The 57,671-nt window shown below is 48.4% G+C and carries 53 protein-coding genes (1 of these 53 only partly in view); 23 read left to right on the top strand and 30 right to left on the bottom strand.

Annotated features, from left to right (window positions below; all coding sequences use genetic code 11):
• The 5 genes from K0H61_RS16820 to K0H61_RS16800 form a co-directional block, all read left to right on the top strand.
• Positions 1 to 3,501, top strand: partial view of a PAS domain S-box protein gene (locus K0H61_RS16820; protein WP_220050603.1) — the 3' portion only. 1,386 nt of this gene lie to the left of the window's left edge; only the last 3,501 of its 4,887 coding nucleotides appear in the window; its start codon lies beyond the left edge, outside the window; the stop codon is at positions 3,499 to 3,501.
• On the top strand, positions 3,501 to 4,442 hold the full coding sequence (locus K0H61_RS16815; RefSeq protein WP_220050602.1) for a GGDEF domain-containing response regulator: 942 nt from the start codon (positions 3,501 to 3,503) through the stop codon (positions 4,440 to 4,442). The genes K0H61_RS16820 and K0H61_RS16815 overlap by 1 nt, the downstream gene beginning before the upstream one ends.
• Before the next feature lie 31 nt (positions 4,443 to 4,473).
• Positions 4,474 to 4,977 (top strand): transcription elongation factor GreB, encoded by a 504-nt coding sequence (gene greB / locus K0H61_RS16810; protein WP_220050601.1) that lies wholly within the window; start codon positions 4,474 to 4,476, stop codon positions 4,975 to 4,977.
• Positions 4,978 to 5,108: 131 nt separating this feature from the next.
• On the top strand, positions 5,109 to 7,445 hold the full coding sequence (locus K0H61_RS16805) for a Tex family protein (RefSeq protein WP_220050600.1): 2,337 nt from the start codon (positions 5,109 to 5,111) through the stop codon (positions 7,443 to 7,445).
• A 209-nt stretch (positions 7,446 to 7,654) separates the two neighbouring features.
• Complete coding sequence (locus K0H61_RS16800; RefSeq protein ID WP_220050599.1) at positions 7,655 to 9,610, top strand: LTA synthase family protein; 1,956 nt, start codon at positions 7,655 to 7,657, stop codon at positions 9,608 to 9,610.
• A 134-nt stretch (positions 9,611 to 9,744) separates the two neighbouring features.
• Here the strand turns inward: K0H61_RS16800 and K0H61_RS16795 are convergent, their stop codons facing one another.
• Both K0H61_RS16795 and bioH read right to left on the bottom strand, forming a co-directional pair.
• Positions 9,745 to 10,278 (bottom strand): hypothetical protein, encoded by a 534-nt coding sequence (locus K0H61_RS16795; RefSeq protein ID WP_220050598.1) that lies wholly within the window; start codon positions 10,276 to 10,278, stop codon positions 9,745 to 9,747.
• Positions 10,279 to 10,339: 61 nt separating this feature from the next.
• Complete coding sequence (gene bioH / locus K0H61_RS16790; RefSeq protein WP_258405974.1) at positions 10,340 to 11,134, bottom strand: pimeloyl-ACP methyl ester esterase BioH; 795 nt, start codon at positions 11,132 to 11,134, stop codon at positions 10,340 to 10,342.
• Positions 11,135 to 11,179: 45 nt separating this feature from the next.
• Between bioH and K0H61_RS16785 the strand changes: the two genes are divergently transcribed.
• Both K0H61_RS16785 and nfuA read left to right on the top strand, forming a co-directional pair.
• Positions 11,180 to 11,950: a ComF family protein gene (locus K0H61_RS16785; RefSeq protein WP_220050597.1), complete on the top strand. Its 771-nt coding sequence runs from the start codon at positions 11,180 to 11,182 to the stop codon at positions 11,948 to 11,950.
• Between the two features lie 180 nt (positions 11,951 to 12,130).
• Complete coding sequence (gene nfuA / locus K0H61_RS16780; RefSeq protein WP_220050596.1) at positions 12,131 to 12,709, top strand: Fe-S biogenesis protein NfuA; 579 nt, start codon at positions 12,131 to 12,133, stop codon at positions 12,707 to 12,709.
• A 77-nt stretch (positions 12,710 to 12,786) separates the two neighbouring features.
• Here the strand turns inward: nfuA and K0H61_RS16775 are convergent, their stop codons facing one another.
• Positions 12,787 to 14,064, bottom strand: a complete 1,278-nt coding sequence (locus tag K0H61_RS16775) for an MATE family efflux transporter (protein ID WP_220052777.1) — start codon at positions 14,062 to 14,064, stop codon at positions 12,787 to 12,789.
• Between the two features lie 102 nt (positions 14,065 to 14,166).
• Between K0H61_RS16775 and K0H61_RS16770 the strand changes: the two genes are divergently transcribed.
• On the top strand, positions 14,167 to 15,213 hold the full coding sequence (locus tag K0H61_RS16770; RefSeq protein WP_220050595.1) for a polysaccharide deacetylase family protein: 1,047 nt from the start codon (positions 14,167 to 14,169) through the stop codon (positions 15,211 to 15,213).
• 1 nt (position 15,214) lies between these two features.
• Here the strand turns inward: K0H61_RS16770 and K0H61_RS16765 are convergent, their stop codons facing one another.
• The 5 genes from K0H61_RS16765 to K0H61_RS16745 all read right to left on the bottom strand — a co-directional run bounded on the left by K0H61_RS16765 (position 15,215) and on the right by K0H61_RS16745 (position 19,142).
• Positions 15,215 to 15,841 carry an SCO family protein gene (locus tag K0H61_RS16765; RefSeq protein ID WP_220050594.1) on the bottom strand — a complete coding sequence of 209 codons (627 nt, stop codon included), beginning with the start codon at positions 15,839 to 15,841 and terminating at the stop codon, positions 15,215 to 15,217.
• A gap of 33 nt (positions 15,842 to 15,874) precedes the next feature.
• Positions 15,875 to 16,780 carry a heme o synthase gene (gene cyoE / locus K0H61_RS16760; protein ID WP_220050593.1) on the bottom strand — a complete coding sequence of 302 codons (906 nt, stop codon included), beginning with the start codon at positions 16,778 to 16,780 and terminating at the stop codon, positions 15,875 to 15,877.
• 11 nt (positions 16,781 to 16,791) lie between these two features.
• Positions 16,792 to 17,781, bottom strand: coding sequence for a COX15/CtaA family protein (locus K0H61_RS16755; protein WP_220050592.1), 990 nt, complete (start codon positions 17,779 to 17,781; stop codon positions 16,792 to 16,794).
• Positions 17,781 to 18,326 carry a redox-active disulfide-containing membrane protein gene (locus tag K0H61_RS16750; RefSeq protein WP_220050591.1) on the bottom strand — a complete coding sequence of 182 codons (546 nt, stop codon included), beginning with the start codon at positions 18,324 to 18,326 and terminating at the stop codon, positions 17,781 to 17,783. The genes K0H61_RS16755 and K0H61_RS16750 overlap by 1 nt, the downstream gene beginning before the upstream one ends.
• A gap of 66 nt (positions 18,327 to 18,392) precedes the next feature.
• Entirely contained in the window at positions 18,393 to 19,142 is a 750-nt protein-coding gene (locus K0H61_RS16745; protein ID WP_220050590.1) for an SURF1 family protein, read from the bottom strand.
• Between K0H61_RS16745 and K0H61_RS16740 the strand changes: the two genes are divergently transcribed.
• The gene (locus tag K0H61_RS16740) at positions 19,141 to 19,359 is read left to right on the top strand and encodes a DUF2909 domain-containing protein (protein WP_220050589.1); all 219 of its coding nucleotides are present in this window, start codon (positions 19,141 to 19,143) and stop codon (positions 19,357 to 19,359) included. The two genes, K0H61_RS16745 and K0H61_RS16740, sit on opposite strands and share 2 nt — an antisense overlap.
• Before the next feature lie 4 nt (positions 19,360 to 19,363).
• Here the strand turns inward: K0H61_RS16740 and K0H61_RS16735 are convergent, their stop codons facing one another.
• The 6 genes from K0H61_RS16735 to lexA all read right to left on the bottom strand — a co-directional run bounded on the left by K0H61_RS16735 (position 19,364) and on the right by lexA (position 25,503).
• Positions 19,364 to 20,239: a cytochrome c oxidase subunit 3 gene (locus K0H61_RS16735; RefSeq protein WP_220050588.1), complete on the bottom strand. Its 876-nt coding sequence runs from the start codon at positions 20,237 to 20,239 to the stop codon at positions 19,364 to 19,366.
• The gene (locus tag K0H61_RS16730) at positions 20,236 to 20,811 is read right to left on the bottom strand and encodes a cytochrome c oxidase assembly protein (protein WP_220050587.1); all 576 of its coding nucleotides are present in this window, start codon (positions 20,809 to 20,811) and stop codon (positions 20,236 to 20,238) included. Before K0H61_RS16730 ends, K0H61_RS16735 begins: the two co-directional genes overlap by 4 nt.
• Before the next feature lies 1 nt (position 20,812).
• Positions 20,813 to 22,405: a cytochrome c oxidase subunit I gene (ctaD, locus tag K0H61_RS16725; RefSeq protein WP_220050586.1), complete on the bottom strand. Its 1,593-nt coding sequence runs from the start codon at positions 22,403 to 22,405 to the stop codon at positions 20,813 to 20,815.
• A 9-nt stretch (positions 22,406 to 22,414) separates the two neighbouring features.
• A complete protein-coding gene (coxB, locus tag K0H61_RS16720) occupies positions 22,415 to 23,971 on the bottom strand; it encodes a cytochrome c oxidase subunit II (RefSeq protein ID WP_220050585.1) in 1,557 nt (518 codons plus the stop codon).
• A gap of 402 nt (positions 23,972 to 24,373) precedes the next feature.
• Entirely contained in the window at positions 24,374 to 24,886 is a 513-nt protein-coding gene (locus tag K0H61_RS16715) for a cell division inhibitor SulA (RefSeq protein WP_258405973.1), read from the bottom strand.
• Entirely contained in the window at positions 24,883 to 25,503 is a 621-nt protein-coding gene (gene lexA, locus K0H61_RS16710) for a transcriptional repressor LexA (RefSeq protein ID WP_220050584.1), read from the bottom strand. Before lexA ends, K0H61_RS16715 begins: the two co-directional genes overlap by 4 nt.
• Before the next feature lie 161 nt (positions 25,504 to 25,664).
• Between lexA and plsB the strand changes: the two genes are divergently transcribed.
• The 3 genes from plsB (at position 25,665) to K0H61_RS16695 (ending at position 30,273) form a co-directional block, all read left to right on the top strand.
• On the top strand, positions 25,665 to 28,088 hold the full coding sequence (gene plsB / locus K0H61_RS16705) for a glycerol-3-phosphate 1-O-acyltransferase PlsB (protein ID WP_220050583.1): 2,424 nt from the start codon (positions 25,665 to 25,667) through the stop codon (positions 28,086 to 28,088).
• Positions 28,088 to 29,347 carry a tryptophan permease gene (gene mtr / locus K0H61_RS16700; RefSeq protein ID WP_220050582.1) on the top strand — a complete coding sequence of 420 codons (1,260 nt, stop codon included), beginning with the start codon at positions 28,088 to 28,090 and terminating at the stop codon, positions 29,345 to 29,347. The genes plsB and mtr overlap by 1 nt, the downstream gene beginning before the upstream one ends.
• Before the next feature lie 152 nt (positions 29,348 to 29,499).
• Positions 29,500 to 30,273 (top strand): VOC family protein, encoded by a 774-nt coding sequence (locus K0H61_RS16695; RefSeq protein ID WP_220050581.1) that lies wholly within the window; start codon positions 29,500 to 29,502, stop codon positions 30,271 to 30,273.
• A gap of 84 nt (positions 30,274 to 30,357) precedes the next feature.
• Here K0H61_RS16695 and K0H61_RS16690 read toward each other — a convergent pair whose 3' ends face one another.
• The 5 genes from K0H61_RS16690 to K0H61_RS16670 all read right to left on the bottom strand — a co-directional run bounded on the left by K0H61_RS16690 (position 30,358) and on the right by K0H61_RS16670 (position 37,149).
• Complete coding sequence (locus K0H61_RS16690) at positions 30,358 to 31,440, bottom strand: ribonuclease T2 family protein (RefSeq protein WP_220050580.1); 1,083 nt, start codon at positions 31,438 to 31,440, stop codon at positions 30,358 to 30,360.
• A gap of 127 nt (positions 31,441 to 31,567) precedes the next feature.
• Positions 31,568 to 34,705 (bottom strand): efflux RND transporter permease subunit, encoded by a 3,138-nt coding sequence (locus tag K0H61_RS16685; protein WP_220050579.1) that lies wholly within the window; start codon positions 34,703 to 34,705, stop codon positions 31,568 to 31,570.
• Positions 34,706 to 34,713: 8 nt separating this feature from the next.
• A complete protein-coding gene (locus tag K0H61_RS16680) occupies positions 34,714 to 36,219 on the bottom strand; it encodes an efflux RND transporter periplasmic adaptor subunit (RefSeq protein ID WP_220050578.1) in 1,506 nt (501 codons plus the stop codon).
• A gap of 21 nt (positions 36,220 to 36,240) precedes the next feature.
• Complete coding sequence (locus K0H61_RS16675; RefSeq protein ID WP_220050577.1) at positions 36,241 to 36,501, bottom strand: heavy metal-binding domain-containing protein; 261 nt, start codon at positions 36,499 to 36,501, stop codon at positions 36,241 to 36,243.
• A 207-nt stretch (positions 36,502 to 36,708) separates the two neighbouring features.
• On the bottom strand, positions 36,709 to 37,149 hold the full coding sequence (locus K0H61_RS16670) for a hypothetical protein (RefSeq protein WP_220050576.1): 441 nt from the start codon (positions 37,147 to 37,149) through the stop codon (positions 36,709 to 36,711).
• A gap of 580 nt (positions 37,150 to 37,729) precedes the next feature.
• On the opposite strand from K0H61_RS16670, the gene cymA reads away from it, so the two are divergent.
• Complete coding sequence (gene cymA / locus K0H61_RS16665) at positions 37,730 to 38,293, top strand: NapC/NirT family cytochrome c CymA (RefSeq protein WP_220050575.1); 564 nt, start codon at positions 37,730 to 37,732, stop codon at positions 38,291 to 38,293.
• Between the two features lie 66 nt (positions 38,294 to 38,359).
• Here the strand turns inward: cymA and K0H61_RS16660 are convergent, their stop codons facing one another.
• Together K0H61_RS16660 and rsmD are read right to left on the bottom strand one after the other, a co-directional pair.
• Positions 38,360 to 38,635, bottom strand: coding sequence for a DUF1145 domain-containing protein (locus tag K0H61_RS16660; RefSeq protein WP_220050574.1), 276 nt, complete (start codon positions 38,633 to 38,635; stop codon positions 38,360 to 38,362).
• Entirely contained in the window at positions 38,619 to 39,281 is a 663-nt protein-coding gene (rsmD, locus tag K0H61_RS16655; protein WP_220050573.1) for a 16S rRNA (guanine(966)-N(2))-methyltransferase RsmD, read from the bottom strand. The genes K0H61_RS16660 and rsmD overlap by 17 nt, the downstream gene beginning before the upstream one ends.
• 216 nt (positions 39,282 to 39,497) lie before the next feature.
• On the opposite strand from rsmD, the gene ftsY reads away from it, so the two are divergent.
• From ftsY to rpoH, 4 genes are all read left to right on the top strand, one after another.
• A complete protein-coding gene (gene ftsY / locus K0H61_RS16650) occupies positions 39,498 to 41,108 on the top strand; it encodes a signal recognition particle-docking protein FtsY (protein ID WP_220050572.1) in 1,611 nt (536 codons plus the stop codon).
• Between the two features lie 3 nt (positions 41,109 to 41,111).
• Positions 41,112 to 41,813, top strand: a complete 702-nt coding sequence (gene ftsE / locus K0H61_RS16645; RefSeq protein ID WP_220050571.1) for a cell division ATP-binding protein FtsE — start codon at positions 41,112 to 41,114, stop codon at positions 41,811 to 41,813.
• Positions 41,810 to 42,775, top strand: coding sequence for a permease-like cell division protein FtsX (gene ftsX, locus K0H61_RS16640; RefSeq protein WP_220050570.1), 966 nt, complete (start codon positions 41,810 to 41,812; stop codon positions 42,773 to 42,775). The genes ftsE and ftsX overlap by 4 nt, the downstream gene beginning before the upstream one ends.
• Before the next feature lie 229 nt (positions 42,776 to 43,004).
• Complete coding sequence (rpoH, locus tag K0H61_RS16635; RefSeq protein WP_220050569.1) at positions 43,005 to 43,862, top strand: RNA polymerase sigma factor RpoH; 858 nt, start codon at positions 43,005 to 43,007, stop codon at positions 43,860 to 43,862.
• A 99-nt stretch (positions 43,863 to 43,961) separates the two neighbouring features.
• On the opposite strand, the gene menE is transcribed toward rpoH, so the two are convergent.
• The 5 genes from menE to K0H61_RS16610 form a co-directional block, all read right to left on the bottom strand.
• A complete protein-coding gene (menE, locus tag K0H61_RS16630; RefSeq protein WP_220050568.1) occupies positions 43,962 to 45,371 on the bottom strand; it encodes an o-succinylbenzoate--CoA ligase in 1,410 nt (469 codons plus the stop codon).
• A gap of 4 nt (positions 45,372 to 45,375) precedes the next feature.
• Entirely contained in the window at positions 45,376 to 46,485 is a 1,110-nt protein-coding gene (gene menC, locus K0H61_RS16625) for an o-succinylbenzoate synthase (protein WP_220050567.1), read from the bottom strand.
• 26 nt (positions 46,486 to 46,511) lie between these two features.
• Positions 46,512 to 47,297, bottom strand: a complete 786-nt coding sequence (gene menH, locus K0H61_RS16620) for a 2-succinyl-6-hydroxy-2,4-cyclohexadiene-1-carboxylate synthase (RefSeq protein ID WP_220050566.1) — start codon at positions 47,295 to 47,297, stop codon at positions 46,512 to 46,514.
• Positions 47,297 to 49,018 (bottom strand): 2-succinyl-5-enolpyruvyl-6-hydroxy-3-cyclohexene-1-carboxylic-acid synthase, encoded by a 1,722-nt coding sequence (gene menD, locus K0H61_RS16615; RefSeq protein WP_220050565.1) that lies wholly within the window; start codon positions 49,016 to 49,018, stop codon positions 47,297 to 47,299. The genes menH and menD overlap by 1 nt, the downstream gene beginning before the upstream one ends.
• A gap of 138 nt (positions 49,019 to 49,156) precedes the next feature.
• Positions 49,157 to 50,125: a LysR family transcriptional regulator gene (locus K0H61_RS16610; RefSeq protein ID WP_220050564.1), complete on the bottom strand. Its 969-nt coding sequence runs from the start codon at positions 50,123 to 50,125 to the stop codon at positions 49,157 to 49,159.
• Between the two features lie 373 nt (positions 50,126 to 50,498).
• Here K0H61_RS16610 and K0H61_RS16605 point away from each other — a divergent pair, with 373 nt between their 5' ends.
• The 4 genes from K0H61_RS16605 to nrfD all read left to right on the top strand — a co-directional run bounded on the left by K0H61_RS16605 (position 50,499) and on the right by nrfD (position 53,190).
• Entirely contained in the window at positions 50,499 to 50,972 is a 474-nt protein-coding gene (locus K0H61_RS16605; protein WP_220050563.1) for a hypothetical protein, read from the top strand.
• A 67-nt stretch (positions 50,973 to 51,039) separates the two neighbouring features.
• Entirely contained in the window at positions 51,040 to 51,546 is a 507-nt protein-coding gene (locus K0H61_RS16600; RefSeq protein WP_220050562.1) for a nitrite reductase, read from the top strand.
• A 4-nt stretch (positions 51,547 to 51,550) separates the two neighbouring features.
• Positions 51,551 to 52,252 (top strand): 4Fe-4S dicluster domain-containing protein, encoded by a 702-nt coding sequence (locus K0H61_RS16595; protein WP_220050561.1) that lies wholly within the window; start codon positions 51,551 to 51,553, stop codon positions 52,250 to 52,252.
• Positions 52,249 to 53,190, top strand: a complete 942-nt coding sequence (gene nrfD / locus K0H61_RS16590; RefSeq protein ID WP_220050560.1) for a cytochrome c nitrite reductase subunit NrfD — start codon at positions 52,249 to 52,251, stop codon at positions 53,188 to 53,190. The genes K0H61_RS16595 and nrfD overlap by 4 nt, the downstream gene beginning before the upstream one ends.
• A gap of 308 nt (positions 53,191 to 53,498) precedes the next feature.
• On the opposite strand, the gene K0H61_RS16585 is transcribed toward nrfD, so the two are convergent.
• Positions 53,499 to 53,930: an Lrp/AsnC family transcriptional regulator gene (locus K0H61_RS16585; RefSeq protein ID WP_220050559.1), complete on the bottom strand. Its 432-nt coding sequence runs from the start codon at positions 53,928 to 53,930 to the stop codon at positions 53,499 to 53,501.
• Between the two features lie 205 nt (positions 53,931 to 54,135).
• Here K0H61_RS16585 and yjeH point away from each other — a divergent pair, with 205 nt between their 5' ends.
• Positions 54,136 to 55,398 carry an L-methionine/branched-chain amino acid transporter gene (gene yjeH, locus K0H61_RS16580; RefSeq protein WP_220050558.1) on the top strand — a complete coding sequence of 421 codons (1,263 nt, stop codon included), beginning with the start codon at positions 54,136 to 54,138 and terminating at the stop codon, positions 55,396 to 55,398.
• Positions 55,399 to 55,511: 113 nt separating this feature from the next.
• On the opposite strand, the gene K0H61_RS17885 is transcribed toward yjeH, so the two are convergent.
• Positions 55,512 to 55,652 carry an energy transducer TonB gene (locus K0H61_RS17885; protein WP_258406070.1) on the bottom strand — a complete coding sequence of 47 codons (141 nt, stop codon included), beginning with the start codon at positions 55,650 to 55,652 and terminating at the stop codon, positions 55,512 to 55,514.
• Between the two features lie 32 nt (positions 55,653 to 55,684).
• Entirely contained in the window at positions 55,685 to 55,834 is a 150-nt protein-coding gene (locus K0H61_RS17880) for a hypothetical protein (protein WP_258405972.1), read from the bottom strand.
• Between the two features lie 399 nt (positions 55,835 to 56,233).
• Here K0H61_RS17880 and K0H61_RS16570 point away from each other — a divergent pair, with 399 nt between their 5' ends.
• On the top strand, positions 56,234 to 57,058 hold the full coding sequence (locus tag K0H61_RS16570) for an HDOD domain-containing protein (RefSeq protein WP_220050557.1): 825 nt from the start codon (positions 56,234 to 56,236) through the stop codon (positions 57,056 to 57,058).
• An 84-nt stretch (positions 57,059 to 57,142) separates the two neighbouring features.
• Here the strand turns inward: K0H61_RS16570 and K0H61_RS16565 are convergent, their stop codons facing one another.
• Positions 57,143 to 57,604 (bottom strand): tellurite resistance TerB family protein, encoded by a 462-nt coding sequence (locus K0H61_RS16565; RefSeq protein ID WP_220050556.1) that lies wholly within the window; start codon positions 57,602 to 57,604, stop codon positions 57,143 to 57,145.
• Between the last annotated feature and the right edge of the window lie 67 nt (positions 57,605 to 57,671).

Here is a 57,671-nt window from a genome sequence, read left to right as displayed (position 1 = left end):
CAGCAGGATGCCGAACGGAATATCCTGAATCAAAATGCCAGCCTCGAACGTAAAGTCACTAAACGTACCCAGGCATTACAGCAGGCCCTGCTCGAAAACCAAGCCCTTCTCGATACCATCAACCAGCAGCTGCATTATTCGGTAACAGATCCTGAAGGGGTTATTCTGTCGGTAAACGATTATTTTTGTGAGGTAAGTGGCTTTGAGCGTGAAGAATTACTGGGTAAAACCCATGCACTTTTAAGCTCTGGTGAACACGATGCTGTCTTTTGGAAGAACATGTGGGATCAGATTAAATCAGGTAAACCTTGGCATGGTGAGATTTGTAATCGATCGAGAAATGGTTCGCTGATTTGGTTTGATACTGTGATTGGCCCAGTGTTAGATGAACATGGCGAGATTGGGCGTTTTGTGGCGCTGCGCACCGATATTACCGAACGTAAACTCATCCAACTTGAACGTAATCGTATCAATGCATTGTTGAGTAATGTGTTGGATGCAGCCTCCGAAATGTCGATTATCGCGACCGACCCCGAGGGACTTATCACAGTATTTAATCGTGGTGCCGAGCGTTTATTAGGTTACAAAGCCGACGAGATGATCGGTAAAATGACTCCAGCGCCCTTGCATCTTGAATCTGAAGTGATAAGCCGCTCTGCGGAGTTGTCTCAGGAATACAATACAGAGATTAACGGTTTTAGGGCCTTCGTTCATAAGGCCAGTATCGAGGGGTCAGAGACTCGGGTTTGGACATACATACGTAAGGACGGCAGTCATTTCCAAGTGTCGCTCTCGGTCACCGCCATGCGTGATAGTGATGGAGAGGTGACAGGCTATCTGGGTATTGGTGTGGATATGACTCAGATGCTATTGCAGCAACAGGCATTAGTGACCGCCAGTAATCAGTTAACCAAGGCGGCCGAGGTGGCCAAATTGGGGATCTGGACCATGGATCTGCAGAATAATTCGCTGCATTGGAATGACCGCATGTTTGCCATTTATGATCAGCCAGAAAGTCTGCGTGATAATGGCTTGAACTACGAGCATTGGCGGATGCGCATTCACCCTGATGATCTGGAGGACGCAGAAGCTAAATTTAATGCTGCCATCCAAGGTAATGACGAATATGAACCCATCTTCAGAGTGAAAACTGCAGATGGTTCAGTCCGTTATGTGCAGGCTGGGGCTAAGATCGAGCGGGATAAATTCGACCGTGTCATCCGTATTACGGGGATCAATATTGATATCACCGCCCAGCGGCAGTTAGAGGCGACCTTAAGGCAGGCTAAACATGAGGCCGAGGCCGCGAATGAGGCCAAATCGGCGTTTCTCGCTAACATGAGCCATGAAATCCGCACCCCCATGAATGCCGTGCTCGGCATGTTACAACTGATCAAATACACTTCGTTGTCGGTTCAACAACAGGGCTATGTAAGCAAGGCACACACGGCGGCTAAGTCATTGCTTGGCCTGCTCAATGATATTTTGGACTTTTCTAAGATAGATGCGGGCAAGTTAAGCCTCGACCTTCATCCCTGTGCGATGGAATTATTGTTGCGGGATTTAGCCGTGGTGTTGTCGGCCAGCCACAACAATCGTGATGTTGAAGTGATGTTCGATATTGACTCTGACTTACCTAGCTTGTTGTTGGCCGATCAGTTAAGACTGCAGCAAATTTTGATTAATCTAGCCGGCAATGCCCTTAAATTTACCCGTCATGGTCAGGTGGTGGTGTCGTTAAAATGTTTGCAGCACCAGCAGGGCAGGACGAGGGTGCAATTTGCCATCGAGGATACCGGTATCGGCATCAGTGAAGAACAATTAGAACGTATCTTTACCGGATTTGAGCAAGCAGAATCCTCCACCTCACGCCGTTTTGGAGGAACAGGTCTTGGCCTTGCCATCAGCAAACGTTTAGTTGAACTCATGGGCGGACAATTACTGGTCAGTAGTACTCTTGGCGAGGGTAGCCGATTTTGGTTTGAACTGGATTTACCAGTAGTTGAAGGAGTTGTCAGCCAAAGGGTCAACCTCAAAGGTAAGCGGGTCTTAGTGGTCGATGACAATGAGTTCACTACAAAAATTCTCAACCGAATACTTAAAGATCATGGCTGTGATGCCATGTCTGTCCACAGTGGTTACCAAGCCATTGAGGCCGTAAAGCAGGCAAATGAGGATAACAGCCCCTTCGATGTCGTGCTGATGGATTGGCGCATGCCTGATATTGATGGTCTGCAAACAGCGGAGCGGATCCGTGAGTCCAACGAGGGGGGGATGACACCTTTAGTCATCATGCTAACCGCTTATGGCAATGAGGTGTTCGCTGAACGTCAGCATTTGGAACAGATGCCGTTTGTGAACTTTTTCACCAAGCCCGTGACGTCGCAGACATTGGTCGAAACAATCATTAATGCCATCGATGGCATACCCATGGAGGTGAATCCCCCTCTAGTGCCTCAACGCTTACTGACGGGGCTGAGGATTTTGGTGGTTGAGGATAATCAACTAAATCGCCAAGTTGTGGACGAACTGCTGACTTACGAAGGTGCTAAGGTTGTATTAGCTAAGGGGGGCTTGGAAGGTGTGTCTCAGGTATTTGAACATGGCGATAGCTTCGATATCGTGATCATGGATGTACAAATGCCCGATATAGATGGCCTCGAGGCAACCCGAAGGATACGAGCTGATAGCCGGTTTAACGATTTGCCCATTTTGGCAATGACAGCCAACGCCTCACAAACTGACAAACAAGAATGTCTTATTGCAGGCATGAATGCCCATGTGGGTAAACCTATAGATATTCAGTTATTGATCCCCAATATTTTGCGGTTAGTTGGCCGTGACTCATTAGCTCAGGATGTGGAAGACGAGACTGTTGCTCCTGCGGAATATAGAGCGGCAGGCAGTGATGCACTGCTTGACTCTCTGCCATTAATTCTTAAACGCTTCGGGGGTAATCAAGCCTTTTTCGAGAAGATGGCTAAGAGTTTCCCCAGCGAAATCGACAAAGAATTAGTGCGCTTTAAGCAGGCAACCCGAGAGCGAGATTACGCCAATGCAGCGGCTATCTGCCATGCCATTAAAGGCTTGGGCAGTAACTTTGGCGCGCGAAGATTAGCAGAATTTGCCAAGTACCTCGAAGAGCAATTTAAACAAGAAGCGCCAGAGCTGCTAGATTTAAAGCCTTGGACGGATAAGTTGGAGGCGTTAATCCAGCAAAGTTGCGACGCTCTAGCAGAGCTTTTTCCTGAAGAGCAACATGCTCAAGTCAACCAGCCGCAGGTGGAACCTGTCGCAGAGGTGCAAGATATCAACATGGAGTTACAAAACTTGGCATCACTCTTACAAGCAAGCAATCTAGAAGCGATGAGTGTGATTGAAACGCTCGCTCCCATGCTTGAACGCCACCCGCTTTGGCCGCAGCTTTATAGCCAAGTTGGGTCATTGGATTTTACCCAAGCGTCGGCCACATTAAGCACCATAATGTTGGAGGAGGCTTAATGACAATCAATGAGTTAATTGAAGCAAAGCGTACAAACAAAGGTAAAATCCTGATTGTTGATGATCAGCCGCTAAATATAAAAATGCTGCATCAAATTTTCCGCAATGATTACGAACTGTATATGGCTACAAATGGTGAACAGGCGATTGAGGTTTGTCATAAAATGCAGCCAGATATCGTTTTACTCGACATCGAAATGCCTGGCCTCTCGGGTTATGAAGTGTGTCAAAAGCTGAAAGCCGACCCAGAAACCGCAGGCATTGGGGTCATCTTCGTGACGTCCCATTTCAACGAGGCTGAAGAAGTTAAAGGTTTCCAATTGGGGGCGGTGGACTTTATCCATAAGCCGATCAACCCCATCATCACGAGCGCAAGGGTGAAGAATCAGTATCAACTGAAGTTACAAACCGATGTATTGCATTCAATTGCGATGGTCGATAGCCTGACGGGCGTTGCAAATCGTCGTCAGTTTGAGCAGCGCTTGCCTGAAATATGGCGACAATGCTGCAGAGCCCAATCCCATTTAGCGGTTATTATGTTCGATGTGGACTTTTTTAAGCGTTATAACGACCGCTATGGTCATCAAGATGGTGACCGTTGTTTACGGCAGGTGGCCGCTGGACTTAGTAAGCTGTTAAAACGACCCTGCGATATTATTGCCCGTTATGGTGGCGAAGAGTTTATTTGTATTCTGCCCGAGACCGACCTTGCGGGGGCGGTGTACTTAGCACAAGTCATGGTCGATGGAGTGAAGTCTTTGCAGATTGAGCATATGGACTCAAGTTATGGGGTCATCACCGTCAGCGCAGGCGTTGCGAGCATTCTGCCCCAACAAGATATCGACTGGCATGCCTTAGTTGAAGCTGCGGATCAGCAGCTTTATCTCGCCAAGGATGGTGGACGTAATCGGGTGGTTGGGACGGATTTAGTAACGGTCTAAATGGATTAATAGTTTTTGGATTTGAAGAGTTATGAAAGCGCATTTGATCACCCGCCACGGCTGGATGACCCTAGATAAAGAATTGAAGTACCTGTGGAAGGAATATCGCCCACAAATCACCCTTAAAGTGCAGGAGGCTGCGGCACAGGGCGACAGAAGTGAAAACGCTGATTACACTTACAACAAAAGGCTTTTGCGTCAAATAGATAGAAGGGTTAGATACCTAGTAAAACGCCTCGAAGAACTCAAAATCGTCGACTATTCACCCCAGCAGGAAGGCAAAATTTATTTTGGTGCTTGGTTTGAGCTCGAAAATGACGACGGTGAATGCGTGCGTTATCGCATTGTAGGTAAAGACGAGCTCGACACTAAGCTTGGCTATATCACTATCGACTCCCCCATGGCACGGGCGTTAATTGGTAAACAGGTCGACGATGAAGTCGTGGTGCAAACGCCCCTCGGCCCCAAGCTGTGGTATGTTAATGCGATTCGTTACACGCCATTTGAAACCAGCCTCGAAGGTAATGCCGATTAAGGGCATGCCACGCTGTGAGCTCCTATGGGTTTTCAGTCGAAATCACTCTCATCACATGAAATCGCTATTGCGCCTGTGGTATCTTGGGCGCAATTAGGATTCATACAACCTCTTAGGCACAACATTTTTATATGCAGACTATTGCCCAAATAATTGCTCAGGAACTCAATGTTGGTGAGCATCAAGTTACTGCGACCATAGAATTACTCGATAATGGCGCAACTGTTCCCTTCGTTGCCCGCTACCGTAAAGAAGCCACGGGTGGCTTAGACGATACCCAATTACGTAACCTGTACAGCCGTTTAGGTTACCTGCGTGAACTCAACGATAGACGCCAAGTCATTCTGTCGAGCATCCAAGCTCAAGGTAAATTAACGCCTGAATTGCAACGGGAAATCGATGGCGCCGATAGCAAGACACGCCTCGAAGATCTTTATCTGCCCTTTAAACCTAAACGCCGAACTAAGGGGCAAATCGCTATTGAAGCGGGACTTGAGCCCTTGAGCGACGCGTTACTCGCCGACTGTAATGCCGATATCGAAGCCTTGGCGCAGACCTATCTCAATGTCGAAGCGGGCTTTGCCGATACCAAAGCCGTGCTCGAAGGTGCCCGTTATATTCTGATGGAGCGCTACGCTGAAGATGCCGAATTACTGCGTAAAGTGCGTGAACACTTAAGCCAAAACAGTGTATTAGAAAGCCGCGTAATAGCGGGTAAAGAAAAAGAAGGCGCCAAATTCCGCGATTATTTCGAGCATAGCGAGCCGCTTGCCAAAGTGCCATCCCACCGCGCGCTAGCCATGTTACGTGGTCGCAACGAGGGCTTTTTGTCTTTGTCTATGAATGCCGATCCCGGTTTAGAAGCGGGTCAGGGCAGTTACTGTGAAGTGATCATTTGCGATCACTTAGGTCTCAAACTGGGCGATTCAGCCGTTGACCAGTGGCTAAAAACGGTCGTGACTGCGACTTGGCGCATTAAGATTGCCCTGCAGATGGAAACCGAGTTTATCTCCTTGATGCGTGAGCGTGCAGAGGCCGAGGCCATCAAAGTATTTGCCCGTAACTTAGGCGATCTATTAATGGCCGCTCCCGCTGGCGCTAAAGCAACCATGGGCCTCGACCCAGGTTTACGTACCGGAGTGAAAGTGGCGATTGTAGATAACACCGGTAAGCTGGTGGCGCACACGACCATCTTCCCCCATGCACCGCAAAACCAATGGGAAAAATCCATTCGCACCTTAGCGAACCTCGCGCAAATGCATAAGGTTGAGTTGATTGCGATTGGTAATGGCACCGCCTCGCGCGAAACCGACAAACTCGCTGCAGAGTTGATTGCTACTGTAAAAGACAGCCAACCACAACTGACTAAGGTGATGGTGAGCGAAGCGGGCGCGTCTGTGTACTCTGCATCTGAACTGGCCGCGCTGGAGTTCCCTGATTTAGACGTTTCTATCCGTGGCGCGGTATCTATCGCCCGTCGTTTGCAGGATCCGCTGGCAGAGTTAGTGAAGATTGAGCCTAAATCCATTGGTGTTGGCCAGTATCAACACGATGTGAGTCAAAGCCAGCTCTCAAGCTCACTCGAAGCCGTGGTTGAAGACTGCGTGAACGGCGTGGGCGTGGATCTGAACATGGCTTCAGTGCCGTTATTGTCGCAGGTGGCAGGGTTAAACAAGACCCTTGCGAAGAACGTGGTTGATTACCGCGATGCCAATGGTCAGTTTAAAAACCGCAAAGAGTTACTCAAAGTGCCACGTTTAGGGCCTAAGGCCTATGAGCAGGCTGCGGGCTTCCTGCGTATTCGCGACGGTGAAAATCCATTGGATATGTCTGCGGTGCATCCTGAGGCGTATGCGCTGGTGGAAACCATCGCTAAGACCAAGCAGGTCGATTTGGCAGCGCTTATCGGTAATTCAGAACTGCTGCGCAGCATTAAGCCGCAGGAATTTACCACGGCAGAATTTGGTCTTCCGACGGTGACCGATATTCTGGCTGAGCTGGATAAGCCCGGTCGTGATCCTCGCGGTGAGTTTAAGACCGCTAAGTTTAAGGATGGTGTCGAAGAGCTTAAGGATCTTAAGCCTGAGATGATCCTCGAAGGCGTAGTGACCAACGTGACTAACTTTGGTGCCTTCGTCGATATCGGCGTGCATCAAGATGGTCTAGTGCATATTTCTTCGTTAACCGACAAGTTTATTACCGATCCGCACACTGTGGTAAAGGCCGGTGATGTCGTTAAAGTAAAGGTGATGGAAGTGGATGTTGAGCGCCGTCGTATCGGCCTGAGTATGCGATTAGACGAAACCATCGACCAAAGCAAGTCGCAGCATCGCGGTCAGCCACAGGCTAAACAGGGTTCAGTTAAATCGAACTCCCAAAAAACCGCTCGTCCGGTGCAAAAATCAGCCCCTGTGAATGCGGCGATGGGCAATGCCTTTGCCGATGCTTTCGCTAAGCTGAAGAAGTAATCCCTGCTAGTCGGCTCGAATACGCTCTGTGTTTGAGTCGACACTTTTTTACCAATTAATAACAAATTTGTTGCAATTGCCCCACCCCAGATAATATAACGTCGGTGCTTAAGAAAACGTTAAGTTTTATCCGTTGTGATAGCGCTTCTTGTTACCGATTTACAGAATGACTCTCCGTAGAGAGTGGAAGTTACTATTTGGGGTTGTACATGTTTTCTGGTTCTTCCATTCGTGGACGCCAATCTGCCTTCGGGCCATTTCGCGTTATTCTTATCTTCAGTTTATTGGCTCTCGCTGTATCCATGCTTAGCCGACTAGGGTTAGGGCTTTGGCAGGTGGAGCGTGTTGCCGCTGTTAATGGTTGGCCTCATCTCATCTTACAAGGCCTTAGAGTGGATATTGCAACCCTGTGTTGGTTGTGGGGCATTGCCGCACTCGGCACGGCTGTATTTGCTGGCGAACATGCTATCGGGCGATTATGGCTGCCGATACTCCGTGGTTGGTTAACGCTGGGATTGTGGGCCGTGCTGTTGTTAGAGCTTGCAACGCCTTCCTTTATCGAAGAATACGGTATTCGCCCCAATCGTTTATTCGTTGAATACCTGATTTATCCTAAGGAAGTACTGTCGATGCTCTGGGCTGGTCGCAAACTTGAGCTGATTTTTGCGGTCATTCTGTCAGTTACAACCTTGTATGGGGGATGGAAGCTTAGCGGTAAACTGACCCGCAACATTCGCTTTCCTCGCTGGTATTGGCGTCCCGTTTTAGTGGTGCTGGTGGCTGGTGTGACTTTTCTCGGCGCTCGTTCGACCCTAGGACACAGGCCCATTAATCCGGCCATGGTCGCCTTTGCAGAAGATCCGCTCGTCAATTCTTTGGTGATTAACTCGGCCTATTCACTCGTGTTTGCTATCAAGCAAATGGGGAGCGAAGATGATGCGTCTAAGGTGTATGGCAAGCTTAGTCATGACGAGATTATTGCAACCATCCGTGAGGCCAGTGGTCGCCCTGCGAGCGCCTTTGCCTCAGATACTGCGCCATCATTGAGTTTTAATCAGGCAAGTTATCAAGGAAAGCCTAAGAATCTGGTTATCCTGCTGCAGGAAAGTTTAGGAGCGCGTTTTGTCGGGAGTTTAGGCGGGCTGCCACTCACGCCCAATATCGATGCGCTGTCGAAGGAGGGATGGTACTTCGATAACCTCTATGCCACAGGCACCCGCTCGGTAAGGGGTATCGAGGCGATGACTACAGGTTTTACACCAACGCCGGCTCGCTCTGTGGTCAAGCTAGGAAAAAGTCAGACAGGCTTTTTCACCATCGCCGATTTGCTTAAAAACCATGGTTACACCACTCAGTTTATCTACGGCGGTGAGAGCCATTTTGACAATATGCGCAGCTTCTTCCTCGGCAATGGTTTCACTGACATTATTGAGCAACAGGATTATAAGTCCCCCGTTTTTACTGGGTCTTGGGGCGTTTCCGATGAAGATCTTATGCGCAAAGCCGATAGCGAATTTAAGCGATTATATAGCGAGGGTAAGCCATTCTTCAGCTTAGTGTTTAGCTCGAGCAACCATGACCCATTCGAATTTCCCGATGACAGAATCGAACTTTATGAGCAACCCAAGCAAACCCGCAATAACGCTGCTAAGTATGCCGATTACGCCTTAGGCGAGTTCTTTAAGTTGGCAAAAAATGCCGACTACTGGAAGGACACTATTTTTATTATCGTTGCTGACCACGACAGTCGTGTGGGCGGCGCAGATTTAGTCCCTGTTGCGCGTTTTCGTATTCCAGGGCTTATCCTAGGTGACGCTATTGCGCCCAAGCGTGACCACCGCATCGTGAGCCAAATCGACTTGCCGCCAACCCTTTTATCTTTGATTGGGGTGTCAGATTCCTACCCTATGCTAGGGCGAGATCTGACCCAGGTGAGGGATGATTGGCCTGGCCGGGCTTTGATGCAATACGATAAAAATTTTGCCCTGATGGAAGGCAATGAGGTGGTGATCCTTCAACCTGAAAAGGCGGCACAGGGGTTCCAATACGATGCCAAGTCCGAGAGTTTATCTCCCTATGAACCTGCAAAGGCGCTGGAGAAGAAAGCATTGAGTTGGGCACTATGGGGCAGTTTGGCCTATCAGCAGGGGTTATATCGGTTATAGTAAGTTCTACTTTCCGCCACATTGAAGGGCGTAAATGCCGCTATGTTTATGCCAAAACAAAGCGGCATTTTTTATGGTTTGGGTTTTATCTTTGGGAAGTGAGAGTTCGTTTTGGCGATCCCAAAAGGAGACGTTTAGGCTGACGCGTTAATCAAAGGTGCAGATTCGGGACGGGTCTGATGTTGATAGAATTGACTTATGCGCTGGCCGAGTTTTTGATAAAACTGTTCGCTCTCACCTTGAATGGCTTGACGATGACTACTGGTATTCAAACTGGCCGTTTGAGTCCGCCCACTGTTAGCCATCACTTTGATGTCTTTGCGTTGTAATGCGGCTGGTGCACGACTGGGAATAATCAGGTTTTTGGGTAACACTCGCTCAGCGATGACCGAAGGGGCTTTTTGCTCCTGCTGCTGTTGGCTCTGTTGCTTGGATGATTGCTGTTGCTGCTGTTTTTCCTGAATTTGTTGCTGATTTTGCGCGATTAACTTGGCTTGTTGATCGGCGCTGCGCTCATTTTGTGGATTAAAGGCACGTTCTTCGTGACCCTTAGTGGCTTCTTGCGGTGGAATAACCACGGGTTTTAGCTGATTGTCTACCCGAGCAGAGTCCGTCGCGACATTAGTTGTCGCTAGCGGCACCTGAGGATAATTACTGACAACCAGCATAATAAATTCCTTGCATCATTTATGGTTAAATTCTAGCCATTTGAGGTGCAAAGATAAAGCGCTAACGATGTAATTGCGTAAGCCAAGATCTTAAAGCCTGCAAAAACTCATCGGGGTGGGAAATAAAAGGAGCATGGGAGGCTTTAGGCATCATCACGTCTTGAAAGTGAGTCGCCGTTGGTAATTTAGGTTGAACGCGTTTGGGGACGAGTCCATCGAGTCTGCCCCACATTCTAAGCCAAGGCTGTTGGATGCTGGGTAACTGCTCCCTTAAATCGATATCCTTAAGCATAGCTAGGCCCTGCAGAAGGGCGGCCTCATTGGGCAGGGGCTTAGCTAAGACCAGATCCCGCAGTCGCTTGATATCATCCTTGGCGGTTTCGCTACCCATGGCCTGAATCGCTAAAAAGCGTTCGATGGTTTTAGGAAGATTTTGTCCGAGTTGTTCGCCAAATTGGCGCAACACTTGGGGTGGAATCCCAGGCCATGCTTCATCTTCCCGCGCCATAAAGCAGGGTGAAGACGCGATAGTAATTAGCCCTTTAACTTTTTCTGGATAGGCCAATGCTGCCTGGGTTGCAACCAGTCCGCCCAGTGACCAGCCAGCCCAAATCGCATCCATTGGCAGTGCTACAACGAGGGCATCGACCCAATCTGCTAATTCCCCTGTGAGGGGCTGACTTAAGCCAAACCCCGGCAAGTCGACATAGTGCACTCTATACTCTGTGAGCGACGCTTGCAGCGGTGCAAACACTGCACTGTTAACCCCCCAACCGTGGAGCATAACCAGATCGGGCCCTTGGCCGAAAGATTCGATATGCAGCTTAGTTACTTGGCTGTGGGAAGCAGGTGTCACGGAAATACCTCTATTCGATTAAGTGCTTATGGAAAGCGAAAGCAAATGGAATTGGCGAAAAGGTTAAAGCTTCGGCATTTTGCCCAATATATTTGGACGCATTACTTGGCGGGGAGTTTACCTAACCGCTGCCTGCTGTGCCACCAATCCTTGTCTGCGGATAAGTCGGGAATTTGCTCCGTTTGCTTGCAAGCCTGCCTGTATCGCACCCCAATTTGTCTCGGTTGCGGTAAGTCTATGCTGATTCAAATCGACTACTGCGGCGAGTGCCAGAAGCAAGCACCGATAAAAGTGATTGCGCCTTGCAGTTATCATCAGGGATTAGGACCTTGGATTGCCGCCATTAAGTATCAGCGGCAACTTGCCGCGCTGCCCGTGTTATGCGAAGCGTTAGCCGAACGAATTAGACAACTCGAACAGCAGGGATTGGTCACGTTTCCCCAGGCGATTTTGCCCGTGCCACTGCACCCGAAACGATTACGCCAGCGCGGCTTTAATCAGGCATGGTTAATCGCTAAGGAATTATCACATAGCTTAAATCTACCCTTAGTGGATAACAGTTTGAGGCGCATTCAAGATACTAAACCCCAGGCGGGGCTGACGGGGGCGCAGCGGCGGCGCAATTTATATGATGCCTTTGAATTAGAATCGGAATTTACCTATCAGCGGATTGCCTTAATCGATGATGTCGTGACGACGGGAACGACTATCGCTGAAATTTCCCGCTTGTTCGAGGCGCGATTTGTTCAAGTGCAGGTATGGTGTTTGGCGCGGGCTGAAGCGCCAGGGTTGCTTGATGATTTGGATGTTATTTAGGTCAGTCGCCTAAGGAATGTACTAGGTCAAAGCCAATAAAATCCTAGCCTTTAAAGCGTGATGGATTTTGCAAAACCTCATAACTTGATACCCTAGGGACTACAAAGCGTGTGCGAGTCGGAGTATCATACGCCTAATTCTTACTAAATCACTCAGGTATCCCCTGACGGAGCTGGTTCCATGATTACTATTTCCGATGCGGCTCAGGCCCATTTTGTAAAGTTGTTAGCAGATCAACCTGAAGGCACTCATATTCGCGTATTTGTGATCAGCCCAGGTACCGCACAAGCTGAGTGTGGCGTGTCATATTGCCCACCAGATGCAGTTGAAAGCGATGATATTGAACTCGAATTCAATGGCTTTAGCGCTATGGTCGATGAGAAGAGTGCGCCATTCCTTGAAGAAGCTTCAATCGATTTCGTGACCGATCAGTTAGGTTCACAATTAACCCTAAAAGCCCCTAACGCGAAAATGCGTAAAGTGGCTGACAATGCGCCACTGGCGGAGCGTGTTGAATACGTGCTGCAATCTGAAATCAATCCACAGTTAGCCAGCCACGGCGGCAACATCATGCTGGTTGAAATCAGTAAAGAAGGCGTAGCTGTACTGCAATTCGGCGGTGGTTGTAACGGTTGTTCTCAAGTGGATATTACCCTCAAGGATGGTATTGAAAAGCAACTGTTAGATATGTTCGCGGGTGAGTTGACCGGCGTGCGTGACGTAACAGATCACCAGCACGGTGAGCATTCATACGCTTAATCCTTATCGTTAGGGAATAGAGTGAGTAATAAAAAACGCGACCAGAGGTCGCGTTTTTTATAAATACAATGATGTCATCAGCCAAATATGTTACTAAACCGATAGTGCAACCCGAGGGTGATACTTCTAGCTATCATAAATATTGTCATTGCCATCCACAGGGCGTGATTGGCCTGTTCTGGCGCTAAAAAAGCTTGAGTGACAAACCACGTCGGAAAAAAGGCGCCAAAGGTCGCGACAATCATGCTGTTGCGCATGGCTTTGCCTTGAGTTGCACCGATATAGACGCCATCAAATAGGTAGGAGCTAAAGGCGCAGAGCGGCATAAATATCATCCATATCAAGTAATTTGAGGCTGTACCTCGCACAGCTTCAATGTTGGTTAGTAGGCCGATAATGTTATTGCCCCACAGGGCAAATACGAGGCTAAAGCCAAGGGCTATTACGGCAGACCAACTCCAAGCTAGACGCACAGCATCTCGCACTTGTTCAGGTTTGCGTCTAAACGCTTTACCTACTTCGGCTTCGGCATAATAGGCTATGCCATCGAGGGCGTAGGCGGTCAGCATTAATAGATTGAGTAATACTGCATTGGCGGCGACCGTGTTATCCCCAAGGCTGGCACCATGGAAAGTCATAAAGGCAAAGGCCGCTTGTAGGCACAGGCTTCTGATAAAAATATCGGTGTTAAGTCTAAGTAACCGACCATAGCCCTTGAGACCGATATGGCTTAGTAGCTGACTAACTGCAAAAAGAGGTGTGAGCTTAAGTTGCTGTAATACCATAAAAAGCGCGATGCTAAATGCGGCAATATCGGCAAATACCGAGGCGAGTGCCGCGCCTTTTACGCCCCAGCCTAAGCCTAAAACAAAGAGAATATCGAGCAGTATGTTGGCTAGATTGGCGCAAATCAGTTGCCACATGGCGGCTTTGGGTTGTTGCCTACCAAGCAGCCAGCCCAACATCACTAGATTGAGTAGCGCGAAAGGCGTTGACCAGACCCTGATATAAAAATACTCGCGGCAATACCTCATAACCTCTTCACTTGCAGAGGTTACGCCCAAGGCGAAATCGAGCAGGGGCATTTGCAGCAGGAGCACTATTCCCCCTAGGCCGCAGGCCAACATGGTACCCTGAACAAGTAATTTTTGCTGAGCATCGATATCGTTGGCACCATAGGCTTGGGCGACTAATCCCGTTGTCGCCATCCGCAGAAAACCCAATAACCAAACGATCAGCGTGATAATCGTTGACCCGAGTGCTACGCCACCTAAATAATATGCGTCGCTCAAATGGCCAACTACTGCGGTATCTACTAATCCAAGCAGCGGAACCGTGATATTGGAAAGGATCATCGGCAGCGCAAGCGCCAGCAATTGGCGATGTTTAGTCGCATCGCAAAGTAGCGTCCGCCAACTGGAATTCACATTATTCATTGATTTAAAGGTGTTCACATTATGGTTAAACGTGCGTTGTTGGCACTGATGGGGCTAATGGCTTTTTCGGCACATGCGGTGGTGATTTTGCAATATCACCATGTGTCGGAAACTACGCCTAAGGTGACGAGCGTAACCCCTGCACAATTTAGAGCGCAAATGCAGTTTCTCGCCGACGAAGGTTTTAAGGTCATCCCCCTGGCCCAAGTGGTGGATGCCATTAAACAAAAACAGGATTTACCCGCAAAAACTGTTGCCATCACCTTTGATGATGGTTATCGCAGCATTGCCACTACCGCACATCCTATCCTAAAGGAATTTGGTTATCCCTACACTTTATTTGTCGCGATTGAGCCTATTAAACAAAAGTTTACTGAGATGATGACCTGGGAGGAATTAGTCCAACTATCGAAGGAAGGGGCCGAGATAGCTAACCATAGCTGGGCGCATGAGCACCTTATTCGCAGGCTAGATAAAGAGTCGGAGTCACAATGGTTGGCACGCATTAAGTCCAGCATTTTAGACACAGAAAAAGCCATTGCCGATGCTACCGGCCAGAATCTAAAAATGCTCGCCTATCCCTATGGGGAATACAACCAAGCGATTGCCGATATGCTGACCGAAAACGGCTTTGTCGCCTTTGGGCAGCAATCGGGAGCTGCCGGGCCCTACTCGCCATTGACGGCCTTGCCGCGCTTTCCTGTTGCGGGTCAATATGCGGATTTAACAACGCTTAAATCCAAGTTATATAGCCTCAACATGCCAGTAGTGAGCCAAACACCAAGCGATCCTGAGCTTAAAGCGGGTCACTGGCGACCGGAGCTGCGCGTGACCTTAGATATGACAGATATTTCTGCCAAACAGATGATGTGCTATATCCAAGGGCAGGGTGCGAAGCAACCTAAGTGGCTGAGTGGAAATGAGTTTAGTATTCAAGCTGATTTGCCATTGAATGCGGGGCGTGCCCGTTACAACTGCACAGTACCGAGTAAAAGTAAGGGGGGTTTTTATTGGTTTTCCCAACCTTGGGTTAGACCCAAGGATGATGGCACTTGGATTAAGGAATAGGCTAGCGATGGTAGCTTTTCACTATCTTGGCAAAGTCGTTTATTAGGTTTTCATTCAATATTTGCGCGGGTTTACCAAGGCTTGGGGTGGATTTAAATACCGCAACCCGAGTGCCAAGAGGTGAAACTAATACATAACTTGCGCTGTGGTCGACTTGATAGCTATCGCCGTCATCGACCATAGCGTAAGTGAGGCCAAGGCTGCGGCTTAATGGAAAAATCTGCGCCTGCTCACCCGTTACTGCTTTAAAATCAGCATTAAAGTAGTTCACATAGGTTAAGAGTTTATCCGGTGTATCCCGTTTGGGATCAACGGATAAGAACACCACCTGTAGCGGCGCGATTTTGCTGAGCTCTGGGTAGGCTGCGGCTAAGCGGTTAAGTGTTGTTGGGCATACATCGGGGCAGAAGGTGTAACCAATAAAAAACAGGCTCCATTTCCCCTGCAGATTGGCATTGGTAAAGGGCTGTTGATGTTGATCGACAAGCTCAAATGGAACGATATCGAGATCCTCAGGAAAGATAAATCCACTTTGTAATTCAACCGGATGTGACCTTTCATACAGGGCAGAGATTAACCCGCCCAAACCAATTAATAGGATAACGATAACTAGGATTCTTTTTTTCATTATTAGCTCCAGTAAATCCCTATGCCTTGAGCGCTAAATCAACAAGTAATGATCAACTAACAGCGCCATAAATAACAGCATCAAATGGTAAATTGAAAATCGGAACAGCTGCATGGCTAAACCTTGTCTGTCCTGGTACTTAAGTTGCCATGCTTTATAAATAAATCCAGTACTTAGCAAGCTTGAACATACAAAATATATTGGGCCACACATGCCAACCAAGACCGGCAGTAGGCATGCAAGTGCCAGCAGGACGGTGTAGAGTAGGATGCAGGTTTTCGTAAACTCGACACCATGGGTGACGGGTAGCATAGGAATGTCGACCTTGGCATATTCGGCGCGTCTGTGGATCGCCAGTGCCCAAAAGTGGGGCGGTGTCCAAGTAAAGATGATGATAACAAGCAGCAAAGCATGCCCGTGAAATTGATTGGTGATTGCTGTCCAGCCGAGCAGCGGCGGCATGGCGCCCGCTAAGCCGCCGATCACTATGTTCTGTGCCGTTGCGCGTTTAAGGTACGCAGTGTAAATCACCGCATATCCAATCAGGCTGGCGAAGGTGAGCCATGCCGTTAGTGGATTCGTAAAAGCGTATAAAATCCAAAAGCCAACGGCGCCCAATAAGCTGGCAAACAGCAGTGCCCGACTAACCAATACTCTTCCCTTCGGCAGTGGCCGATTATAGGTGCGCGCCATTAAGCCATCGATGCGCCTATCGATTAAATGATTAAATGCTGCCGCCGAACCCGCCATCATAGCTATGCCGATAAGGCCTGCTATTAACGGTTTGACTGGGAGGCTACCTGGCACGGCTAAACACATGCCGACCAAGACGGTGAGTAACATTAAAGCGACGACCTTAGGTTTAGTCATTTCTAAATAGGCTCGCCATTGTAATGTTGGCGTTGTGTGGCTACGGCCGATGGACAGGAGTTTATTCATTACATAGTCCTCTAGGCTCTGCGCCACAGAAAGTAGTTAATCGCGACTAGGGTCAGCAATAGTAGTGCTGCGCCGCCGTTATGGGAGACGGCAACGCCCAGGGGTAAGTGCATTACCACGTTAGAAATCCCTAGGCTGACCTGCAGGATCACTAAACCAATCAGTAACAGACTTAGGCTTCTTAAACCTAAGTTGCTGACATATAACCTAAATGCTAGTAGCAGCAATAGCCCCGCGGTGACCATGGCCCCAAGGCGATGGGCAATATGAATGGTCATCCTTGAATGGTAATCGAGTACGCCAAACTCAAAGCTGGGATGATCGCCTTGAAAGGGGGAGAAGGCTTTTGCAAACGCGAGGTTATCGACCCAATTACCTTCGCATATGGGCAGTGAGGTACAGGCTAGTGCCGCATAATTTGAGGACGTCCAGCCTCCAAGCATGATCTGCAGAATCAAGGTAAACAGACTCAGCAATGCCAGTTTGGCTAGGGGCTTAGTATCGGGTGTGCTGGCAATTCGGTTAGCAAAAACCCGCCTAGGCCTAGATTGCAAATACAGTAGCAGGAGCAAGGAAATAAGGCTGAAACCGCCGATTAAATGGGACATCACGACGATAGGCATCAGCTTCATGGTGACTGTCCACATCCCCAGTGCCCCTTGGAATAAAATCAGCAATACAATCGCCAGCGGCAGTTTTTTCGGCGCCTGCGCATCCCTAAAACTGAGGTACAGGATAAGTACCACAAGTCCGCCCAGCGTGGCAGCGATATAGCGGTGGATCATCTCCAGCCACGCTTTTTCGGGATGAATGTCATGGTCCGGAAAAATCGTTTGGGCATGGGCGATTTCATGGTCTTGAGTTGGCACCTTGATATGGCCATAACATCCCGGCCAGTCTGGGCAACCTAAGCCAGCATCCGAGAGCCGAGTATACGCTCCCATCAAAATCACCATTAGGGTAAATACTAGCGTTAAGCGGATTATCCAAGTCAGCTGCATCAATCGACCCTCGACAGTTTTAATAATTTACGTAGATCGGCCAAGAGTGCTTTGCCTTGGGCCAGTTGGGCATCGTTACCCTTAACCTGCGGGTAACGTAAAACCAAGCTGCCGAGTGGGTCGACAAGGATCAGTTGCTGTTCATTCAGTAGGCTTTGTAAATTGGTGTCGACCGTGCGGGTTGCAAAATGAAATGACGTTAGTGCCTGCTGATCGCTGTTTTTATCGAGAAGAATAACAGGTGATACTCTGTCTTGGTCGGGACCAAGCGCCGTATGGCTTTGTTGCAGAATATACAAACGCTCAAGGCAGTCTGCATCGCACTGGGCGGGTAATAGATAGAGTAGCTGCCACTCCTTAGGAATGGGATTGCTGACACCAAGGCTGGAATAGCTTATCTCTTGGCTAAAGAGTTCCCCATGGTTGGTCGCGCCCCCATGGTACCAATTGAGGCTTAAAACTAATTTGGCGAGTAGCACAGGGGCGATAAAGGCCAGTAGCAATAGTCCTAGCGCGCGATGTTTAGTGTTTAATTGGGAGTTCATTGTTGCTCCTCTGTCTATTGTCCCTAATAGGTTGTTCTAAATTTTTGGTAGCGCTGTGGTTGATACTTAGTCTTTGGCCTCCCTACGATTGCGAGTTAGTAACTTTACGCCTTGCCAACCCATCAGCCCTGCAAATACAGTCGCCATCGCGAACCATTGCACCGCGTAACCCCAATGTTTCTGTGCTGAAATGGGAAAGGGCTGCCAAGGGTGAGGAAGGCTGAGATGAGGTAAGCTATCGGGTTGTAACACTGCAGCAAGAAGTGGATGACTAATTGCGGTTTCTATTTCGGTTAAATTCAGGTTTTGAAAGCGCACTGTATCACCATCTTCAGCCAATAATTTATGGCTTAAAGGATTGATTTGTCTTTGATAAAGCCTGCCGATGAGTTCGACTTCATTAACTATAGGGTCTATATGGGGCAATTGGCGGCGATCATGGGGCGCGGCGATAAACCCCAACTCAACCATCAGATAGGGCTGGTCGGCATCCAGTTGCATCAATTGAAATCCGAGATAACCCACTTGACCCTGGTAGACTTGGTTATCGAGCAGCCAGATCTGCTGGCTGACGGGAGATGCCTTGACTCGCAGGCGGTAGGCGGTGAGATCTTCAAACTGGGATTTATCGAGTGCTTGGCTGAAGGTCAGGGCTGGCGCGGCTTGCCTTGCCTGCATCTGTTCGAATAGTTGTGACTTTTCATCGCCCCTTGCGAGTTGCCAAAATCCTAGCTTGACCAAAATCACGAATAGGGTCACAGTCAATATCAGTAATAAAACCATTCGCTTATGCAGCAGAACATAAGGATATTGCATGAATACCCCGCTCATTTTTAAATTGGTTTTAGTCCTGCTGTTGCTGTTTATCATCTTTAACTTGGGTAGAGCCTTATTTATTATGGTGAAGGGCGATGAAAAGGTTCCCATGAGCCGTTATCTCGGTCGTAGGGTGATATTTTCTGTTATCGTCATTCTGTTGTTACTGCTCGCGTTGGGGACCGGGCTAATTGCGCCCAATCCCACACCGCATTAATCCCCTAAAGCACATAGACAAATACAAATAGGCACAGCCACACCACGTCTACAAAGTGCCAATACCAACTGCCCGCTTGGAAGGCGAAGTGTTTATCTGCGCTGAAGTGCCCCTTTAATACTCTAAAAAACAGCACTAACAGGAAGATAGTGCCTAGGGTGACGTGCATGCCATGGAAACCCGTTAGCAGAAAGAAAGTATTACCATAGACGCCCGAGGTGAGAGTCAGCCCCATTTCATGGTACGCGTGGCTATATTCTTCGGCTTGTAAAGCGAGAAAGCAGAGTCCAAGCAGAATGGTCAAACCAAGCCACAGGGTAATAGCGGTGCGTTTGCCTTTTTCTAAACTGATATGGGCAAAGTGCAGTGTGATCGACGAAGTGAGCAGTATTATTGTGTTTATCAAGGGCAGACCGTTCCAGCCCATGGCTTCTGTCGTTGTGCCGCCGGGGGTGGTGAGTAGTGGCCAAACAGCTTCGAAGTTAGGCCAAAGTACTTCGTGGGTCATGGCATTGTTGGATGCGCCTCCCAGCCAAGGTACTGAAATCATGCGGGCATAAAATAACGCCCCAAAAAAGGCGGCGAAGAACATCACTTCCGAGAAAATAAACCAGCTCATCCCTTGGCGGAATGATCTGTCCATTTGACTCGAATAGAGTCCCGTCATCGATTCTTTAATGACGGTCCTAAACCAGCCGACCAGCATAAATAGGATCACGGCGATTCCCGTCAGCAGGATATAACCCGCGCCCGAAGCGCCAGTTTTAATTTGTTGTACAAAGTGTCCAGCGCCAAAGGCGATGAGAAACAAACCAATCGCGCCCACGATGGGCCAAGCGCTTTGGGCGGGAACGTAGTAGGTCTCGTGTTTTGTGCTCATTTTGCAGCTCCTTGCTCTAAGGCAGACGCTAACTGCTTGTCGGTGATGTCGTAGAGGGTGTAAGAGAGGGTCAGGGTGTGGATCGACTCGGGTAGTTGAGGATCTACAAAGAAAATAAGTGGTAACTCAGCACTAGTGTCTGCGGCTAAGAGTTGTTGATTAAAGCAAAAGCATTCGGTCTTATTGAAATAGGCCGCGCCTTGGCCTGGAGAGACGGACGGAATCGCCTGACCGACGATAGCGCGGCTCGATTCATTACGAGCTAAAAATGCGGTGTGAATTAACTCCCCCGGATGCACTTTGAGGCGCTTGATTTGTGGCTCAAAGCGCCAGGGCATCCCGCTTTGTACTTGGGAGATAAACTCCACAGTGACAATTCGGTCGTTATCGACGGTGATTTCGCTATAACTGCTTGCCGTATTTGAAGTCTTACCGTTAATGCCCAATTTTTCACACAGTACATCGTAGAGTGGTACCAGTGCGAATCCAAAGCCAAACATCGCCACACAGCCTATGACCAATAGACTGATAAGCTTGTTATTTGACTTGGATGTCGGCACTGGGTTTGCCATCTTATTTCACCTCTGGCGGTGTACTAAAGGAGTGATAGGGCGCAGGACTTGGCAGGGTCCACTCTAAGCCTTCGCTGCCCTCCCAGGGTTTGTCCGGTGCTTTTTCTCCACCTTTGATGCACTTAATCACTAGCACGAGGAAAATTAATTGTGATAGACCGAAAGCAAAGCCGCCAATCGACACAATTTGGTTCACATCGGCAAATTGAATCGAGTAATCGGGAATGCGCCTTGGCATACCCGCAAGGCCAAGGAAATGCATAGGGAAAAACAACACGTTGACCGATATAACCGAGCACCAGAAGTGCCATTGGCCGAGCTTTTCATCGTACATGTGCCCAGTCCATTTAGGCAGCCAATAATAGGCTGCGGCCATAATGGAGAAGATGGCGCCAGTCACTAACACATAATGGAAGTGGGCAACCACAAAGTAAGTGTCGTGGTACTGAAAGTCGGCGGGTGTGATAGCCAGCATCAGCCCTGAAAATCCGCCGATAGTGAATAGAATGATAAAGGCGACGGCGAATAACATCGGGGTTTCGAAGCTCAATGAGCCGCGCCACATGGTTGCTACCCAGTTAAACACTTTTACCCCTGTTGGCACCGCAATCAGCATAGTGCAGTACATGAAAAACAGTTCTGCAAATACCGGCATCCCAGTGGTAAACATGTGGTGGGCCCAGACGAGGAAAGACAAAATTGCGATACTCGCCGTGGCATATACCATTGATGCATAACCGAATAATCTTTTTCGACTGAAGGCTGGCACAATGGCTGAAATGATGCCGAAGGAGGGCAGGATCATGATGTACACTTCGGGGTGGCCGAAGAACCAGAAAATATGCTGGAACATTACTGGGTCACCACCGCCAGCGGCATCGAAGAAGCTAGTACCAAAATACTTATCGGTCAGCACCATAGTGACGGCACCCGCAAGCACTGGCATCACAGCGATAAGCAGAAATGCAGTAATCAGCCAAGTCCAAACGAACAGCGGTAATTTCATCCAGGTCATGCCGGGGGCACGTAGGTTAACTATGGTCACAATGACGTTGATTGCACCCATAATTGAACTTATCCCCATGATATGAATAGAGAATACGAAAAGGGCGGTGCTATCTGCGCTATAGGTGGTTGATAAGGGGGCGTAGAAGGTCCAGCCAAAGTTGGGGCCGCCGCCTTCCATAAATAAGGAGCTCAAAAGGATCGCAAAGGCAAAGGGTAGGATCCAAAAGCTCCAGTTGTTCATCCTTGGTAGTGCCATATCTGGCGCGCCAATCATCATTGGAATCAGCCAGTTAGCTAGACCGGTAAAGGCTGGCATGACGGCGCCAAATACCATGATAAGGCCGTGGACTGTGGTCATTTGGTTAAAGAAGTTAGGTTCGACTAATTGTAACCCCGGTTGAAAAAGCTCGGCGCGGATTACCATTGCCATAGCGCCACCAGTCAAAAACATGATGAAGCTGAACCATAAATACAGGGTTCCGATGTCTTTGTGGTTCGTGGTGAGTATCCAGCGCATGATACCCGCAGGTGCGCCATGATGGTGGTCATCATGGCCAGCAACTTGATCTTGTGTCAGTGTGCTCATTGTTATCCCCTACTGTCCTTGGCGTGCGACATCAGCGGCTTGCACTGTATCGCCGGTATTATTGCCCCACGCATTGCGCTCATAGGTAATGACGGCAGCAAGCTGCTCAGCTGTGAGTTGTGTGCCAAATGCCTGCATCGCGGTGCCAGTTTTGCCATGCTTCACTATATCGATGTGATTTTCCACGGGACCAGTCGCGATGGCGCTAGCCGCAAGCGCTGGGAAGGCAGGAGGCATCCCTGTTCCCGTTAGCTGGTGGCAGGCAGCGCAGGTGGCGGCATAAACTTTTTCCCCCTCAGCCATGAGCTCATCATGGGAGAGCGTTGGAAAGCTTGCGGGATCGGCACTGGCAACGGATTCAGGTTGTGACGAAGCGGCTGGTTCGGGTGTGGATTCGGTTGTCGCAGCAGGTGTTGCTTTGGACTCAGTGGCAGTGTCAGCATTACCGTTAAGATAGGCATCCACATCCTTAGCTTGAACCGTATCGCCAGCGTTATTACCCCAAGCATTTCGCTCGTAGGTGACAACGGCGGCCATTTCTTGAGTTGTCAGCTGTTTAGCGAAGGCTTGCATGGCTGTGCCACTCTTGCCGTGCAGGACAATATCTAAGTGAGCTCCAACAGGCCCCGTTGCAATTGGACTGCCTTTAAGGGCGGGAAATACACCCTGCAAACCTTCACCGTTGGGCTGGTGGCAGGCAGCGCAGCGTGCAAGATACACCTGTTCGCCCTGGGCCATTAATTCATCCATCGATAGGGTTTGTGACAGCGCTGCCTGTGCGGCAGCGGCAGCGGCGCCCGCCGCTTGTTTCTGATCAGCAACCCAAGAATCGAACTCTGCTTCCGGTAGCGCCTTGACCACAATCGGCATAAAGCCGTGGTCTTTACCACACAGTTCGGCACACTGGCCACGATAAATTCCGGGTTCATCAATGCGAGTCCAAGCCTCGTTGATAAAACCAGGGTTAGCGTCTTTTTTTACTGCAAAGGCAGGTACCCACCATGAATGGATTACATCTTCTGAGGTCATCAAGAAGCGGATTTTTCGATGGATTGGCAACACGAGAGGTTTATCGACTTCGAGCAGATAATGCTCCCCTTTGGCTTCGGCACCTTCAATTTGTGCCCTTGGGGTGGCAAGAATGCTGTAAAACTCAATGTCTTGGTCGAAATAGCTGTAGTGCCATTTCCACTGTGAGCCTGTGACTTTAACGGTGAGATCTGCGTTAGTAGGATCTTCCATGGCGATTAAGGTCTTAGTCGCAGGAATGGCCATCATAATTAAGATCAGGAAGGGGATGATGGTCCAAGCGATTTCGACTTTAGTACTTTCGTGGAAGTGTGAAGCAACTGCACCTTTGGATTTGCGGTGATTGATCATGGCGTAAATCATCACACCAAATACCACAAGTCCAATAGCACAGCAGATGTACAGAATGGTCATGTGAAGGTGGTAAACCTTGCCACTGATTTCTGTTACGCCTTGAGTCATGTTGAACCGCATATTCTCTGCGGCGAGAGGCGGGGCGAATAGCACCGCGAGTAAACAATACAACCATTGCTTCACAAGACTTCTCCTCTGCCAATTGCGAAAAGCAACTACAAAGAAGAGCAACACAGTAAGTCTCAACTCTATGCAAACTCTTCAGTTCCCAAAAAAGCGATTTTGACTTCAACGTGCGTTAGCGGCTTACTTTTGATTAAGTATTGTTACTGCTGGAATTAGCCACACTGGCACATACTGCTGAATACACCCATTGTTCTCAATATTGTTGGGCAAGTGGAATTCGATATAGCGCTCGAAAATTTGCCTAAAGTTGTGGTATTTAACCGCAACCTGAATCAAACATAAATGCAGTTTAAATTTTGATCAAGCTCACTTATTACTCTAATTGTCTGAAAATCGCCAAAAAAAAGCCTCACATGCATAGGTGAGGCGGCTTTCAAGCAAAATCAGCGGGAAAAATATTTAATGCATTGCACCAAAATAGGTCGTTTGACCGAAACATGTTGGTGAGTTGCCATGGTCGTTAGCATGAGATTGGGTATCACTTCCCTCGATTACTATTCCCATTGCTCTGGCGCTTTTTGCAACAATTTGCAGGCGGCGATTATCACGAGCATCGAGGGAATGGCTCCAAGTGATCACGGCACTTGAGGTGCCACTGGTCAAAGCCTTTTCCATCGCCCAAAGTGTTTCAACATCGTCCTTAGCATGCACTAGTAATACACTGTCCATACGCACACCGGCGCTGGCGAGTAATTGTTTATAGCCGATGCTTGGAGGATTGATTAGTACCACCCAACGTCCCTGCTGGCTTAACAGGGCTAACTGTTGGCTCAGTTGCATCAGCTCTTGTTTGCCTTGGGATTGGGTCGGCATAAACATAATGGGGGTATGCTGCCAGTCAGTATCTGCGTCACGCACGGTATCTAACCATAACCCTGGGTGACGTGGGGCATTACCTAGTAGTTTGTTCATAGCCAATCTCCGTTGCGGATCACCCCGACGGCGAGTCCTTCAATTGTCAGGCTTTGGAAACTTAAATCGACCTTGATAGGCGAGTAGTCATCGTTTTCGGCATGCAAATAAACTAAGTTGCCTTGCTTTTCGAATCGTTTCACTGTGACATCATCGTCAACTCGGGCAACGACGACTTGGCCGTTACGGGCTTGTTGCACTTTATGAACGGCTAATAGGTCGCCTTCGAGGATGCCGATGTTTTTCATACTGTCGCCCCTCACGCGCAACAGAAAGTCTGCAGCGGGGTGGAACATACTCGGGTCAACTTGGTAGTACTGTTCAACGTGCTCTTGGGCAAGAATAGGTTCGCCTGCGGCGACTTGGCCGATGAGCGGCAAACCATTTTCGCTGTTGTCTTCTTCCTCAACGGGGAGACGAATGCCGCGGGAGGTGCCAGGCATGATCTCGATGCAGCCTTTTTTAGCCAAAGCTTTAAGATGCTCCTCGGCGGCATTTGCGCTCTTAAAACCCAAACGGGTAGCGATTTCAGCCCGCGTCGGTGGCATGCCTGTCTCGGCAATATTACGTTTAATTAGCTCTAAAATTTCAGCTTGGCGTGGCGTCAAGGGTCTCATGGTGTTTCCTGTTTTTCCATACAGTTACTGTTAGTATATACAGTATTTTATGTAGTGCAAGTATTAACCATTCTTTAACCAAGTAGGAGAGTATTGGCGAACATTCCCCACTATCTGGTATTCTATTGGGCTAATGAACGTATTTACTTTGCATAACAATAATGCCTAAACAAGACTCTTTTTGGTTAAAATCATTACGTTGGATCCAGAAACATTTAGTGCACACTATCGTGGTGCCTCAGGATCCCTTTGCCGATCTTAATCTGGATGCCTCCAGACCGCTTGCCTATGTAATGAAAACAGAATCCATCAGTGATATTGCTGCTTTAAGTGAAATCACTGAAAAACTAGGCCTTCCTAGCCCCTATGAACCGCTGGTGGTCAATGGCGTCGTTGCGCCACGCGTTGTGTGTCTCGAGGGGCGTAAGCCCTTGTTTGGTAAACGTGCGGGTAATGAATCTTTTCTAGAATGCTTTATGCGTTTATTGGCTATCCATAAAGAAAAGCCTGAACTTGATATTCAGCTGGTGCCAGTTAGCCTTTACTGGGGTCGGACGCCAGGTAAAGAAGACGATTCAATGAAAGCGGCGGTACTCGAACGCGAGAGCCCAACTTGGCTTCGTAAGTGTTTAATGATTTTGTTCCTTGGTCGGCATAATTTCGTGCAGTTTTCTAATGCTGTGTCGCTGCGCTATATGGCTGACGAGCACGGTACGGATATGGGAATTGCCCATAAACTGGCGCGGGTTGCACGGGTGCATTTCCGCCGTCAACGTAAGGTCATGACAGGTCCTGTACTGCCAAATCGTCAGGCAATGTTCCATTCGTTACTGAAGTCAGAATCCCTGCGTAAGGCGATTCAGGAAGAGGCTGCCAGCAAGAAGATTTCCGAGAGCCAGGCGCGTGAGACAGCAATTGAATATCTTGATGAAATTGCAGCCGATTACTCCGATAACCTAGTGCGTATTGCCGAGCGTTTCTTAACTTGGTTATGGAACAAGCTCTACAGCGGTATCAACATTAAAGGTGCCGAACAAATCCGTCAGCTGCACCACGATGGTCACGAAATCGTTTACGTACCATGCCATCGCAGCCACATGGATTATTTGTTGTTATCCTATATTCTGTACTACCAAGGCATGGTGCCACCGCATATTGCGGCAGGTATTAACCTGAACTTCTGGCCAGCGGGGCCTCTGTTCCGTCGTGGCGGCGCCTTCTTTATTCGCCGTAGTTTCAACGGTAATAAACTCTATACCGCCGTATTCCGTGAATATCTAGATCAGCTGTTTGCTAAGGGCTATTCGGTGGAATATTTCTCCGAGGGCGGGCGTTCACGTACCGGTCGTCTGCTCGCGCCTAAGACCGGCATGATCGCAATGACCATGAACAGCGTGCTGCGAGGTATCGAGCGCCCAGTTACCTTAGTACCGGTTTATTTAGGCTATGACCATGTCATGGAAGTGGCCACTTACCACAAAGAGTTAAGCGGTAAGAAAAAAGAGAAAGAATCTGTATGGCAAGTCTTTGGCGCTATTCGTAAATTAGGCAATTTTGGCCAAGGTTATGTTAACTTCGGTGAGCCTATTACACTGCAAAACTTCTTAAATGAAACGGCACCGAATTGGCGCACTGAACTTGCCGATGATCCAGAGCAAAAACCATCTTGGTTAACACCAGCGGTGAATCAGCTGGCTAATCAGGTCATGACCCGTATTAACAATGCAGCGGCGGCAAGTTCTATCACACTGACTAGCTTAGTGTTGTTAGCGTCTGAGCAGAATGCCCTTGAACGCCGACAACTCGAAACCCAGCTGGACTTGTACTTAACGCTGCTCAAAAAGGTGCCTTACACCTCATTCACGTCGGTTGCGGAAGGAGATGGTAAGCATTTAGTGCAGCAGGGGATTGAGCTCAACAAGTTCTCTATTTGCGCTGATCAGTTAGGTGAAATCGTTTCAATTGATGCGAAACAGGCTATTTCGATGACCTATTATCGCAACAATATCATTCATTTATTTATTATTCCGTCGTTAATCGCCAGCTGTTTAACCAACCATAAGCAGATTTCCCGTCAGCAGATCCTTGATGTCGTCAATGACTTCTATCCGCTGCTGAAAGCCGAGCTATTTATGGGGATTAAGGATGTGTCGGCCTATGTGAATCAAATACTCGATCTCTTTATTGAGCAGGAGTTAATAGAAGGCCAAGATTCCTTGTCACTTGTGAATGAACATACCAGCAAGATGCTGTTACTTGCGGGCAGCGTCAGTGAAACCCTGCAACGCTACGCTATTATTTTCAATCTGTTAGCTCATAGACCTAAGATGGAGCGTGCGGAGCTGGAATCAGAGAGTCATCTGCTAGCTCAACGTTTAGGTGCGCTGCATGGCATTGCCGCACCAGAGTTCTACGATAAAAAACTCTATAACACGTTGAGTGTTAAGCTAAAAGAACTGGGATATTTCTCCGACAAAGAAGACAAGTCAGGCGTCGAACGTATTCGTGACCAAGCCAATAATCTGCTTAGCGCTTCTGTCAGACAGACTATCGTAGCCAGTGTGACTGCGGAGCCAAATAGCTAATGGCTAACCATATGAATGCGGCAAAACATCCGCCAGTGGGTAAGTCCTTGCTTGGTGGCGCCATGATTATTGCAGGCACCACGGTGGGTGCGGGGATGTTTTCCCTCCCCGTTGTTGGCGCGGGTATGTGGTTTGGTTATTCGGTATTAATGTTGCTTGGTATTTGGTTTTGTATGTTGATGTCAGGCTTATTACTGCTTGAAACCAACTTGCACTTTGAGCCTGGCGCGAGTTTCGATACATTAACTAAAGAGACCTTGGGTCAGTTCTGGCGTATCGTTAATGGCGTTTCTATCGCCTTCGTGCTCTATATTCTTACCTATGCTTACATTAGTGGTGGTGGCTCGATAGTCAATCATAGCCTTCAGGGCATGGGCCTAGAGTTGCCGCAAAGTGTGGCGGGACTCGTGTTTGCTGTGGTGCTAGCCAGCATTGTCTTAGTCAGCACTAAGGCGGTGGATCGCATTACGACTATTATGCTCGGCGGGATGATCATTACCTTCTTCCTTGCTATTGGTAATCTGCTAATCGAAGTCGATGTGACTAAGCTTGCCAAGCCCGATGGCACGCCAAAGTACTTACCCTACCTTTGGGCGGCATTGCCTTTTGGCTTGGCAAGTTTTGGCTACCACGGCAATGTGCCAAGCTTAGTGAAGTACTATGGCAAAGAGGCACCTAATACCATTATTAAGGCGATATTTGTCGGTACTTTTATCGCGCTGATTATCTATAGCTGCTGGTTAGTGGCGACTATGGGTAACATTCACCGTAGCCAGTTTAGCGAGATTATTGCCCAGGGCGGTAACATGGGCGTGCTGGTTGGCGCGCTTTCAAAGGTGATGGCAAGTAGCTGGTTAAACAGCATGTTAACTCTGTTTGCTAACCTTGCAGTAGCTTCTTCCTTCCTTGGGGTGACCTTAGGTTTGTTTGACTATCTGGCCGACCTTTTTGGGTTTGATGATTCGGCTAGTGGTCGTATTAAAACCGCATTAGTGACCTTTGTGCCACCGACGATTTTGGGCTTACTCTTCCCTAATGGTTTCTTAATTGCGATTGGTTTTGCGGCGCTGGCGGCAACGGTGTGGGCGGTAATTGTTCCTGCGCTGATGGCCTACAAGTCTAGACAACTATTTCCAAATAAAGGCAGTTATCGTGTCTTTGGCGGTACTCCGCTTATTGCGATAGTGGTGCTGTTCGGCATAGTTACTGGTGCATGTCACTTGTTAGCAATGGCGAACTTATTGCCGCAGTTCTCCTAATGTTATTTCACATTAGTGAATAGATTTAAGCCCTCTTTACGAGGGCTTTTTGTTTGCTATTTTCCAATACTATCATCTTTTTAGTGCTCAAACTGGACAGGTAAACAATATCCAGCTTAACTCCTAGCATTGCGAAATGTTAGGAGCCACAAATGAAGATTACTCAGTATGCAGCTGGAAATGCCTGTTGGGTTGAACTCGGGAGCCATGATTGGGTTGGCGCGCAAAAATTTTACCATGCACTCTTTGGCTGGGACTCGATCGAAATGCCAATCCCCGAGGGAAAGTTTTCCCTCTTTAACCTTGAGGGGGATGATCTGGGGGCTATGTATCAAATTCCTGCTGTGGATAAACATATACCTAGCCATTGGCGGGTGTATTTTTCTGTGGATGATATTGAGGCTAGCATTGCTAATATTATTGCCGGAGGTGGCCAGTTACACATTGGCCCCCATGTTGTTGGTGATGCGGGAATCATGGCGCAGGTGAGCGATCCTGAAGGGGCACGATTTGCCCTATGGCAGGCTAAAAATCATATTGGTGCTCGCCGTCAGGGTGAAGAAAATACTTTATGTTGGGTCGAACTCGCCTGTCGGCAGCCACGCACTGAAGAAGGTTTTTACACACTGTTGTTTCCGTGGACAACGCGCCCAAGCAATGTCCCTGGAGTCGATTACACAGAGTGGCAAATCGATGGCCAGTCCATTGGTGGCATGATGAAAATGATGCCCGAATGGGGTGATATTGGCGCACATTGGATGCCCTATTTTGTGGTGGGACATTGTGATGGGTTTGCCGCAAAGGCGCAGGAGTTAGGGGCGCAGATATGTGTGCCGCCAAGTGATATTCCCGATGTCGGCCGTTTTTCTGTAATTGCCGATCCCCAAGGGGCAACCTTTGCGGTGATTAAGCTTGATCAGCTATAGCCGACATATATGCTTAAGTTGACATGAAACCACCCTGAGCACTCTGGCTTGGGGTGATTTCTTTGGGCAGGTCATGATGTAGATTTAATTGGGTTGGTCAATAGCGATAGTCTCTGGGCAATTGCCTTTCTTGGCCTTTGGTGCTTTTGCCAAAAGGGAAGGCAGCGAGTCTTGGCTTTCGATGGTTTGCGGCAGACTTAATCTTATTTCACTCAGTAGTCCCTTAGCACACACCAGTGACAACTTGCTCTGTGAACCTTCTCCGAAACTAATCTCAAAGCTTTTAAGCAGCTCTGTGCGGCTAACCTTGTTACCAATGTTGTCGTGGATAAAACTTTGTACCCAAGTCGAAGCGTTCACTTCTTGGGTCAATTGGGCCGAAAGGGCAAAGTATTCATCCGGGCTTTCATCACGGCAGCTGCCATGTTTCCACCATTCATGGCGTTCCAAACAGCTCCCATGCAAGGCGCTGGGCATCACTTTATCGAGTGACTTTTTCACAGAACCTGAGAGTGTGACGTCGGGATAATCACAAAAATCCCGCGGCTGCTGTTTTACCTTGCTGCAATAACTATAACGAACACCACATTGCTGGCGATTCGGCCATAAACCATGCAGGCTAAAATACTGCCATTTAGCATCATTTTTACTTTGGCTGAGTGCATTACATTCGGCTTTGTCTTGGCCATAGAGTTCACAAAAGGTGCTCTGCCAGCTCAGCGCCAGGACGTTAGAGTCAAATTTTCCCGAAATCTGGCAGAGATTCCCTTGGGATTGAGTGTCGAGCTGTTTATTGAAGCTCGTTGAGCTGCTTGCGACTGTCGGTTGGGGAGGCGTCTTCTTTGAACCGCTGACTGCTGTTTGATAGCGACCGCAATCTCCCTTCACCCAGCGAAGTGGAGACTTGCTGGAAGAGGTTTGTACGCGTAGCCAATCGGGATTTGCACTATTACCGAGTAACTCAACAACCTTAAAATGTTCGCCCGCTCTGGTTTGTGATGCATCGGGATTGGTCCGCTTATTTTTCGATTGAAACAGCTCGCAGGTCTTATCGGTAATAAATTCACCGTAGTCAGCAGAGTAAGCAAAGGGTAGATAAATCACCGCTAGGGTAAATACCAGTAACAGGGATTGCAGGGAGTGACTGAAATGTCTAAATCGGGGCATAGTGAATCCTTTCAGGCAAGCGATTTCGTCTAGCGTGCTCAGTGTAGAGTATTTGGGGCATTTTGATAATAAAACTCCCCTCGTATCTTGCGACTAGAGGGGAGTTTAACCTTGAGTAACTTGCGGTTTACGGTGCTTTTTTTATCTCACGGGAATAGATCATCAGATAGAGAGCAGGCAAGACAAATAGCGACAATATTGGCGCTGTGACCATGCCACCCACCATAGGCGCGGCAATTTTTTGCATCACATCGTTACCTGAACCTGCGCCCCACATAATCGGTAATAGGCCGAAGAAGATGGTTGCCACCGTCATTGCCTTAGGGCGGATACGCATCACTGCGCCTTCAATCAGCGCCTCTTTTAAGTCCTCGACAGTGTGGTAGGTATTTTTATCCTGTCTATGCTTGATGGCGTTATTGAGATATACCAACATGACGACCCCAAATTCGGCGGCAACCCCTGCAAGGGCTATCATCCCCACGGCGACGGCGACCGAAATATTGTAGTCGAGCAGGTAAAGTAACCAAGTGCTGCCAACAAGGGCAAAGGGCAGACTGAGCATGATAATGCTGGCCTGCATAGTAGAACCAAAGGTCATCATCAGCAGGATAAAAATCACCCCTAAGGCCATCGGGATCACTTGTTTGAGCTTGGCATCGACGCGCTGCATGTACTCGTATTGACCGGCAAAGCTATAGCTGTAACGCGGCGGTACTGTCAGTTGTTCATCTAACGCGGTTTTAGCCTCGGCGATATATTCCCCGATAGAAGTGCCCTCGATATCGATAAACACCCAGGAAATTAGGCGGCCATTCTCGCTCTTGAGCATAGGCGCGCCGTCGTTGATTTCAATATCGGCTAGGTTGCGTAGTGGCAAATAGTGTCCCGACTTAGTGATCACCGGCAGTTCGCGCAGCTTTTCGATATTGTCGCGCAGCTCCCGCGGATAGCGCAGGTTGATAGGATAACGCTCTGAGCCTTGAACCGACTCTCCAATATCCATGCCGCCGATGGCGTAGCGTACAACGTCTTGAATATCTTGGAGTGTCATGCCATAGCGGGCGGCGACATCAAGATTCGGGCTGATATCGATGTAGCGACCGCCACCACTGCGTTCGGCATAGGCCGATTTAGTGTGTGGCACTTTACTGAGGATTGCCTCGATTTTCGCGCCAAGCGATTGCAGCTCGTTCACATCGGCGCCGGTGATCTTAATCCCCACTGGCGTTTTAATCCCGGTCGAGAGCATGTCGATACGGGTCTTAATCGGCTGAACCCATGCGTTTGTCAGACCCGGTACTTTCACGGTTTGTTGTAGCTGATCGATGATGTCGTCCAAGGTCATGCCCTCGCGCCATTCTTCATGGGGCTTAAGCATAATCGTCGTTTCCAGCATGGTCAGCGGCGCTGGATCGGTGGCCGTTTCGGCGCGGCCCACTTTACCAAACACTCGGGCAACTTCGGGGACTGTCTTAATCAAACGGTCGGTTTGTTGCAGTACTTCGGCGGCTTTACTTGCACTAATTCCTGGGAGCGCCGTGGGCATGTAGAGTAGGTCCCCCTCCTCTAATTCCGGCATAAACTCGCTGCCCATGCGTGTCATAGGATAAGTTGCGCTCGCCAAAGCTATCAAGGCTATACAGAGTGTCGTTTTGGGATGATTGAGGACCCATTTGAGCGAGGGTTGATATAGGGCAATCAACACGCGGCTGATGGGGTTACTACGTTCGCTGGGGATTTTGCCACGAATAAAATAGCCCATCAGAATTGGCACTAAAGTAATCGATAACAATGCCGCCGCAGCCATTGCAAAGGTTTTTGTGTAGGCCAAAGGTGAGAACAGTCGGCCTTCCTGTGCTTCAAGCGCAAACACAGGTACAAAGCTTAAGGTGATGATAATGAGTGAGAAAAACAGTGCCGGCCCCACTTCAATCGAGGCTTGACTCACGATATGCCAATGCTCTTTAGTGGTGGGTTCGCGGTCGTTTTCGGCCTTAAAGTGTTCCAAATGCTTATGTTGGTTCTCGATCATCACGATCGCGCCATCGACCACGGCACCAATGGCAATGGCAATGCCACCTAGGCTCATGATGTTGGCATTTACGCCCATCTTATTCATCACAATAAAGGCGATAAGAATCGACAGCGGCAGGGTGATGACTGCGACTAAGGTGGAGCGGGCGTGCAATAAAAACAGCAGACAGACCAAGCCCACTACCAGCATCTCTTCGAGGACTTTGTGGAACAGGTTATCGACGGATTTTTGGATCAGTTGCGAACGGTCGTAGGTGGGAATGATCTCTACTCCATCGGGCAGTCCCGCCTTTAATTCTTCGAGTTTGGTCTTAACCGCATCTATGGTCGCTAAGGCGTTTTCGCCGTAACGCATCACCACGATACCGCCGACGACTTCGCCTTCGCCATCGAGTTCGGCAATGCCGCGACGTGAGGCTGGGCCTTTACGAATGGTGGCGACATCTTTAAGCAATAATGGTGTACCTGCGGGGCTGGTGACGCCTAAGGGGATTTCACGGAAATCCTCAAGCGTTTGGCGATAACCTTTGGCCCGAACCATGTACTCGGCTTCGGCCATTTCAACCACTGAGCCGCCAGCCTCGCTGTTGGCTTTGTCGATGGCCTGTTTTATCGCGGCGATATCGAGCTTGTAGATAGCCATTTTATCGGGCTCAAGTACAACCTGATAGGTTTGTTCCATACCGCCCACGGTAGCCACTTCGGATACGCCTGCTACGCTTTGCAATTCGAGCTTGAGGTACCAATCCTGTAGGCTCTTCAGTTGGGAGAGATCCAAATTACCCGAGCGGTCAACTAAGGCATATTCAAATACCCAACCCACACCCGAAGCATCGGGGCCGAGCGAGGGCTGCACGCCTTGGGGCAAACGACTGCTGATTTGGCTTAAATATTCCAATACCCGTGAGCGAGCCCAGTAGATGTCGGTGCCATCCTCAAAAATGACATACACATAAGAGTCACCAAACATCGAATAGCCACGCACGGTTTTAGCGCCGGGCACGGCCAGCATCGCGGTAGAGAGTGGGTAAGTGACCTGTTCCTCAACCAGTTTTGGCGCTTGCCCAGGATAAGGTGTCTTAATAATCACCTGCACGTCGGATAAATCTGGCAGCGCATCTAGCGGTGTTTTTCGCAGTTCCTGCACGCCCCAGATAGTGATCATCGCGGCGACAATTAGCACCATGATCCTTTGTCTGAGAGAGGACTCGATTATATATTTCAACATATTAGCTCCTAGTGCTGATGACCACTGCTCAGGCGCATCAGGCTGCCCTTAAGACTCGCTTCGGAGTCGAGCAGGAATTGCCCTGAGGTCACCACGCGCTCGCCTTCACTCAGACCTGAAATGATCTCGGCTTTACCTTGGCTCATCATGCCGACCGTAACGGCCTTAGCGGTAAAGCTGTCATCCTCTTGTTTGACAATCACTCGGTTCTCTTTACCCGTTTGGATAAGCGCTTCCTGCGGGACAACTAATACATCCTTATTTGGGCCGCCAAAGAGTGAGACTTTGGCTAGGGTTTTTGGTCGTAAAGCAATGTCGGAATTGTTTAGCACCACCCGTACCCTAAGGCTTCGGGTTACGGGGTCGAGTTCAGGGTAGATATAGTCGATAGTGCCTTCAATGCCGTTGATGTTCATCGCAGGGACGGATATTTCGGCTTTCTGGCCTTTGGCTATCCAGCTTTGTTCGTTTTCGAACACATCGGCAATCACCCACACCTTAGAGAGATCCACCAACGACATCACCTCAGTCGAAGGTTGGATGTACATACCATCTCGCACTTCAAGCGCTTTGACTATGCCGTCTTCTTTCGCATAAAAGGGCACACGATATTGAGTCTGGCGCGAATCTGCCAGCTGCTTAATTTGTCTGTCATTCATGCCGAGTAGTGATAGGCGCAGGCCTGCTTTACGCACTAAATCCTGATAACGGCTACCGCTACCTGCGGATTTTGCGGTGTCTATGGCAAGGAGGTAATCGTCCTGGGCGTTAATGAGGTCGGGGGAATAGATCTCGTAGAGCAATTGATCCTTTTTCACTGAATCGCCAACGGATTTGATCATCAGCTTTTCAATCCAGCCCGTGACCCTAGCGTGAATATGGTTGATTTGGCTTTCGTCGTAGTCAATTTGTCCCACGGTTTCGACAAATTTCCACAGGGTATCTTTTTTGACCGTAGCGACCTTTAATGCCAGTGCTTGCTGCATACTGCCAGAAATATGGAGGTCAATGCTTTGGTTATTGCCACCGGTTTCTACCTTTTCCAGATTCATACCACAGATAGGACAAGTGCCGGGTACATCGCTGATGATATGGGCATGCATGGGGCAGATATATTTAATGGTGGCCCCCGACTGTTGATTTTTCACTAAGCTTTCAACCTTAGTGGTTGGGTTATCGAAAACTTGGGCGGCTGTGGCTTGTGCCTCGCTGTGGGTATGTTCCGCTTGAGGTTGAGCGGTATCTGCATTTGCCTGCGGGACTTCTTTTTCCACTAAAAACATGTTGCAGATTGGGCAGCGACCCGGTTCATGGCTCTCTACCTCTGGATGCATGGGGCAGGTATAGGTTTTGGCCTGTTCTTGGGTGTTGCCGTGGTTTGAATGCGCTTGGCTGGCGCTGGGATTTGCTTCTGCGGTTAATTGGGCATAGCTAGCCCATGGGGTGCTCAATAGCAGGCTGCTCAGAAGCAGCACGGCTTTAGGATTAGGTTTTACAGTTTTAAATTGGTTCATATGCCTCATCTCCAGCCTAACTTATTGGTGGGCGTGCTCTTTGTGCATCGCCTCGTCATCCTTGTGATGCTCGCCTGCTTGGGCTTCGAGGTTCATACCACATTTAGGGCAGGTATCGCCTTTTTGGCCTGTCACTTCAGGGTGCATTGGGCAGATATAGGTTTGAGCCTGTTGTGCAGGTGCATTATTAGTGTGTTGATGCTTGTGTTGTGTTTCAGTGGCAAACACATTGCTGCTCAGGATTAATATCGTGATTAAGGCTAGATTAGTTAAGGTTTTCATATCATTCACTCCATCGGTTCTATGCGCCGAATATGCATAAGCACGCTTAGCTTTTTATCCATACGCCAGATACGAGTCGCATACGACGTTTTAGGCGCTACTGCAAAGCATTGAGCCTATTGTTAGGCTTAACAATAAACGGCAAATTAAGGCGTTAGTCTTGGCTAACGAAATGTCACTTTGCGCCCAGAAAAGGGCGTAATAGGTCTAGGCTATCGGTGGTTTAAAGGCCGAGGCTAAGGAGATAGAGTGGAAATGAGGCATAGGAGTGGCCATAGCGGTTTCACTCAGACCCACACTCGGCCAAAGTTGTGGGCTGAAAAGCGTGCCAGCGGCTGAAATCGTCATGCAATGTCCGCAATCATGGCTACATGATTTGCTGCCATCACAACAATGCTGTTTTGCGCCGGGAAGCGGTTTATCGTTACAGCAATCGGAGTTGGCTATTACATGATGTTTAGTGCTGCCATCTTTGTTCATCTGCATCATTGCAGTGTGATCCATTCCTTGATTGGCGTTCTCATGCGCCATCGCTCCCATGTCCATAGAGCGAGTCACCATGGCGTAACCATTAGACACAACACCCTGCCCGACTAATGCCAGTAGAGTGAAGATGACTAAAAGAAGACGACCAAGTGATTGATGCATAAGTATTCCAATAAATGAACAACTTGATATTAACGATAGTGGCATTCGTCTGCAATGCGTCAAATCACATTTTATGAATTCGCCAAGCGGCTAAATTCCTCAATGCATACTAAATGCAGTTTGTAGAATGCTTTTTAATGGGTGAATACTTTTAAGCAAAAGTGACATGGTGAGATTTGTGTTCTAAGCAATGGTCATTTGATTCGACGAATTTGAGAGTGCATGAAAATCATGCAAATTAATGAGTTAACAGGCATTGCAAGGTTTAATGATATGTTAGTCACACTTTTATGCTTCAAATATGACTTCACTTTAGCAACTTTTTAATGTGAAGCTAACGCCTAAGTCTTTACGTACTTGCGAACACTGAATGTTTGCATTAGCTTTAATTAAACTAGCTAAGAGTTTGGTTAAGCGGGTTTTAGGTAAGTTGGTGTGTCCATAGTTAGAGCTAAGTCTCATTTTGAGGTTTTAAGTTTAAATTAATCGACATTTTTAGGCTTAAAATCAAATTTATAATAAATGAAACGACTTAAACTGATCTTATAAAAAATAATTTTTAATTTTTGGAGATAGAGTGATGAACTGGCGTGCACTATTTAAACCTAGCGCGAAATACTCAATTTTAGCGTTGATTGTGATTGGTATTGTTATTGGTGTTGTGGGTTACTTTGCGACTCAGCAAACTCTTCACGCTACTAGCGAAGACGCTTTTTGTATGAGCTGTCACAGTAACCATTCATTGAAGGATGAAGTGTTAGCTTCTGCCCATGGTGGTGGTCGTGCCGGTGTGACCGTTCAATGTCAAGATTGTCACTTACCGCACGGTCCAGTTGATTACTTAATCAAGAAAATCATTGTTTCTAAAGACTTATATGGGTTCTTAACCATCGACGGTTTCAACACCCAAGCATGGTTAGACGAAAACCGTAAAGAACAAGCTGACAAGGCATTAGAGTATTTCCGTGCCAATGACTCTGCGAACTGCCAACACTGTCATACCCGTATATATGAAAACCAGCCTGAAACCATGAAGAGTATTGCGGTTAGAATGCACAGCAACAACTTCAAGAAAGATCCTGAAGCGAGAAAGACCTGTGTGGACTGCCATAAAGGCGTAGCTCACCCATATCCAAAAGGATAAGGTCTGCATTCAAATCGAGTTAAAAAAAAGCCCTCGAATGAGGGCTTTTTGTTTTTTCGAAATTGATTATTTAGTGCGGGTAAGCACTTTTTTACGGTAAGCCAAAAGACTGAAAGCTCCGAAAATAAATACCTGCAAATAATCCTGCTTGCGAAGCTTAAGCAGTTTGTTAAACATCATATGGAAAATGCCGACTTGGAATAAGTGCATAAGGCAGGTCATTGCCAACAGAATATTTAAAATTATTCCTACATTGCCCTCGAAGGGCGCGATGATGTTAAAGCCCATCATTAACCAGGCTATGAGGGTGACGGCTTTACCGATATTAATCAGCAATGGCATGGGTTTCTCCATTAGTTGGCTGTACTTCAATTTGGTACTGGTATAAACGGTAGCTGACCTGACCCGCGGTTTTTTCTTTCAAGGGTTGCCAGCTTGCAGGAATGGCGAGTTGAGTTAGCTCAGATTCAATTTCGACATAAATCAGTGCATCGCGATTTAGCCAGCCTTTAGTGTCTAACAGTTGAATGGTCTTTTCGGCCAAGCCTTGGCGAAACGGCGGGTCGATAAATACGATATCGAAACCTTTATCACATCCGTTCTGCAAAACGCTTAGGGTGTCAGCATTCACGACTTCGGCATGGTCGCACTTTAAGGTCTTTAGATTGTCCTTAAGCTGTTGGGCAGCGCTGCGTTGTAACTCGATTATTTTGGCGAAACTGGCATAACGGGACAGGGACTCTAGTGCCAGTGCGCCGCTGCCACCAAAGCAGTCGAGCACCCGTGCATGGGCAATATCGCTAGCTAACCAGTTAAACAGGGTTTCGCGCACTCTATCGGTTGTTGGGCGTAACCCTTCGAGGTCATGTATAGGCAACTTGCGTGAGCGCCATTGGCCTGCAATGATCCTTACCTGGCCGCTGCCGCCCTTTTTATTGGCACTTGGCCCCTGGGTCGCTTGCTTTTTGTGTGCACGATTATTAGCCAAAGTGCCCCCGTGATTTTGCCTGAAGAAAGAAAGTGGTAGACTATGCCACCTCAATAAAGGCCGCTATTTTATATCAAACTCCCACCAAAAGGTGAGAAGGCTGACTGAGCATAGCTAATTGCCGACTTTTTGGGCGAAATTGCCCCGGTAATCTGGTATAACGTCAGGGTCTTAATCCTATAAATTCATCAATGAAGTAGAGCGCTGGTAATACACATGGCAAAGAAAGGTTTTTTCTCTTGGTTTCGTAAAGATAAATCACAAGATGAGGTTGTCGCGCAAACCGCTGCCGTCACTCCAACGCAAGATCAACAGGTTGAAGCCGAAAGGCTTGCGGCCGAACAATTAGCCGCAGAACAGGCTGAGGCCGAAGCACTCAAATTAGCAGAAGACCAGCGTATCGCAGCCGAACGTGCTGCCGCTGAGCAAATCGCAGCAGAGCAAGCAGCCCAAGCGTTAGCCGCTGAAAAGCTCGCGCAGGAGCAAGCCGAAGCTCTACGGATCGCACAAGAGCAGCGTATTGCAGAAGAGCAACGCATCGCGGCTCAGCAGGCTATTGAGGCCCAAAAAGCATTTGAAGAACAGCAAGCTTTTGAAAAAGAGCAGGCGCGTATCGAAGCAGAGCGTATTGCGGCCGAAGCACTTGCAGCAGAGAAATTAGCGGCTGAGCAGCTAGCCGCCGAGCAAGCGGCACAGGCTGCTGAAAAGCTGGCACAAGAGCAAGCCGAAGCAGAAGCGCTACAACTTGCAGAGGAACAACGCCTTGCAGAAGAGCAACGCCTTGAAGAGCAGCGTTTAGCCGAGGAACAAGCCGCAGCTAAGTTAGCTGAAGAAGCGGCTAACTCGCAATCAATCGAGCTAGAGCTACAGCCAGAGCCGCAGGCCAAACCGGTTAAAGAAAGCCTATTTGCCCGCTTAAAGCGCGGCCTAATGCGTACCAGCGAGAATATCGGCAGCGGTTTTATTGGCTTATTCCGCGGTAAAAAAATCGACGATGATTTATTTGAAGAGTTGGAAGAACAACTGCTTATCGCCGACGTGGGTGTTGAAACCACCACTCGTTTGATTAGCAGCCTGACCGAACATGCTTCTCGTAAACAGTTGAAGGACGCCGAAGCCCTTTACGAATTGCTGCGCGATGAAATGCAAAAGACACTCGAGCCCGTGGCAATCCCATTGGTGCCTGAGAACGCCAGCGGTCCATTTGTGATCCTAATGGTGGGTGTTAATGGTGTGGGTAAAACCACCACTATTGGTAAGTTAGCTAAGCAGTATCAACGTCAGGGTAAAACCGTGATGTTGGCTGCGGGTGACACCTTCCGCGCCGCAGCGGTAGAGCAATTACAGGTTTGGGGTCAACGTAACGACATTCCTGTGGTCGCCCAGCATACGGGTGCAGATAGCGCATCGGTACTGTTTGATGCCTTCCAAGCCGCTAAGGCGCGTAAGATTGATGTATTGATTGCCGATACTGCGGGTCGCCTGCAGAACAAGTCGCACCTCATGGAAGAGCTAAAGAAAGTTGTTCGCGTCATGAAGAAGCTCGATGCCGATGCGCCGCACGAAGTGATGCTAACGCTCGATGCAAGCACGGGCCAAAACGCCATTAGCCAGGCGCAGCTATTCCAAGAAGCCGTAGGTGTGACCGGTATGACCATCAGCAAACTTGATGGGACTGCTAAGGGCGGCGTGGTATTTGCTATTGCCGATAAGTTCAAAATTCCGTTACGTTATATAGGCGTAGGCGAGCAAATCGATGATTTGCGTACCTTTAATGCTAAAGAATTTATTGATGCCCTGTTCACCCAGGAAAAAGCGGATAGCTAACATATGATTGATTTTCAGCAGGTCAGTAAAGTTTACCCTGGTGGCCAAATGGCACTGGAGGATGTGAATTTTCACCTACAGCAGGGTGAAATGGCATTCTTAACCGGCCATTCGGGCGCGGGTAAGAGTACGCTGCTGAAGTTAATTACCGTTATCGAGCGTGCGACAACGGGTCGTGTGGCGATTAACGGTCACGATATTGCCAAGATCAGCCCTAAACATGTGCCATATCTTCGTCGTAATATCGGAATGATTTTTCAAAACCATCACCTGCTGATGGATAAAAGCGTGTTCGATAACGTGGCGTTGCCGCTGGTTATCGAAGGTTTCTCCCATGGAGAGATCCGCAAACGTGTAGCCGCTGCGTTGGATATGGTGGGGCTCTATGGCAAAGAACGCCATAATCCCATTATGTTATCGGGAGGTGAGCAGCAACGTGTTGGTATTGCTCGCGCGATTGTGAATAAGCCGCCGTTATTGCTGGCCGACGAACCTACGGGTAACTTAGACCCTAAGTTGTCGATGGATATCCTAAGACTATTCGAGACCTTCAACGACGCAGGCACAAGCGTGTTAATCGCGACCCACGATCTGGGGCTTATCGCCAGAATGAAATACCGCACTTTCACCCTCAAACAAGGGCGTATGCTCGGTGCACAGGAATTACATCAGTCGCGAGCAAAGCCTCAGGGTGAAAGTCTATGAGCGACAACGCCAAATTAACCCGCAGCAAGCTGCCAATTTCGGGTCGTATCGTGATGTTCTTTATTCGCCATGTGCAGCAGGCAATGGCGAGTATGGGGGAGCTGTGGCGTAGCCCGGTTTCCTCCTTGATGACCATGGCCGTACTTGGGGTGAGTTTAAGCTTACCTGCGGCGCTGCAAGTGTTAGTGAAGAATGCAGAGACCATTACCAGTTCTTGGAACAGCGCAGCGGAAATTTCATTATTTATTGACGAAAACCGCAGTGAGCAAACGATTCAGAGTCTATTAACTCGCATTCGCACTTATCCCGAAGTGGATAAGGTGCAGTATATCAATCGTGACCAAGCGTTAGAGGAATTCCAACGCCTATCAGGCTTTGGTGAGGCCTTAGCCTATTTAGATAAAAACCCATTGCCGGCGGTGATTACGGTAACCCCAACTCAACGTTATTCGACGCCCGTTGGTGCCCGCGAGTTGCTTACAAAACTCGAGCGTGAACCTGAGATCAGTTTCGGCCGCTTAGATATCGAATGGCTAGAACGTTTGCAGGCAGTGGTTAGGTTGCTTGAGCGCACTGTGATGGCGATAGCTGCGCTGCTGGTGTTAGCCGTAGTGCTGGTAATCGGCAACACCATTCGCCTTGCGATTATGAACCGCCGCGCAGAGATTGAAGTGATGAAGTTGGTCGGTGCGACCGAGTCCTTTATTCAGCGTCCCTTCCTTTATACTGGGATTTGGTACGGCGTGATTGGCGGCGTGTTGGCATGGCTTATAATTAATCTGCTGGTGTGGTATCTGGATTCTGCACTCGCTGAGTTGCTCGGGCTCTATGGCAGTCAGCTGGAAATGAAATCTCTGACCTTGATGGAATTACTGCAGTTAGTCGGCCTTGCCTCCTTCTTAGGGTGGCTTGGTTCCTATCTCTCGGTAAGACAACATTTAAGGGCGATTGAGCCTTCATAGGCAATAAAGAGTTAACTTTAGGGTTAACGAATATTAGTTTTACACGATGAACTTTTGTTCACTTGTAATGTCTATTCAACGGGGTTAAAACTAACTCACACGGCGGGCTAAGGTTGACATACTCTGTCATTTAGCCGATAGTCGTCTGCCTAACCTTGAACACTAAAAACGCTTCAAGGGTAAAATCGACTTATATTTGATAAGTAGTAGTAAGAAAGTAGGAGCGCGAATGACCTTTCAAACGCAATCAATGGCACTCACTGTCCCGCAAGGTAGCAGTAGTTTAGAGGCTTATATCCATTCAGTGACTAGCATTACCATGCTGGACGCTGAGACTGAGTATGAGTTAGCCAAACGTTTGCAGGAAACGGGTGATCTGCAGGCTGCGAAGCAACTGATTATGTCGCACCTGCGTTTTGTTGTGCACGTTGCTAAGGGCTACTCAGGTTACGGCCTACCACAGGCTGACCTTATCCAAGAAGGTAATATCGGTCTGATGAAAGCGGTTAAACGCTTCGATCCCGATGTGGGCGTGCGTCTAGTGTCCTTCGCGGTACACTGGATCAAAGCCGAAATTCATGAATATGTGCTGAAAAACTGGCGCATAGTTAAAGTGGCTACCACTAAAGCGCAGCGTAAGTTGTTCTTTAATATCCGTAAAGCTAAGACTCGTCTGGGCTGGTTCAGCGATGATGAAGTGGCAATGGTGGCCGAAAACCTAGGCGTATCTAAGGCCGATGTGACCGAAATGGAGTCACGTATGGCGGCGCAGGATCCATCATTCGATCTCAGTAGCGATAACGATGATGAGCAAGATTTTGCTCCTGTACATTACCTAGAAGACCATTCATCCGACTTAGCTGAAAACATCGAAAACGATAACTGGGAATCCAATGCCCAAGGCCGTTTATTATCAGCAATCAAAACCTTAGACGAGCGTAGCCAGCACATTTTGCGCGCCCGTTGGTTAGATGATGATAAGACGACGCTGCAGGAATTAGCAGAGACCTATCAAGTATCCGCTGAGCGTATTCGCCAGTTAGAAAAGAACGCGATGAATAAGCTTAAGGCCTGTATGGAAGCTTAAGCGGTGTGCTCAAGTGATAAAGACGAAAACCTGCTGCGGCAGGTTTTTTTATGGCTAGGATTTAAGGATTGGTTTGAGTGATTTCAGGCATATTGTTATCTAAGTCTTGGCAGCTTTCATCGCTTCAATAATGGTGCTGCGATTGATTTTAAGCCCTGTTTGAGTGGCACTCTCTGGCCAAGCATAATAATGCCGTGGGCGCTTAAAACGGGCAATTTTGTCCGAGAGGTAATCATCGAGCTCAGCAGTCTTTTCTGCGAGTTGCTTAACAATGTCCCCTCGGACAATGGCGGCTGGCAAATAACCGAAACGACTATCGGGTTCGGCGAAGACAATGGCCTCATTAATTTGCGGATGCTGCTTAAGCGCAGCTTCAATCTCCTCTGGCTGCACATTTTCGCCGCCAGAGATAAACATGTTATCGACGCGGCCTAGGATTTTAAGATTGCCATTGGCATCCCACTCGCCTCTATCCTTAGTGTAAAACCAGCCATCGTTATCTAACTCTTTGTGAATGCCATCGTGGCTCAGATACCCCATAAACAGGGTTTCGCCGCGCACCCAAATTACCCCATCGATAATCTTCAACTCACGATTAGGGAGTAACTTACCGCTGCTGCCATCGGCAAGTGCTGGCCCAGTGGTGATTTGCGAGCCCATCTCCGTCATGCCATAGCTGGTAAAGCAGGCGATATTGCGATGTTTAAGCTCCGTGAGTAAATCGACAGAAATGGCGCCACCGCCAAGCAGTAGCGCTTTTATGCTGTGAAGATTGGCATCTGGCGCGGCGAGTATCGGTGCTAATTGGGCAGGAACGAGGGATATGTGTGTTAGCTTATCCTGCTCAATTTGCACGGTGAGTGACCTTTCTGGATGCGGTATCACCACGGTCGCCCCTTTTAGGGCGCAGCGGTTAAGAATGGCTAAACCGCCGATATGGAACAGCGGCAGCGACAGCAGCCAGCTATCGCCTTCCTCTAAGTCAATGGTACTCAAGGAGCCTTCAGCATTGGCGATATGGTTGCTCAGGCTATGCACCGCCGCCTTTGGTGTGCCGCTCGACCCCGAAGTTAAAATCACATTGGCAGGGCGATTGATATCGAGCGGTTTGGGAGTGTCGACAACGCTGCCCGCAAAGTTAAGCTTTAAGGCTTGCGATTGCCCAGGCGCTATCGCTGAATCACTCCATAAATAACGGATATTATGGCTGTCGATGAGGCTTTGAATCTGCGCTTGCGGAAAACGTGGTGAGATCGGAAAGAAGATGGCGCCAATCTCAATACAGGCCCAGTAGAGGCAAATCATCTCCAGATTATTGCTACTGATACAGGCGAGTGGCTCGCCCTCATTAACACCCAAATCCGTGAGCTGTTTGCTAAGCGCCATCACTCGTTGGCTGAGATCTTTATAGCTAATCTGCTCATCGGGCAGTTTGATGGCGACACGCTCAGAACTTAATACGGCGGCACTATGAATTGGTGAAACCATGCACGCCTTGAGCTCCGTCATAGTGCTATTCCTGCTGCGCACTTGCAATAAGTTCAAGCTGCTCAAATCCCAAACATTGGCTCTTGCCTGATGGGACTAACACATCCTGACTAAATGCGCTAAGGGTATCGAGTCCTGGGATTTCATCTGGGGTGAGTATGGCGGCGAGACTCGCTAGATCACTGAGTCCTAAGCTGCTTTCAAGGCTGGAGCTTAAGATACAGCGCACCCCAAACTGCTGCGCGGTATCGATAAGATTTTGAAGCTTTTCGATGCTGCCGAGTAACATGGGTTTGATGATAAGCGCGGTCAACCCTTCGTGCATCGCAAAATGGTAGCCGCTATCGTTAAGTGATTCATCTAAGGCGAAGGGAATGTTAAGGGCTTGGAATAGGGCGCTATTATCCTTTGGATGCTGACAAGGCTCCTCGATATATTCAATGGATTCCATGGGCAAGCAGGCGGCAAATTCCATGGCTTCATCGAAGCTAAAACCGCGATTAGCGTCGAGGCGCAGTTTTAGATCTGGGCGAACCTTAAGAATGCCATAGATAAGGCGCAGTTCATCTTCCATCGAGGTTTGCGCGACTTTCACCTTTACTGAGCGAACCTCATTGCCAAGGCTAGCCACTTTGTCTTCGAGCTGGCTTGCTGGCGCATCCCCAGATTCGATTACCGGCTGATAGATTAACGGCACTGTGGCACTGATGGAGCGAACGCCATCAAGTTTCCCTGCAAGCTTTGCATGCAACAAGCTCAATCCAAATGCTAGTGAAGGGTAGTTCACCGCTTCGGCCTGTTGCAGCAGAATATCTATCGATTGGCCGCAAAGTTTGGGCAGCATCTCGGTTAAGGTTTGCTGCACTTCTAATAGACTTTCGCGGCTAAAACCGCTTATGGGTTGGTCATCGATATCAAGACCACTTAAGGGCGCGATGTCGACCCAGGCTTCTTTGGTTTGACCATTGGTTTGGGAATGGGTTTGTGAATAAGATTCCGCGCCAGTGTTAGTGCTAGAACCCACCACGGCATGTAACACCAATCCGTGACGCTTATCAATTCGCTGTTTGCCAACGGGGAGTGACACATTGAGTGGCACTTGGTACAGATAGAGCTTTAGCGAAAGTAAGATCATAGGTTCAAATCCAAATTATCTTTAATTTAAATCAGGGTTGTTAGACGCTCGATTAACGCCTCGGGGTTCGCTTGGTGAATATTGTGCCCCGCATTCTCGATGTGCTCCACTATGATGGGCGCTTGTGCCTGCCATAACGCGGCAATGGCTTGAAATTTTGCATCCTGACTGCCGGTAAAGTAGTAACAGTTGCAATTGAGTTCAGTGGGGACATGCCAAAGTGATGCCTGAAGCGCGAGCGATGTGGAAATATAGATAGCCTTAAGGCAGTGCTTAGGGTGTAAGTCTAAGTCCGCAGCGCGCTTAGTTATTAGCTGCTTACGCTCAACTTTTGATAAATCCGCAAAAACCCCCTGTTGATACCAGAGGTTTAAAAAATCCTTGCTAGTAAGGCTTAACAGCCTATCCGCCCAGAGCGCATCGTTTTTACTGCGTTGTGATTTTTCTTCACTCTCTAGCATCCCTGGGTGGCAGGATTCCAACACCAGACTTAACAAACGCTCGGGATGAGCTTTAGCAAGGTGCAGTGCAATTCGTCCCCCGAGGGAATAACCGAAGAGGTGAAATTGCTTTACGCCCAAGCAGTCGAGGCGGTCAATTATGTTATTCACGCAGAACGCAAAGCCATCTAACTCAAGGGATGTTAACTCGCACTGGTTGTCGCCGTGTCCGGGGAGATCGATGCAGATGCAGTGAAAGGCTTGGCTCAGTTTGGGGAGCAGTGGCTGCCAATCGGCCTTAGTCCCCAAAAAGCCATGCAGTAGGACTAAAGGTGGCAGCGAGGTTTCCCCAAAACGGGCCAAGGAGGGCATTAGCTTTGTCTCACCCACAGATTAAGCGCGGCGATTTGATTGCTGGCTTGGTGCTGGCTAACCGTCACTTCGATCACCGATGCGCCTTGGTAATCCAGTGCTTCGTGATAACTGGTTTGGAAGTCAGCTAAATTATCCACTTGATTGTAAGGCAGATTAAACATGGCTGCGGCATAGCCAAATTCTAAACCATGACTTAAACGGTAGTAATTGCTGCGCACCTCTTCATTTGGCACTGGCAGCAGATTGAAAATATTGCCACCGTCATTATTGAGGATCACGATCACTAGCGGACTCTTTATCGTTCTGGCAATGGCCAAGGAGTTTAAGTCGTGCAATTGGGACAGGTCGCCAATGATCAGAGTGGTCGGTTTTCCCTGATGGGCAGCAATACCGCAGGCGGTTGCCAGTAAACCATCGATACCCGATGCGCCGCGGTTGGTGTAGGTGGTTGCGGTGCAGCAACTCACGGGCGCATACATATCGTATAAACGCACTGGCAGGCTGTTACCGATAAACAACTGTTGCTCTGCTGGGCGTGTGTTTGCGATAGCGCGAATGACCTGAGCTTCGCCAAATTCACCCTGATCGATATTGCGAGTAAACAGCTGGTGTAATTCTTCGTTGTAGCTGACTAGGGTATTGGCCCAGTTTGCCGACGATGAGCGGAACCAATTGAGGTTCGCAAATTGTCCCGCTTTTGCGTGCCAAATGTGCTTAGCGCTATGGCTTGGGTCGAGTCTGTCCTGCTCAGGTAGCACCTGCCAGTAGCTGTGCCAGTTTTGCTCGGCAAGGTAGCTAATCAAGCGCTTTGAGAGCAAGCGGCCACCAAAGACCAACACACGGTCGGCTTCTTGCAATAGATTGCGCGCCTTAGGGTGTTGCAGCAGTTGGTCGATATTGCCAATGGCTGCGGGATGTTGGCGTAGCTGCGACTGAGCATCGGTCAGCAGCGGCCAGCCGATTTTTTGCGACAGGGCAATCAGCTGCTGTGGATCCTGCTCTGGGCTCAAAGTGCCCGCGACAATCACCCCCTTGCCGTGGACGAAACGCATGATGGCATCGTCACTAGGCGAGCTTAGCTGGGCATACTCACCGTATTGTGTGTAGGGACGTGCTAACTGTAGCCAGCTTTGTAGCGGTTTTAAGTAGGTCGAATCGAAATCGAGAATATCGCCATCTAGCTCACTCGGATAAAGCGGCTCGCGGTACATGCAGTTGAAATGCACAGGGCGAGTTTGATTCGCAATCGCTTCATCAATGGTCGTGAGCAAGGTTTGCGGCGCAATGTGCAGATCCGGCGTTGGCAGATTTACTTGTCTTGCGTAGTTCGCAAAAATGGCGGGCTGTACTATGGCTTGGTTTGCCCCACAGCCGAGGAGCTCAGGCGGGCGATCGCCACTTAATACAATCAGCGGTACATGGGTCAGCCAAGCTTCAACAATGGCGGGATACAAGTTAGCGACAGCCGTCCCCGAGGTGGTAATAATTGCGACGGGCGCGCAGCTTGCCTTGGCAAGTCCAAGGGCCATAAAACCCAATCCACGCTCATCGAAATGTAGGTGACGTTTAAGCTTGGATTGTTTGGCCGCAGCCAGCGTGAGGGGCGTCGAGCGTGACCCCGGTGCCATACAGATATGTTGCACTCCCAGACGCGCTAATTCCTCCAGAATCAATGCGCCCCACATCAAATTAAGCGTGGCGGTATTTTCTGTCCGCATAGTGAGATCTATTAGGATAATGATGAGCTTAGTGTAACGTGTTTGCGGCGTAAGATGTATGCCTCGCTTAACAAAACTCATGGCTTAAGCGACTAAGGTCTAATCCCTTGAGTCGCCTAGGGCCTAACCTAAGGCTCGTTACATTATCCTATCGACTACCTGCTTAATCTTATCTTCAATCCAAATGAGGTCGGGATTGGGTTGTGAGGTTGGCGTTTTGTGCACAATAAACAAGGTTGGTGCCTGTGTGTTGGCATAGAGTCGCTCGGCTTCAGTTTGAGCGAGTTGGCAGGTATGTAATTCGGCAATATCGGCTGCCATTTCAAACACAATTTTATAGGGAAGCAGCGAAAGACTCTGGCTCTCGCTTAAGTATTCAAACAGGCTGGAAATGCTAGTAATGGTGATTTCGGTATTCAGCGCTATCCCGTGCTCGAGGCAGTATTGCTGGAAGGGGCACAGGCGAGTGCTGGGCATTTCAAGCTCGGTGTTGACATAGGGGTATTCGGCAATGGTTTCTAGGGTGATTTCTCTTTTAAAAATAGGGTGATGGCAACTGGCTATCAAGTACAGTTTATCCATAGGTTGCAGAGTGATGGTAGTAAGTTTATCGCCGTATTCGTCGACATTGGCTTTACTCTTGTTGCAACAGACCCCGAGGGTGACATCGCCATTCACAATATCCTTAGTGGTGTGCACTGACCAGGGCATAATATTGATATGCATCTGTTTTTGCTCTTCTTTAATGGCATACATCAATGCTTTTGGGAAGGCATAGGCGATGAGTCCTGGGGCAGCGATTTCCACATGGGATTTCACTTGGCAGGCATTAGCCGCCACGACCTTGTTAAATTTTGCGGAGCACTCCACTGTCGCTTTGGCTATAGGGTAGAGGTGGGTTGCGAATTCATTGGGGAAGAGGCCGTATTTTTTGCGGATAAAGAGATCGTCACCAAACACTTCCCTTAGGTTTTTTAGGCTACGGCTAATTTTAGGCGCAGAAATATCTAGGGCTTTAGAAACATAGGTCGCTGATTTATTTTCATATAATGCGACTAATATTTTTAAACTTAAAATATCAAGGTTGTCCATCTCGTTAATATGCATTTTTTATATTCCTTAAACACGGCGGAATATTGGCGAGTTAATTTTTATTGGTTTTTAATTATTTTAATTAATTCGGCTATATTCATATTTATGAGTTAAATTTTAGAAATTAAATCTGCAGTTTTCAAATTTTTTAAATTAATTTAATTGTTTTTTAGTTATTTGAATTTCACTTTTTGAATTATCAATATCTTATTTTTGCATTTAACATTTATATTTTCGACGAATGTGATCTTCTTTTTAACTTATTGATTATTATATGGTGAAAGATTTTAAGTGTGATCTATGTCATAAAAATATTGTCATTTCCCTACAATAATTAATCCGCTTTAAAGGAAATAATAAAAATATAATCTAGTTATTGGAGGCTATTATGATCACTTCAGTCATTCTCAGCTATGCGTTTATGTACTTTGTACTATTCGTAGCGGTGCCATTTGTATTTGTGATGTTTGTAATGACCTGTATTAAGTTTTTTAGGGCAGATCACGATGACGTTCATCATGAAATGACACTCAGGCCAGAGTTATTCGATAAAGAAAGTTTTAACTTTTTTAAATCACTAAAAACGGTTGTAGAAGGAAAATACGATGTCTGTGTCAACGTGCCACTCGACAACGTATTTAACATGGATCAGCATGATGCGGAATTAAACCATGAATGCCGCCTCGATTATGTGCTGGTCGACCATGACTCCTCCGCCGTGAAGTTGGTGATCAGTGATTCTGGTAAACAAAGCAACTCCCCTATGAAAAAACTGTTTAGCAAGTTCAACGTGGGTTTTGTTGAAATGAATCAGCATAAACAGTGGGATCCGCAAAGCCTTAAGCTAGCCTTGGCCGTTTGACCACTACAGTTTGGGTTCGGAGTTTTCCGAACCCTGACTTTCTCGTTCATTGATGTGAGGACTCATTATGTCTACTCAACAATGGCTGTGGTCATTACGCTTGGCTGTTGTGGCGTGTCTGATTAGTTTTAGCGCTTCCTATGCTGCAGCTAGTTCAGCAGCAGACAGTTCTGAAAAGGATAGCGCCACGGCGACATATCAAATCAATAGTGATGCTTGCATCAAGTGTCACAGGCGTAACGGCCAGATGTTAGGGCATCATGGCCAGGATGCGATGAAAATGAGCTGTTCAACCTGCCACGGTGAGCAGGGGGAACACCCTAAAAAGCACAATAACCTCACGGTATTTGGTGAGAAAGCGCCTACGAGCGTTGCGCTGCAACAGGACGTCTGTTTGAAATGCCATTCCCCCGCCAAACTTGGCGAACGTGAGTGGACCCATAATGTTCATGCTATCAAGCTTTCCTGTGCAGCCTGTCACCAACTACATAGTCCAACTGAACCTATGGCAAATCTGAGCCTTAAGGCGCGAAGCGACGTTTGTCGCCGTTGCCATACGGGAAAACAGGAGTAGGGTTATGGACAAGTCAAAAAGAACTTTTCTGAAGGCGGCCTGCGCAGTCCTAGCGGGAGCATCTGGGGCGACCCTATTGGCTACCGAGAAGGTGGCGACCGAGAAGGCGGCTCGCCAGGTGGCTGTGCAGCCCAGCGTGAAATATGCGCTTATTCACGATGAGACTAAATGTATTGGTTGCCGCGCCTGCGAAGCTGCCTGCCGTGAAATCAATCATGTCCCCGAGGGCGTTGCGCGATTAACTATCGAGCGTACGGGCCCCTATGGGGAATATCCCAATCAGTTTTATCACTTTAGCCGCAAGTCCTGTCAGCACTGTGAGGATGCGCCCTGTGTGAATGTGTGCCCAACTGGGGCGGCATTTAGCGATCCTGCAACGGGAATCGTGTCGGTAAATAGCGATAAATGTGTAGGCTGCCAATATTGCATTGCCGCTTGTCCTTACAAAATTCGCTTTATCAATCCCGTTACCCACGCGGCCGATAAGTGCGATTTTTGCCGTGAGACTAACTTGGTGGCGGACAAACAGCCCGCCTGTGTTGCGGCCTGCCCAACTAAAGCATTGGTATTCGGTAATTTAAAAGACCCAGATTCTGAGATCGTACAGCTACTTAAGGCCAACCCTACCCAAAGGGCGAAGGCAGAGCTGGGCACACGGCCAAAACTGTTTCGTATTGTGGCTAAATCCGGGGAGGTGGCGATATGAGCGCCCTACATTTCGATACCTTAGTTTGGCATTGGCCAATTGCTATCTACTTGTTTTTAGCAGGTGCCTCGGCGGGAGCGATGTTTTTTGCCGTGCTACTTAAACACTTCGTGCTGAAACACAACGCCTATCAGTCCGGCTTTGTGCAAGCGGCCTGTATAGTCGCCCCCGTTGCTGTGATGGCAGGTTTGGGCATTCTAGTTATGGATCTCACTAAACCATTCGATTTTTGGAAAATTCTTGTGTTCTACAATCCAAAATCTGTGATGTCGATGGGGGTGTTGATTTTGCTTATCTACCAAGTGTTTATGTTCGTTTGGATAGGTTTGTTATTTAGGCAACCCATAGATGCTTGGTGTGAAACACGTTTTCCTTGGATGCTCAAATTTACTGCTTGGCTTACGCGCTTCGATGCGACTATTACTGGTTTGCTGGTGATTTTCTCCGTCGCGTTGGGGGCTTATACCGGCTTTTTATTATCGGCGCTGCCCGGCTATCCGATGCTGAAAAATCCGGTATTACCGCTGCTGTTTTTGGCTTCCGGGCTGTCATCGGGCGCAGCGTCGGCCCTACTCGGCGGCGTGTTACTCAATGCAAACCCAAATTCTAAGGAGGTGCATTTTATTCACAGGGTTGAAATCCCGCTGATCTTAGTCGAGATAGTATTGATCTTTACCTTCTTTATGGGATTGGTACTCTCCGGCGGCCAAAGTAAGGTGGCGACCTTTAATGCCATTGGTTACGGCTTCTGGGGCTGGATTTTCTGGCTCGGGATTGTGGGCCTTGGGCTCTCGGGCCCCTTGGCAATGAATCTGTTTATGACGGCCACCTCGAAACGTAAATGGTCCTATGTGGCGGGCACCGCCTGCCTAAGTTTGGTAGGAGTGATATTACTGCGAAATTTTATTCTCTACACAGGTCAAATGACGATTGCCTAGAAAGCGCAATATTGTCAGTAAAGCAAGCGAAACTACATAAGACAGAAAGGATAAAGCAAACAGCGTTACAGGAGCTGCAACAGAATACGGCGAGCGGCGAAGCGGTGTTTAAGGAAGCCACCGTGGGAGCCAATCCTCAAGGGGTTTGGCTGAGCCTGAGATGGGGAGGTTCTTGGCGCACTCTGCCGAACAGGGAGGTTATTGGGAAGGGAAGCCACGTGTTTCATTTACATACTTTTTGCCCTGCCTCCACAAGGCCTCGCCACCCTTAATTCCTTAGGGTGGCGTTTGTTATTTGCGCCGTACATTTATTCGCCTGTGTTATTAATCCATTCACTCATCACCACGTGGGTTTTGATCTTGATGATGTCGGTATGGGTATCGATATATTCGCGGATTTCATGCAGGCGGCGCATTGAAGCGGCGTGCACATAGACTAATAAATCCATATCCCCCGAGATGCCTCTACAGGTGATGACCTCAGGAATCGCATGGAATACATGCACTACATCGGCGCAACGTGGGCATTTATGCTGGATCTCAAAATAGGCCGACACTCCCTCTTTTTGGGATTCGCTTAACAGCACCTGATAACCGCGGATAACCCCAGTCTGCTCTAGCTTTTTGATCCGCTCCGACACGGCGCTGCGGGAGAGGTTAACTTGTTCGGCAATACTCGACACACTCTGGCGGGCATCCTGACGTAGACTGTTGATGATGGCGGTATCGAACTTATCCAATTGCGGCTCCATGGCTTAGGTTGAATGACTGAGTATTTATTGGCTGTGGTAATATTGCGTTTAAACATCGCCGTCAGATTGCCGGAAAATTAACACTATGCCGTCATTTCGTCGGTAATCGGCACTAAGAACGTCGACATTGGCGACAGTTTGCAGCGGTAAATATCTCTATACTAACAGCTCAAAAACCACTGAATACTAACAGATGAACTCACATAGCGGAACAATTGGGCGCTGGCAGGGCGCAGGTTTAATGGCCACCACTTTGCTGGGCACCGGGGTGTTTATTCTCCCTCAGATGACGGTCAATATTGCCCAAGGCGGTGCGCTGGTGGCGTGGCTAATGCTTACCTTGGCGATTATTCCGGTAGCCTTAGTGTTTGGCCGTCTGGCGAGTGTGTTTCCCCATGCAGCTGGCCCTGCTTACTTTGTCGAGAAGGCCTTTGGCCGCACTGCGGGTCGGACTATTGGGCTGATTTTTTTATTGGTGGTGCCTATGGGGGCGCCGGCTGCGATTTTGATGACCTTCCAGTTTGTCGATGCGTTAATTCCACTGGATGGTTGGGCCAAAGTTGCCGCCGAAGTTGCGGTGATTTGCGGATTGTTTCTGCTAAACCTTAGAGGTATTCAAGTGTCGGCCAAGCTGCAATTTGGCTTAACGCTGTGTATCGTCGGTATTGTGGTGCTTTTGTTTGGTGTTAGCAGTACAAAGACAGATTTGCTGGCCACACTTGGCCAATATTCTCAGCCAGAAATCCCCACCATGATGCTTGCCGCAGGCATCGCCTTTTGGAGCTTTTTGGGCATTGAGGCCATGACCCATTTAGCCGATGATTTTAAAAAGCCACAGCAGGATATGATCCCTGCGATGATGATGGGCACTGTGCTAGTGGGTATTATCTATGTGGCATGTACCTTGTTGATTCTGATAGTGCCGACGGATAAGAGTCTTGCCATGATTGGGGTGTTCGACAACTTACTCGGTGGGTATGGTTCGCTGGTGATTGGTATTCTTGGCGTGGCGAGTGGCCTTGCAACGGTTAACGTATATGCAGCCAGTGCGGCGCGGTTAATTTGGAGTTTTAGTTCGGAGGGCATTTTGCCCCGTTATTTCGCCTTTAAAAATGACCATGGTGTGCCTACTCGGGCGCTGGGTGCCCTGCTGTCGGTGATGGCGAGTGTCATTGTGCTAACGTATTTGACGGGGCAGGAGCTTGAGCATTTGATTGCTTGGAGCAACGGGGTGTTTGTGGTGATCTATCTGATGGCGATGTTAGCTGCGGCTAAATTATTGCCCCGCAGTAATTGGCCGTTAGTGGTGCTGGGGAGTCTGTTCTGCCTCGCGCTTGGTATTGCGCTTGGTGCTAGCATGGCCTATGTGTTGGTGTTGATTTGTATAGTTGCACCGTTTTTATGGTGGCAGAAAACCCATATCAGCAGGAAGCAAGTTATCGTCACACCAGAATAAATATAATGCCCTAGGTCGTTTGCGGCCTAGGGCTGTTCTCTTCAGTATTGAGTTCTATACCCTTTAAGTTCAATTAGGCCTAAGCACTTAAGGCTTTTGCTCCAATTTAAAGGCTAACTGTACCCTTTGATTGAGTTGAGACATGGCCTTGCCCGCTTCAAATTGGGGTTGTACTTCCACGTCATCACCGCTGAAATTGCGGCCTTATCAAATATCCTTTTGGGATTAGCATCCAACACTTGGGCGTTACTCACAGTGCCGTCGACTCGAATATCGAAGGCCACTATTACAAAACCTTCTTTGCCATTTGGGCCGCCTCAATGGGGTAGTGTGGCTCAATTTGCACCATAAGCACAGCTTCGGGGGACATCACCGAAGGGGTTAACTGCGTCGTTGGTGTCGGCACCCAGATATCGAATCGGGGTGGCTCACTCACTTCGCCGCCTTAGGGTTGTGGACTACGGACTAGCTCGGCCATAAACACGAATAACCCTAGAGTGATGAGGGCGCTAACAACAGGGAAACCAGTGCGATTTGGCATTGCATATTGAGTCATAGTGCTTCCTTGGTTGTGAGTGACTATTAAGCAATAACATCAATCCCTGAAATTTAGGTTTTTTGTAACACCTAGACTAAAAGGTAATTGAAACAGTTGGTTGGATAGTGGTGGTGAGTTAATCGTGGACGAAGAAAACAGCTTACTTTATAGGTTTCCCCCCTTTTAAAGGGGTGGCAGTACTCAGTCTTTGTTGATGAAAATAAGCTTAAACTGGAATAAGCATGCGTTTATTTTGTGTTCTATATTTTTATCAAACCCATGGATAGAGAACAGTATATGGATTCTGCAGCCCTACTCAGTCATGTCGATGAATTACCCCGTTTACCTAAAGCCATTAGTGAGTTGCTTGAGATGGTGAACGACGACAATGCTTCTATCAGGAATATTGCTACTAAAGTTTCCCACGATCCCTTGATCAGCGCTAAGGTGCTAAGGCTTGCCAACTGCGCCCATTACGGCCATAGCCGCGAGGTAGGCAGTATTGATGAAGCCGTCGTGCGCCTTGGCATGCAGACCCTAAGAACCCTAGTCTTAGCCTCGGCGGTAATGGGAGCTGTGCCTAAATGTGAAGGGGTGGATTTAGCGAAGTTTTGGGGTGAAACCTTTGAGGTTGCGCTCTATAGCCAAGAGATGGCAAAGCGTTGTGGGGTCAATTCTGAGGAGGCCTTTACCTGTGCGATACTGCATCGTATTGGCGATCTTCTTATTGCGTCCGTATCCCCCGAGGATGCCAGAAGGGTCGCCGCGGCTGTTGCCGAGGGCAAGGATAAACATCAGTTTGAGCGTGAGTTACTTGGCTATGATTCCCCCGATGTGGGGGCATTACTTGCCAAAAATTGGAAGTTTACCCCCGCTCTGGTGCAGGGGATTCTCTACCAAGATCATCCAAAGGACGCGCAACCCTTCTCGCCGCTTGCGGCACTCATCAGACTAGCCCACAACATTCTCGACGATTGGGACGCCATCGAAGATGAGGATAAAACCAGTTGGTTATCTCAACTGGCAACCCAAAAGGGCCTACATATGGAAATGGGCGGACTCAGGCTTAAACTATCTGAGCTGAGGGGCGAAGGATTTGCAATCGGTAAGGAGTTAGCTTAATTGCCCAGCTTGAGTCGTTTACGCTTTAGTGGCTTAGATTTAAGCCTGCTCAGGCCTCTGTTTTCTTAAGCTATTACGAGTTCATTAGTTTTGGCTAGTTGTTGTTTCCATCGCCAAATTGCGCATTTGAATCAACTCACTGTGCTTTAAGTACAACAGATCCGCCGTACGGCGAATAATTTGATCTTCGTATTGGGATAAATGTCCATCGGCATAGGCTAATTGCCACATCGCGAGCAGTAATTGTTGCTTTTGCTCCAAGCTGAACTCGGCATTTATCGTGTTAGTAAATTCAAATAACGAAGTGGCATTGCCTTGTACTTGCTTGGCTTCGGCAATCAATTCATTGGCTTGCGCATCCGACATCGACAGAGATTGTGTCAGTAACGATGGCAGTAGCTCCGCCTCTTCGGGGGCGAGGGTATCATCGGCAAACACGACTTCCAATAACATACTCGCGGCGGCCAGCTTCAATTGATGGGCTTTTTCTTCAGGGCTAGTAGCAAGGGCATGGGATTGTAGTAATCGTTTTAGCTTTGCAATCATAGGGCGTGGCTCAAACCAAAAGACGTAATCAATAGACTGATTTTAGACGTTAAAGTTCACCCTATGG

This window comes from Shewanella acanthi, assembly GCF_019457475.1.
Classification (GTDB): Bacteria; Pseudomonadota; Gammaproteobacteria; order Enterobacterales; family Shewanellaceae; genus Shewanella; species Shewanella acanthi.
The sequence above is the reverse complement of the archived record's forward strand: the minus strand, read 5'-3'. Positions and strand labels throughout refer to the sequence as shown.

Coding starts and splice junctions, on each gene's coding strand:
- K0H61_RS16815 (WP_220050602.1), top strand. CDS start 3,501: ATGACAATCAATGAGTTAATTGAAGCAAAGCGTACAAACAAAGGTAAA.
- greB (WP_220050601.1), top strand. CDS start 4,474: ATGAAAGCGCATTTGATCACCCGCCACGGCTGGATGACCCTAGATAAA.
- K0H61_RS16805 (WP_220050600.1), top strand. CDS start 5,109: ATGCAGACTATTGCCCAAATAATTGCTCAGGAACTCAATGTTGGTGAG.
- K0H61_RS16800 (WP_220050599.1), top strand. CDS start 7,655: ATGTTTTCTGGTTCTTCCATTCGTGGACGCCAATCTGCCTTCGGGCCA.
- K0H61_RS16795 (WP_220050598.1), bottom strand. CDS start 10,278: ATGCTGGTTGTCAGTAATTATCCTCAGGTGCCGCTAGCGACAACTAAT.
- K0H61_RS16785 (WP_220050597.1), top strand. CDS start 11,180: ATGGAATTGGCGAAAAGGTTAAAGCTTCGGCATTTTGCCCAATATATT.
- nfuA (WP_220050596.1), top strand. CDS start 12,131: ATGATTACTATTTCCGATGCGGCTCAGGCCCATTTTGTAAAGTTGTTA.
- K0H61_RS16775 (WP_220052777.1), bottom strand. CDS start 14,064: ATGATCCTTTCCAATATCACGGTTCCGCTGCTTGGATTAGTAGATACC.
- K0H61_RS16770 (WP_220050595.1), top strand. CDS start 14,167: ATGGTTAAACGTGCGTTGTTGGCACTGATGGGGCTAATGGCTTTTTCG.
- K0H61_RS16765 (WP_220050594.1), bottom strand. CDS start 15,841: ATGAAAAAAAGAATCCTAGTTATCGTTATCCTATTAATTGGTTTGGGC.
- cyoE (WP_220050593.1), bottom strand. CDS start 16,780: ATGAATAAACTCCTGTCCATCGGCCGTAGCCACACAACGCCAACATTA.
- K0H61_RS16755 (WP_220050592.1), bottom strand. CDS start 17,781: ATGCAGCTGACTTGGATAATCCGCTTAACGCTAGTATTTACCCTAATG.
- K0H61_RS16750 (WP_220050591.1), bottom strand. CDS start 18,326: ATGAACTCCCAATTAAACACTAAACATCGCGCGCTAGGACTATTGCTA.
- K0H61_RS16740 (WP_220050589.1), top strand. CDS start 19,141: ATGAATACCCCGCTCATTTTTAAATTGGTTTTAGTCCTGCTGTTGCTG.
- K0H61_RS16745 (WP_220050590.1), bottom strand. CDS start 19,142: ATGCAATATCCTTATGTTCTGCTGCATAAGCGAATGGTTTTATTACTG.
- K0H61_RS16735 (WP_220050588.1), bottom strand. CDS start 20,239: ATGAGCACAAAACACGAGACCTACTACGTTCCCGCCCAAAGCGCTTGG.
- K0H61_RS16730 (WP_220050587.1), bottom strand. CDS start 20,811: ATGGCAAACCCAGTGCCGACATCCAAGTCAAATAACAAGCTTATCAGT.
- ctaD (WP_220050586.1), bottom strand. CDS start 22,405: ATGAGCACACTGACACAAGATCAAGTTGCTGGCCATGATGACCACCAT.
- K0H61_RS16715 (WP_258405973.1), bottom strand. CDS start 24,886: ATGAACAAACTACTAGGTAATGCCCCACGTCACCCAGGGTTATGGTTA.
- lexA (WP_220050584.1), bottom strand. CDS start 25,503: ATGAGACCCTTGACGCCACGCCAAGCTGAAATTTTAGAGCTAATTAAA.
- plsB (WP_220050583.1), top strand. CDS start 25,665: ATGCCTAAACAAGACTCTTTTTGGTTAAAATCATTACGTTGGATCCAG.
- mtr (WP_220050582.1), top strand. CDS start 28,088: ATGGCTAACCATATGAATGCGGCAAAACATCCGCCAGTGGGTAAGTCC.
- K0H61_RS16695 (WP_220050581.1), top strand. CDS start 29,500: ATGAAGATTACTCAGTATGCAGCTGGAAATGCCTGTTGGGTTGAACTC.
- K0H61_RS16690 (WP_220050580.1), bottom strand. CDS start 31,440: ATGCCCCGATTTAGACATTTCAGTCACTCCCTGCAATCCCTGTTACTG.
- K0H61_RS16685 (WP_220050579.1), bottom strand. CDS start 34,705: ATGTTGAAATATATAATCGAGTCCTCTCTCAGACAAAGGATCATGGTG.
- K0H61_RS16680 (WP_220050578.1), bottom strand. CDS start 36,219: ATGAACCAATTTAAAACTGTAAAACCTAATCCTAAAGCCGTGCTGCTT.
- K0H61_RS16675 (WP_220050577.1), bottom strand. CDS start 36,501: ATGAAAACCTTAACTAATCTAGCCTTAATCACGATATTAATCCTGAGC.
- K0H61_RS16670 (WP_220050576.1), bottom strand. CDS start 37,149: ATGCATCAATCACTTGGTCGTCTTCTTTTAGTCATCTTCACTCTACTG.
- cymA (WP_220050575.1), top strand. CDS start 37,730: ATGAACTGGCGTGCACTATTTAAACCTAGCGCGAAATACTCAATTTTA.
- K0H61_RS16660 (WP_220050574.1), bottom strand. CDS start 38,635: ATGCCATTGCTGATTAATATCGGTAAAGCCGTCACCCTCATAGCCTGG.
- ftsY (WP_220050572.1), top strand. CDS start 39,498: ATGGCAAAGAAAGGTTTTTTCTCTTGGTTTCGTAAAGATAAATCACAA.
- ftsE (WP_220050571.1), top strand. CDS start 41,112: ATGATTGATTTTCAGCAGGTCAGTAAAGTTTACCCTGGTGGCCAAATG.
- ftsX (WP_220050570.1), top strand. CDS start 41,810: ATGAGCGACAACGCCAAATTAACCCGCAGCAAGCTGCCAATTTCGGGT.
- rpoH (WP_220050569.1), top strand. CDS start 43,005: ATGACCTTTCAAACGCAATCAATGGCACTCACTGTCCCGCAAGGTAGC.
- menE (WP_220050568.1), bottom strand. CDS start 45,371: ATGACGGAGCTCAAGGCGTGCATGGTTTCACCAATTCATAGTGCCGCC.
- menC (WP_220050567.1), bottom strand. CDS start 46,485: ATGATCTTACTTTCGCTAAAGCTCTATCTGTACCAAGTGCCACTCAAT.
- menH (WP_220050566.1), bottom strand. CDS start 47,297: ATGCCCTCCTTGGCCCGTTTTGGGGAAACCTCGCTGCCACCTTTAGTC.
- menD (WP_220050565.1), bottom strand. CDS start 49,018: ATGCGGACAGAAAATACCGCCACGCTTAATTTGATGTGGGGCGCATTG.
- K0H61_RS16610 (WP_220050564.1), bottom strand. CDS start 50,125: ATGCATATTAACGAGATGGACAACCTTGATATTTTAAGTTTAAAAATA.
- K0H61_RS16605 (WP_220050563.1), top strand. CDS start 50,499: ATGATCACTTCAGTCATTCTCAGCTATGCGTTTATGTACTTTGTACTA.
- K0H61_RS16600 (WP_220050562.1), top strand. CDS start 51,040: ATGTCTACTCAACAATGGCTGTGGTCATTACGCTTGGCTGTTGTGGCG.
- K0H61_RS16595 (WP_220050561.1), top strand. CDS start 51,551: ATGGACAAGTCAAAAAGAACTTTTCTGAAGGCGGCCTGCGCAGTCCTA.
- nrfD (WP_220050560.1), top strand. CDS start 52,249: ATGAGCGCCCTACATTTCGATACCTTAGTTTGGCATTGGCCAATTGCT.
- yjeH (WP_220050558.1), top strand. CDS start 54,136: ATGAACTCACATAGCGGAACAATTGGGCGCTGGCAGGGCGCAGGTTTA.
- K0H61_RS16570 (WP_220050557.1), top strand. CDS start 56,234: ATGGATTCTGCAGCCCTACTCAGTCATGTCGATGAATTACCCCGTTTA.
- K0H61_RS16565 (WP_220050556.1), bottom strand. CDS start 57,604: ATGATTGCAAAGCTAAAACGATTACTACAATCCCATGCCCTTGCTACT.